Genomic DNA, 57671 nt, shown 5'->3' with positions numbered 1-57671 from the left:
CGCAGGTCTACGCCGAACAACTGGCCTACCTGGAGAAACTCCTGGCCCGCGCCAATGCCCAGGTCCTGGCCAGCACCCAGCCGGTCGAGGGCGAGGTCAACCAGTTGACCGAAGGCTTGAAGGACGACGAAATAAACGACGAGTGGAAGAAGAAGAAAGTCTACGACTGATACGGCTCCACCCTGTGCGGGTGGAGTTTCTGTGGCTAGGGAGCTTGCTCCCGCTGGAGTGCGCAGCGCTCCCACGCATTTCGGGTCTGCTCCGTAGCCCGGCGGGAGCGAGCTCCCTCGCCACGGGGCCGTAGCCCAAGAAGCCTTCCGAAGCTACACCCTACGCCTCCAGGCTGGCAAAACTGTTGGCACGTTGGATCTGCTATCGCGGACTCACAACTTGAAATGCCCCACCATCCCTTTCAACTCAACCCCCAACTGCGCCAGCTCGATGCTGGAAGCGGCATTGCCGCGCATCGCCAGGGACGATTGATCAGCACTGGCGCGAATGCTGGTGACACTGCGGTTGATCTCTTCGGCCACCGAGCTCTGCTGCTCGGCTGCCGCGGCGATCTGTTGGTTCATCTGCTGGATCAACGACACCGCCGCCGCAATGCTGCCCAACGCGCTCTCGGTCTGCAGTGCGTCGCTGACCGCCATCTTCACCAGCTCGCCACTGCTCTGAATCTGCTGTACGGAAGCCTGGGCCGCTGAACGCAAGGCGCTCACCAGTCGCTCGATTTCCTCGGTGGACTGTTGCGTGCGCCTGGCCAGGGCCCGCACCTCATCGGCCACGACCGCAAAGCCCCTGCCCTGCTCCCCGGCACGGGCCGCCTCGATAGCGGCATTGAGGGCCAACAGGTTGGTTTGCTCAGCCACGCTCTTGATCACACTCAGCACCGTGCCGATGTTCTGGATCTCGGCGCTGAGACTTTCGATGCTGGAACTGGCCGACGTGGCCGAATCGGCCAGTTGTTCGATGCGCACCATGCTCTGGCGCACCACCTGCTGGCCGCTTTCGACCTTGTCGTCGGCAGTCTGGGCCGCTTGTGCCGCTTCTTCGGCATTGCGTGCCACATCGTGCACGGTGGCCGTCATCTGGTTCATGGCCGTGGCGACCTGCTCGGTTTCCTCTTTCTGGCTGCTGACTTCCAGGTTGGTCTGCTCGGTCACAGCCGACAGCGATTGAGCCGAATTGGCCAACTGCTCGATCCCGGCCTGCAAGCCGCTGACAATACTGCTCAGCCCTGCGCCCATCTGTTGCATCGCCTGCATCAACTGGCCAATCTCGTCCCGGCGCGTCACTTCCACCGTGGCGCTCAAGTCCCCCGCCGCGATCCGCTGGGCAACGCGAATGACACTGCGCAGCGGCGTCACGATCAGCCGGGTGATGACCCACGCCGCGATCAATCCCACCAGCAACGCCAAGGCCGACGAACCGATGATCAGCAGCGAGTTCTTCTTCAGTTCGGTCTGCATGGCCTGGTCTTCGGCACTGAAGGCCTGGTCGACCCGCGCCACCACTTGGTCGGCACGCTCGTGCAGTTGCTGGTAGACGACTTTTTCCTTCGCCAACAGGCCGGTGTACTCGGCCAGTTGCTCATTGAACCCAGCGATATGCCCGGCCACTTCATTAAGCACGGTCTGGTAACCGGGGTCCTTGACCGTGGTCTTGAGCGCTTCAGCCAGTTTCATGGCCTGCTCGGCCTGTTCGATGCTCCCTTCTCCGGCGCCCTCGACATTGCCTTTGCGGCTCTGGTCCAAACGGATCCGCGCCTCGTTCATGGCCTGCAACATCAACCGCGACACTTCGCTGATCTGGTTGGCCTGCTCGATGAACTCGGCCCCTTCCTTGCCTTCGGAGTCCTTCAAGGCATAGGTACCGTCATCCGCCAGCCCGGCCTGCAATACATCGAGGTTGTTGGCCACGCTGGACACCGACCAACTGGCCATTTCCAGCGCCAGGTCCTTGCTCTGGCTCAACCCGACAAACTCGTCGAATGCCTTGCGATAGGCCCCCAGCGCTTGCTCAACATCGTTCATCACCGGCACGTTGGCAGGCGACTGCGCCTTGAGCTCGTTCGCCAGGGCCAGCAGCCCGTCGACACCCTGGCGCAGGGCATCGGCCGTCTTGGAGTCGGAACGCGAGGCGTACTCCTGCTCCAGCAGCCGGACCTTGAGCAACCCGCTGTTGAGGGACGACATCTGCTTCAGGCCATCGAAGCGATAGCTGATGGTCTGCAGGGACCAGACGCCGATGGCCGCGACCACCGCGGTCAACAGCAGCACCAGGACAAATCCGATACCCAGTTTTTTTGCCATACCCAGGTTGGCAAAACGTCCTTGCACGGCCGAAATCATTGCGCTCAGTCCTCTGCCAGTGTGTGTTGATTGCAGATTCGCAACGAGACGCCCTGCAACACAAGATGCTGGCGTCGGAATAATGGCAAAAAGCTACAGCCGCGTCGTTTTCAGGACACTTGAGGTCGATCCAGAGCCGCAGCCCGGAAAAAACCCAGCGCTCGGGGATCACGGGCATAGGCCACGTTGATCCGTAGCCAGTCGCTGTCGGTGCCCGAAGGGCTGAAGGCCGTGGGCGAAGACAACAACACGCCGAACCGCTTGGCCAAGCGCTGTAATCCAGCGTAGTCACTGATTGGCGGTCTTGCCCAAATGAAAAGCCCGCCGGCCGGTTTGCCAAAGACCTCCCAGTCGGCATCCTCCAATACCTGTAACAACGCCGCCGTATCGACGCCCAAGCGCTGGCGCTGGCGCTGGACCAGTTTGCGATAGGCCCCATTGGCCAGGAGATTGGCCAGCACCGCCTCGCAGAACCGCGACCCACCCATGCTGGTGATGCCCTTGACCTCGCTCAGGCGCGCGATGATGGACGGCCCGGCCACCACGAAACCGACGCGCAACGAACTGCTCAGGGTCTTCGAGAAACTGCCCACATAGACCACGTCGGCATCCAGCGCTGCCAACCGGGTTCGCGCCGAATTCTGGAAGTCGCCATAGGCATCGTCTTCGATCACCAGCACGGCGTGTTGCTTCGTCAGTTGCAACAACCGCTGGGCCACGGCCGGGGCCAGGTTGCTGCCGGTCGGGTTGTGACAGGCACTGTTGACGAACAGCGCACTGGGCCGGTGTGTCGCCAACAAGTCTTGCAACACATCGACGTCCGGGCCGCGCGGGGTCCTGGGCAGTTCGATCATGTCGATCTTGTGCAACCTGAGCAGGTCGAACAGGCTTGAATAGCCAGGGCTTTCCACCACCACACAGGCGCCTGGCTGCAGCAATGTCCGCACGATCAGGTCCAGCCCATGGGTCGCCCCGGTGGTGGTCAGGATCAGGTCTTTATCGGCCTCGATATTGAATTGCTTCAGGCGCCTGGACAGCTGCTCACGCAAGGCAGGCAGCCCCAGCGACGTACTGTAGTTGAACAACCCCGCCATGTCGGTGCGAGTGACCTGCCGGATCGCATAACCCAGGTCATCGCTTTCACGCCAGCTCTCGGGCAACCCACCACACCCCAGCTTCAACGCCCAGGGCGGGGAATCACCGCCCTCGGCGGGCATATCCTGCCGCCGATCCGGGTCGATGCACGCCTGCCCGGAGGTGGGAGCTGGCGCGACGAAAAAGCTGGAGCCATGCCGGGACGCCAACAGGCCTTGGGCAACCAGGCGCTCACACGCTTCGTTGACGCTGGACTGGCTGAGCAGGTTCTGCCGCGCCAGTTGGCGCACGGACGGCAGGCGAGTCCCCGGTTGCACCGCATCCTGTCGGATCCAGCCGGTCAGCGCGTCGACGATTTGCTGCACGACAGGCACCAAGGCCTGCCGGTCGATTCTCAACTCCATGAGTAACCAAACTCCTAAGCGTTTGTTTTATTTCCGGAAACAGTTAAGCACAGGCCACCCGCGAACGATGTACGACAACGTCGCCAAAACCGCCGATTCTCATCCTTTGAAACACATTGATAGGCCGCTCCGGGGATGTTTCCCAGGCCCAAAGAAAAAGCCCGCAACCAGTGCGGGCTTCTTCCTACAAGCTCAGGGAAACGTCCTCAGAACGCCGTGACGCCGCCGTCCACCGCCAGGGAATGGCCGGTGGTGAACGCCGCGCCATCGCTGCACAAATAGAGCACGGCGCTGGCGATTTCCTCGACCTTGCCGATACGCCCCACCGGGTGCATGGCATTGGCGAACTCGCCCTTTTTCGGATCCGCCTCATAGGCACGACGGAACATATCGGTGTCGATCACCGCCGGACAGACTGCGTTCACGCGGATCTTCTTCTTGGCGTATTCGATGGCAGCCGATTTGGTCAGGCCGATCACAGCGTGCTTGGAGGCGGCATAGATGCTCATCTTCGGCGCAGCGCCCAGGCCCGCCACCGATGCCGTGTTGACGATGGCACCGCCGCCTTGGGCCAGCAGCAAGGGCAGCTGGTACTTCATGCACAACCAGACGCCCTTCACATTGACCCCCATGATCGCGTCGAACTCGTCGAGGGTACCATCGGCCAATTTGCCCTTCTCGATCTCGATCCCGGCGTTGTTGAAGGCGTAGTCTAGGCGCCCATAGGTCTTGATCACCTGGTCCATCAGTTGCTGCACATCGCTTTCCAGCGTCACGTTGCAGCACACGAATACCGCCTCGCCGCCCGTATCGCGAATCGACTGCACAGTACGCTCGCCGCCCGGCACGTCCAAGTCGGCCACAACCACTTTCAGGCCCTCTGCCGCGAACGCCTGGGCCGTGGCGCGGCCGATGCCGGCGGCGCCGCCGGTTACCACGGCGACCTGTCCGGAAAACGTCATGCTCATTGTCTGTTCCTCGAAGAATGCGGGGTCGCGCCAGTGTAGCCACAGCCTGGCGTGGCACGGCAGCACTATCCAGATGCCGGTTGGGCATTCATGGGTGCCAGTGATAAGGGCCCTGGAGGCACTATCACTGGGTTGGATCGAAGTGCATTCGCTGGGGCGGCGAACCTTGCGGCAAACGCCTCGAAGGTCTATCAACAAGTCTTCATTCATCTTGAGTGCCAACCATGACTGCCCAGACCAATCGCCAGTTCCTGCTCGCCAAACGCCCGGTAGGCGCCGCGACCCGCGAGACTTTCACCTATCAGCAAGTACCGGTGGGCGAGCCGGCAGCCGGCCAGATCCTGGTGAAGAACGAATACCTGTCCCTGGACCCGGCCATGCGCGGCTGGATGAACGAGGGCAAGTCCTACATCCAACCGGTGGGCATCGGCGAAGTGATGCGGGCGCTGGGTGTCGGCCAAGTGATTGCCTCGAACAACCCGGGGTTCGCGGTCGGGGACTACGTCAACGGTGCCCTGGGTGTGCAGGATTATTTCCTCGGCGAGCCAAGGGGTTTCTACAAAGTCGATCCGAAACTGGCACCGCTGCCACGTTATTTGTCCGCCCTGGGCATGACCGGCATGACCGCTTATTTCGCCCTGTTGGACGTCGGCGCGCCCAAGGCCGGCGAAACCGTGGTGCTGTCGGGCGCCGCCGGTGCGGTGGGGAGCATCGCCGGGCAGATTGCCAAGATCAAAGGCTGTCGTGTGGTGGGCATCGCTGGCGGTGCCGACAAATGCAAATTCCTGGTCGATGAATTGGGCTTCGACGGCGCCATCGACTACAAGAACGAAGACGTCCACGCCGGTCTCAAGCGCGAATGCCCCAAAGGCGTGGATGTGTATTTCGACAACGTCGGGGGCGACATCCTGGATGCCGTGCTCAGCCGACTGAACCTCAAGGCCCGCGTGGTGATTTGCGGTGCCATCAGCCAGTACAACAAGGAAGCGGTGAAGGGCCCCGCCAACTACCTGTCACTGCTGGTCAACCGGGCCCGCATGGAAGGTTTCGTGGTGATGGACTACGCCTCGCAGTTCGCCGCCGCCGGTCAGGAAATGGCCGGATGGATGGCCAAGGGGCAGCTCAAGAGCAAGGAAGACATTGTGGAAGGGCTGGAGACCTTCCCCGAGACACTGACCAAATTGTTCAGCGGGGAGAACTTCGGGAAACTCGTACTCAAGGTCTGACACACAACAACTGTGGGAGCGAGCTTGCTCGCGATGAGGCCCTGTCAGTCAACATTGCTATTGACTGACATACCGCTATCGCGAGCAAGCTCGCTCCCACAAGGGCCCTTCAGGGTAGGATCAGGCCAGTTCGGCCACGACCGCCGCCAGCGCCTGGGCCGGATCGGCGGCCTGGCTGATCGGGCGACCGATCACCAGGTAGTCGGAACCGGCGTCCAGCGCCTGACGCGGGGTCAGGATGCGACGCTGGTCGTCCTGGGCGCTCCCCGCCGGACGAATCCCCGGGGTCACCAGTTGCAACGACGGGTGGGCCGCTTTCAGGGCGCCGGCTTCCAGGGCCGAACAGACCAGACCGTCCAGGCCGGCCTTCTGCGCCAGCGCCGCCAACCGCAGCACCTGCTCCTGAGGCTCGATGTCCAGGCCGATCCCGGCCAGGTCCTCGCGCTCCATGCTGGTCAGCACGGTCACGCCGATCAGCAACGGTTTCGGGCCGCTGCGCTGATCCAGCACTTCACGACAGGCCGCCATCATGCGCAGGCCACCGGAGCAATGCACGTTGACCATCCATACGCCCATCTCCGCAGCCGCCTTGACCGCCATGGCGGTGGTGTTGGGAATGTCGTGGAACTTCAGGTCCAGGAACACTTCGAACCCCTTGTCACGCAGGGTCCCGACAATTTCCGAAGCGCAACTGGTGAACAGTTCCTTGCCGACTTTGACCCGGCAAAGCGTGGGGTCCAACTGGTCGGCCAGCTTCAGGGCGGCGTCACGGGTGGGGAAATCCAGGGCGACGATAATGGGCGTCTGGCAGGCGGACATGAGCGGGCTCTCAGGCAAGTCGAAATCGGCGCGCATTGTAGCGGAACGAGCGCCCGTGCGGGACCCGATGATCGGTAAATCTCATCGGCCCCCAGCAGCATGGACGATAGCGACCTTTGTGTCGAAGCCGATACATTCATGACACGCGTACAACACGTCGACACGCTACCGTCCGCCGCCGCAACCCGCCCTTTCAGCGCTTCACGCCTCGCGGCACGACGCCTATGCTGAAGCCTCAACCTCGCCGCCTTCTTTGCGGTTGGCAGCCTACCTGGCAGATGATGCATCCATGCAGAACACCCCTGTTGCAAATTCTGACGATCAAAAAGTGTCCGACGATGACAAGCGCTGGAGTACCCGCGCGCTGATCGTCGACGACGACGTGCCGATCCGCGAGCTGCTGATTGATTACCTGGCCCGTTTCAGCATACGGGCCAGCGGCGTGACCGATGGCGCGGCCATGCGCCAGGCGATGCAGGCCGAGCACTTCGACGTGGTCGTGCTCGACCTGATGCTGCCGGGTGAAGACGGCTTGCAGTTGTGTCGCTGGTTGCGCGCCGAATCGGACATCCCGATCCTGATGCTCACCGCCCGCTGCGAGCCCACCGACCGCATCATCGGCCTGGAACTGGGCGCCGATGACTACATGGCCAAGCCGTTCGAACCCAGGGAACTGGTGGCGCGCATCCAGACAATCCTGCGCCGGATACGTGACGACCGTACCGAGCAACGGGCCAATATCCGTTTTGACAACTGGCGGCTCAACAGCGTGCTGCGCCAACTGATCTCGGTCGACGGACTGGTGGTGCCCCTGTCCAATGCCGAGTTTCGCCTGTTGTGGGTCTTCATCGAACGACCGCGCCGGGTGCTCAGCCGCGAACAACTGCTGGACGCGGCACGCGGCCGCTCCATCGAAGCGTTCGACCGCAGTATCGACTTGCTGGTATCGCGCCTGCGCCAGAAGCTGGGCGACGATCCCAAGGCCCCCCAACTGATCAAGACCGTCCGCGGTGAGGGCTACTTGTTCGACGCCCGGGACATCGGTTGATGCGACTGCGCCTGGACTCTCTGTTTGGCCGCCTGTTCGGCGTGCTGCTACTGGCGATTGTCCTGGCGCATCTGTTGGCCTTTGCCTGGTTTTTCCATTACGACCAGCCGCCCCCCGGGCCACCGCCAGGAATGAGCCAACAAGACAAAGGCCCCCCGCGCTTCGGCCCGCCCCCCAACCGCCGTCCGCGTCCCTGGTTCGGCGGCCCGGTGGTACCACTGACCTTTCAATTCGTGTTCCTGATCATCGCGGCCTGGTACGGCGCCAAGCTCCTGACCCGACCGATCCAACGCCTGAGCGACGCCGCCGAGCGCCTGAGCGAAAACCTCGACAGCCCTCCGCTGGATGAAAACGGCCCCCGTGAGGCACGGCAGGCAGCCCATACGTTCAACCTGATGCAGCAACGGATCCGCGAGCAGGTGCAGCAGCGTTCGCGCATGCTCGGCGCAGTGTCCCATGATCTGCGCACGCCGCTCTCGCGGCTCAAGTTGCGCCTGGAGCAAATCGATGACATCAAGCTGCAAGGCCAGATGCGCCAGGACCTGGACGACATGATCGGCATGCTCGATGCCACCCTGACGTACTTGCACGAACAACGCACCAGCGAAGCGCTGCAATGGATGGACGTGCAGGCCCTGGTGGAATCATTGAGCGAAAACGCCCAGGACCAGGGCGCCGATGTACAGGTCAGCGGCGCCTGCGCCCCATTGCAGGTGCAACCCATGGCACTGCGCTCGTGCCTCAACAACCTCATCGACAACGCCCTGCGCTACGCCGGCCATGCCTTGATTGCCCTGCAAGACCAGCAGCATCAGGTATTGATCCGGGTCATCGACCACGGCCCCGGTATTGCGGCGGACAAACGCGAGGCGGTGTTCGAGCCCTTTTTCCGCCTGGAAGGCTCGCGCAATCGCAACTCTGGCGGTGTCGGCCTGGGCATGACCATCGCCCGGGAAGCCACCGAACGCCTGGGCGGGCAGTTGAGCCTGAAAGAAACGCCGGGGGGTGGGTTGACGGCGGTGATCAGCCTGCCTCGTCTCTGAGCCCTCTTATCGCCTACAGGGGGCAGCGTTGATCTGGAGGTTTTGTACACCCGTCGGTACAAACTCCACACACCCACGACAACTGCCCCACCGAGGCTGCATAAGCCGGTGCACCCACCGGCTATTCCAGCCCAAGGAGAGCGCCCATGATCGGTAGCGTCAGCAGTTACTCGACCTATACCAGCACCAGCAGTACCGCAACCAGCAGTGCCCGCAGCCAGCAGTTTCAAAAGGAACTGCTCAGCAAGCTCGACAGTGACGGCGACGGCTCGGTCAATCAGGAAGAGTTGAGCAGCGCCCTGTCGCAAAAAAGCGACGACGGCATCCTGGTCAGCCTGAGCGACAATTTTGGCGACCTGGACAGTGATGGCAGCGGAGACCTGAGCAGCGAGGAAATGGCCGCGATGGCGCCGCCACCTCCACCGCCACGGGACCAGGCGCCGAATACCGAACTGGCCGACGCACTGCTCAGCGCCCTGGACGCTGACGGTGATGGCGTGGTCAGCAGCGACGAGTTGAGCAGCGGCCTGGCCAGCGCCGGCAGCAGTGCCGACAGCCAGCAAGTGTTCTCGGCCCTGGACAAGAACGAGGACGGCACCGTCAGCCTTGATGAACTGGCCGCCAGCCTCGCGCCACCACCTCCCCCACCGCAACAGGCGTCCAGTGAAGAACTGTTCAGCCAGCTCGACGCCGATGGTGACGCCACTGTCACCGCCAGCGAACTGAGCAGCGCCTTGCAGGCCAGCAACGGTACGTCCACAAGCACCGACACCAACGCGATGCTGATGGAAGCCCTCGACAGCGACAACAGCGGCGGGGTCGACAGCGACGAGTTCAACGACGCCTTGCAGGCCGGCCGCCGTAGCGACAGCACCAGCGGGCAGGCCAATGGCAGCGAAGCGTTGAACAGAATGATCGCCAACCTCAGCCGGCAATACTCGCTGGATAACGTCGCGACGGTGGGGAAACACCTGAACGTGGCGACCTGATTCACCGGCAAGCCTGGATTGAAACTCACTTGTGGCGAGGGGATGAATCCCCTCGCCACGGCAATCCCCCCGCCACAGGTGCTTGGTATTCAAGCTATCGCGCCTGGCTCTTGCTCCAGTCCGTCAACAGGCTGTACGCCACCGCCAACAGGGTCGGGCCGATGAACAGGCCGATGAAACCGAAGGCGATCAACCCGCCGAACACCCCCAGCAACACGATGACCAGGGGCAGGTTTCCGCCACGGCTGATCAGGTAGGGTTTGAGCACGTTGTCCACGCCACTGATGATGAAGGTGCCCCAGATGCCGAGGAACACCGCCATCCCGTATTCCCCCTTCCACACCAGCCATGCCGTGGCCGGGATCCAGACCAGGGGTGGCCCCATGGGGATCAGGCTCAGCAGGAACGTGGCGATCCCCAGTACCAGCGCCCCCGGCACCCCGGCGATCAGGAAGCCGATCAGCGCCAGCACGGCCTGGGCCGCCGCGGTGCCGATCACGCCGTTGACCACCCGCTGCACTGTGCCGGCCACCAGTTCGATGTAGTAACCGGCACGGTCGCCGATCAGACGCTCCAGCAAGCCATGGACGAACGCCGCCAGGCGCGGGCCGTCGCGATAGAAAAAGAACACGAACACAATACTCAGGGTCAGTTCGAGTATGCCGCCGCCAATCTGCGCACTGCGCGCCAACAGCCAGTTGCCGACCTGCCCCAGGTACGGCTTGATGGACACCATCATGGCCGCGCCCTGCTGATCGATGCTGTTCCAGATGCCCACCAGCCGCCCGCCCACCAAGGGGATAGCGGCAAGCCAGTCAGGGGCTTCGGGCAAGCCATCGACTTGGACATCCCGGACGAACGCGGTGGCATCGCGCACATGGTCGGCCAGGTTGAAACCCAACCACACCAGCGGCACCGCCACCAACAGCATCCAGCCCACCGTCAGTAACGCCGCCGCCAGGGATTCGCGACCCTTGACCCAGCGGGTCAGCAGGCGCATCAACGGCCAGCTGGCGAACGCCAGCACCGCGCCCCAGAACAGCGCCGACCAGAACGGCGCCATGACCCAGAGGCTCGCGCCGAACAACACCAGAAGCAGGATCTGCACCAACAGCCGATCGTTATTGAGCATGTAGGGTCTCGAAAAATGAACAGGACCGGGGCACGGCTGTGAAACCACTGCCCCGAGACAGCTTAGCGCAGCAACTCCAGGTGCAATCCCGCCGCCTCGCCGCTGGCGGCCTCCATGCGCGCCGCCCGGACGCCCTGGCCCGCCAGCGCCTCGAGCCAGTCCTCGGCCCGGGGACCGGCGATACTGACCCGCAGGCCCGTGTCCAGGTTCAACGCCCGGGACAACAGGCGCAACCAGGTGTCGTCCGGCTCGCCGGCAAGACGCGGCAAGTCCAGGCCCCCGGTGTCCTTGAGCTGGCGCAACAGGGCGGCCGATGTCGGCAGCAAGTCCCCCAACGCAGCATTCGCCTCGAACTGCTCGACATGCAGGTAGGCCTTGCGATTGCCGCGGGTGATGGCATACAGCGCAATCAGCGTGTTGTCCGCGGGCGGCGCCAGGCGCAGCAGCAGGAAGGCCTGGCCGTTGTCGGCGCCATAGAGCTTGGCATTGCCGAAGACGTCGTTGGCCCACAGGCTGCTTTCGCCGCAATCGCGGGCCTGGCACCAGAACAACAGCTCGGCGCCCTGTTTCTGCAAGGCTTCGCGCGCTGCGGTAAAGGCCTGGGTCGCGGTATGTTCCGGCGGCAGCTCATAGGTGACCGACGTGACATTCCCACGGGCATCGACTTGGCCGTCAAAGCGCAACTGGCCGCTGATCTTGCGGATCGAGCCCATGGGGTAGACACGTTCCAGGTCGCTGGTTTGCCGATAATCGACGATCTGTGCATCGGGCATGCGCGGCACGCGCTCCAGGTCGCGGCTGCCCGGCACATCGACGGCGAACGACGCCGAACTGAAGCAGGCCAGCACCAGCAGGACGAGTAAGTGAACGGATAATTTCATCGGATCGGCTTGGCCTGGGACACGTGGACGCGACGGGCGTCGCCGATGCACCGCGAGGCTGGCAAACAGAGGTCTGTCATGGTTGTCTCCCTTTCAACCCGCCCAGCCTCGACAGTTGCCCGGCGCAAGTCAAGGAACAGTGAAGAACCGATTGAAACAGTCTGCTACAAGCCCGGCACCGACCTCATCGTTAAGGTGCAGATGATGGCCGCCCGGCAACTGCTCATGACTGAAGGGTAGACGCTCCAACAGCTCCGGGTGCTGGGCAAGCATGCCGTCGGCCGCCACCACCAGATGCGCCGGACAAGCGACCCGCGCAACGAACGCCATGGCCTGCTCCTCGGTCAGGCGCAGGGGCGATGGCAGGGTCAGGCGGTTGTCGGTGCGCCAGGTATAGCCCCCGGGCACCGGCATCAGGCCGCGCTGGGCCAGTAACTCGGCGGCCTCGCGGCTGACCGCTACCAGCCCCTTCATACGCGCTTCGATGGCTCGGTCGAGGGTTTTGTAGACCGGCTTGCGTTTTTGCTGCAAATCCAACTGGGCTTGCAGGGCCATGCCCATGCGTTCGGCCGCGTTATCGCCTTTGGCTGTAGGAGGAATCACCCCGTCGATCAACCCCAGGTGCGTCACCCGTTCCGGCAGGGAACCGGCCAGCACCAGCGAGACAATGGCGCCCATGGAATGCCCCAGCAAGGCGAAGCGCCTCAAGCCCAGTTGTTCGGCCACTTGCAGCACATCATGGACGTAGTCCCACAAGGCATAGCTGGCGCCCGGCGGTCGATGCCCGGAATGACCGTGACCGGCCATGTCCAGGGCGATCACCCGCAGCCCCGCGAGCCTGGGCGCCAGGCGGGCGAAGCTGTTGGCGTTGTCCAGCCAACCGTGCAGGGCAATCACCGGCAGCCCGTCTTCCGGGCCGAACAAGTGAGCCGCCAGCTCGATGTGAGGCAGGCTCAGGCGGACCTCCTCGACCCCACTCATGCGCTGCGCCCTTCCCAACGCTGGAACAGGTTCTTGAGCAGGTTGGCCGTGTCTTGCGGGCGTTCGAGGGGAAACATATGGCCGCCGGGCATGCTCAGGGATTCGCCATGGCGCATACGCCCCACCGAACGGGTGTGATGCCGCATCACCACGCGACTCTGCCGGCCGCGCACCACCGCCAGCGGCACCTTGAGCTTACGGGGCCGTCCTGGGCTGGTATGCGGCACGCCGCGGTAGATGCTGATTTCCGTGGCCGGGTCGAAGCGCAGGCGCAACCGGTCGCCGACTTGTTGCAGGCCGTGTTGCAGGTAGGCGTCGAAGCAATCCGGGTCAAAGCCGCGAAACAGTGTCTTGCCGGCAAAATACTGCCGGGCGGATTCCAGGTCAGCGAACTCCTCACGCCGGCCCAGCGTCCGGCCTGCCGGGGTCAGGCGATCGATGAACCCCAGGCGCTTGGCGGCCAGGATCACCCACTGGTCGGTACGGGTCAGCACTGGCGAATCGAGCATGACCACGCCGCGATACAACTGCGGGCAGCGCAACGCCGCGTGCAGGTGCAGCACACCGCCCAGGGAGTGGCCAACGCCCCACACCGGCGTCGGTTGCTGCTCCAGGTGATGGATCAGTTCGTCCACCAGGTTGTGCCAGTTATCGTCCACCGGAAAACGCGGGTCATGGCCGTGCAGTTCCAGATGCGCGACCTGGTACTGCGGCGCCAATGCGGCGAACAGCTTGCCGTAAGTGGCCGAGGGAAAACCATTGGCGTGGGCGAAAAAAATCTGTTGCGACATGACAGCCGATCCATTGGGGGAACTGCGGCAGATTGTCCGCAGAACCCGACGGCGCGGCAATGACCGTAACTGACAGGAATGATGACAGTCGGGCTTGGGCTATGGGGGTTATGGAACTGTAAATACTGCCCGATGTGGCGAGGGAATTGTGTGGGAGCAAGGCTTGCCCGCGACACAGGCGACTCGCTTTTTGAAAGACCACATCGCCGCTATCGCGGGCAAGCCTTGCTCCCACAGGGGATCCCCTAACCACAGGATTGCAACCAGCTAGAGCGTCAACGCGCCGGCGGCTGCTCACCCAACGGCACCACCGCCATGGTCAGGCGCGACACGCAGTTGACCTTGCCCTCGTCGTTGACGAGGCGGATGTCCCAGACCTGGGTGGTGCGCCCCAGGTGGACCACCCGGGCCGTGGCGGTCACCCGTCCACTGCGCACGCCGCGCAGGTGGTTGGCGTTGATCTCCAGGCCCACGCAATAGAACTTGCTGGTGTCCACGCAGAGATAGGCAGCCATGGAGCCGACCGTTTCGGCCAGCACCACCGAAGCACCGCCATGCAGCAGGCCGAACGGCTGATGGGTGCGCTGATCGACCACCATGCTGGCGGTCAGGGATTCATCGTCGAAGGACTCGAACCGAATGTCCAGCACTTCGCTGATGGTGTTTTTACCGGCGGCGTTCAGTTTCTCGATGTCGGGGGTGGTGCGCCACAGACTCATCGTTGCCCTTCCTGTGTGATTGTTGTCTTGCCCAATCCTGCAACCGCTCTATTCAGGGGTGCCTGATGCCCTTGAGCACCATCGCCCCGGCCAGCGGCATATCGCCTTCCAGCTCGGCCAGGCCGGCGGTTTGCACTTGCTCGGGTTGTTGCAGATGGCCGTGCTGCAACAACCCCAGCAGGCTGCCCACCAATGGGTTATGGCTGACCAGCAGCACATCGTCCTGGTCCTCCAGATGCCTTAGCACCTCCGTCGGTCGGGTCTCCGGCGTGAGCCAATCGACGGTGATCAGTTCAGGTTCGAACCCCAGAGCTTCGCGCACCAGTTGCGCGGTCTGCTGGGCCCGCACATAAGGGCTGGCGAAGATGGCCCGCAACGGCTCGCCCATCAACCGGCCGGCGCTGAGCAACACCTCCTCGCGGCCGTGCACCGTCAAGACCCGTTCCGGATCGGGACGGACACCATGGGGCTCTGCCTCACCGTGACGCAATACCCACAGTTTCATAGCTTCGGCTCCTCGTCCCGGACGGGATGTGGTGCCGGTGCCACGGTGTGTGGCGCTTCGCCTTCCGGCGTGCGCGGGGTCGGCCAGTCGGCGAACGGCCAAGGCTTCTGGTCGCTGTGGAAGGTGCCGAAGCGGCCGATCTGCGCCAGGAACTGGCTCAGGCTGTCGCCGAAATTCATCAGGCTGACGCTGGGCGCGCCGTAGATCAGCCGATAAATCAATTGCACCAACACCACGGCGCCGAGGATGAATTGCGCCACCTGCCAGACCAGCAGATAAACCACCATCCACAGCACACGCAGCAGGATGGATTCGTATTGGGGTTGCCCTTGCGGATCGTTCATGGCTCGCTCCTGCTTGCGGTCAATAGCGGTTCAGTTGAAACCGCTGGTGGAAATGAAATCGACGTCGGTCTTCGGTTCGCCACGCATCAACAGCTCGATCACCTGCTCAAGCGTGCGCCCTTCGAACAGAATCGCGTGCAGCCCGGCGACCAGCGGCATATACACCCCCGCCTCCTGGGACTTGGCCTTGAGCACCTTGAGGGTGTTGACCCCTTCGGCCACTTCACCCAGGCGCGACACGGCCTCGTCAAGGCTCAAGCCTTGGCCGAGGGCAAAACCGACTTGGTAGTTGCGGCTCTTGGGCGAGGAACAGGTGACGATCAGGTCGCCCACCCCGGCCAATCCCAGGAAGGTCATCGGATTGGCCCCCTGGCTGACGGCGAAGCGGGTCATTTCCGCCAGCGCGCGAGTGATCAGCATGCTCTTGGTGTTCTCCCCCATGCCCAGCGCCACCGCCATGCCGGCGATGATGGCATAGACGTTTTTCAGCGCCCCGCCCAGCTCCACCCCGAAACGGTCGGCGCTGGCGTAGACCCGAAAGGTGCGGCCATGGAGTGCGGCCTGGACCCGTTGGCACAGCGCTTCGTCCTCGCTGGCGACCACGGTGGCGGTCAAGGCGTGCTCGGCGATTTCCCGCGCCAGATTCGGCCCGGAAATCACACCGATCCGCGCCTTGGGGGCGATTTCTTCGAGAATCTCGCTCATCAGCTTGAAGGTCTGGGCTTCGATGCCCTTGGTCAGGCTCACCAACAACTTGCCGCTCAAGCGCTCGGCATGGGCCGCCAGCACCGAGCGCAAGGCACTGGACGGCAAGGCGACGAAGAACAGGTCGCTGCCCTCCAGGGTGGCCTGCAAGTCAGTCACCGGAACCACTTCCGGACGGATCTTGATGCCCTTGAGGTAACGCGGGTTCTCGCGGTTGACCCGGATGGCCTCGGCCTGTTCCCGGTCACGCATCCACTGGCGCACCAGGTGACCGTTCTCGGCCAGCAGGTTAGCCACGGCGGTACCGAAACTCCCACCCCCCAGGACCGCAATCGGGCGCTGTTCAGTCATATGCAATCCGTTCATCCATACCAAGTGGCAATGCGGGGCATTATACGGAGCGGCCGGATGGCGACCAGCCCCGGCAACAATTACCGCCAGCTGTAGGAAGCTGACCATTAATTCCTAGGAAAATGCTGTCAACGTGAATGGAAAAGTCGTTCAGCTCAGTTAACATGCCCGTCATCCACCCATTCCCATAGGCTGTGCCGTGTCCGTTGGCCCTTCCCGCTCAGGTTCGTCCCTGCTATTGGCACTGATCATCAGCCCGCCAGTGCTGGCCGACGACTTGTTCGTGGACAGCCAGCCCATGCCCCAGGTGTTGACGGCCACGCGCCTGAAGCAATCGCCAGCGGCGGTGCCGGGCAGCATGACCGTGCTCGACAGCGAGTTGATCAAGGCCAGCGGCGCCCGGGACATCAGCGAACTGCTGCGCCTGGTGCCAGGCATGATGGTCGGCAACATCACAGGCAACCAGGCGGCCGTGAACTACCATGGCACCAATGCCAGCGAAGCCCGGCGCATGCAAGTGCTGATCGACGGCCGCTCGGTGTACCGCGCTGGCCTGGCCACGGTGGACTGGAGCGATATTCCGGTGGCCATGGAAGACATCGAGCGGATCGAAGTCTTCCGCGGCCCCAACACCGTCAGTTATGGCGCCAACGCGCTGATGGCGGTGGTCAACATCATCACCCGCGCCCCGGCCGACAGCCACGGCACCCGGTTGAAAATCACCCGGGGCCAGCGTGGCATCAGTGACTGGTACGCCAGCCAGGGCAGCGGCTGGGAAGGCGGCGACCTGCGGCTGTCGCTGTCCGGCCAGGAAGACGATGGCTTTGACAGCGACCGCAACGGCGCCGACTACCGCGACAGCCGCCGCCTGAACCGCTTCAACCTGTCCGTCAGCCAGGCCCTGGACGAACGGCAGAGCATCGACTGGCAATTGAACGCCAAGGATGGGACCAACCAGCGGCCTTATACCTACCATCCCGTGTTTGCCGGGATTACCGCCGCTGGGGATAACTCCGACGTCATCGCCAAGGACTACGCCGGCTCAGTGCGTTGGAACCTGGACCTGGACCCCGATCACAGCCTTTATGTACAGGGCTCGATCCAACACTGGGATCGCCAGCAGACCTGGCGCGCCTGTGACGCCGAGGTGTCCTTCAGCCCGCAACTGACCGACCTGTGGCAGCTCAATCCCAACTATGCCGAGAAGCTGGCGCGCAATATCTCCAACTACACCAGCACCGGCGCGCCAACCGGCACGCCACAGGAACAGGCGTTGGCCAATCAGGTACTCGACCAGTGGCGCAATGGCGCCTCGCAAACCCTGTGCGGCGATATCGACCAGAGCGCCCGGGAATCGCGCTACGACCTGGAGATCCAGGACACCCTGAGCCTGTCCGACAGCCTGCGACTGGTCACCGGGGCCAACTATCGCTACGACCGGGCCGACTCGGAGACGTACTTCAACGGTACCCTGGACGACACCACCTGGCGCCTGTTCGGCCAGCTCGAATGGCGGGCCACCGAGCATTGGCTGTTGCAGGGCGGCGCGATGTTCGAAGACACCCGCCTGACCGGCAGCTCGCTGACTCCGCGGATTGCCGTCAATTACCTGATCACTCCACGCCATGGCCTGCGGGCGGTGTACTCCGAAGCCGTGCGCTCGCCGGACATGTTCGAGAACAACGTCAACTGGAGCTATCAGGTCACCAACCTGCAACCCGCCGCCTTCGGCCAGAACAGTGCTCGTTACTTTGTCCAGACCCGCGGCCCGGGCAACCTGGAACAGGAACACATGCGCTCCCGGGAACTGGGCTACAACGGCTACTTCGTGGACCTGGGCCTGGCGGTCGATGTGAAACTGTTCCATGACGAAATCACCGGCATGATCAGCGAGCCGCTGCGCAACAATCAGTACATTGCCAGCAACTCCAACGAATCACAGTTCTCCGGGGTCGAGACCCAGTTCGACTGGCGCATGACCAGCGCCGACCGCCTGCGCCTGACCTATGCCTATGTCGACGCCCAGGCCAGCAACCCCCTCGACGAACAACTGACCGCCCGCAACAGCGGCTCGGCCGGCTGGCTGAGGGACTGGGGCCAAGGCTGGAACAGCGCGCTGTTCTATTACGCCGCCGACGATCTCAACGGCTATCGCTTCGAACGGGTGGACACCCGCATCGCCCGGCGCATTCCCCTGGGCAAGGCCAGCCTGGAACTGGCGGGCGTCCTGCAGCAGCGCCTGGACAACCAGCCCATGACCTTCGTCGACAACCGCTACGACGCCCGCCATGTCGTGTACTTCAGCGCGGAGTTGTCGTTCTAGATGCCCCGGCACCTCCCCCGCAAGATGCCATTTCATGGCCGCCTGACGCTGGCCCTGTGCCTGGTGTTTGCCGGGTGGCTGACAACCCTCCAAGCCCGGGCCGCCGAAATCCTGTTGACCGGCGCCGAGGACAGCCCCGGCGTGCAGTCTTTCACCCAGGCCCTCAAAGCCCTGCGCCCCGAAGACAGCGTGCGGTTTGCGCCGCTGGCCAACCTGCCGACGCCGGATAAGTTGCCGGATAATGTCCGCCTGGTTCTGCTTGACCTGCCCAGCCTGGAATGGCGCCTGCAAGACGCCCGGGGCCCGGCCACCCTGGTCCTGCGCATCAGCCGCCAGCAAGCCCGCGATCGCCTGGGCGAGGCCACGCCCGCGCATCTGAGCCTGCTGTGGAGCGATCCACCGATGGCCCGGCAATTGCGGCTGATCCGCACCATCCTGCCGCAAGTGCGACAGGTCGGCGTGCTGTACGACGCCCACAGTGAATTCCTGCTCAAGGACATCCGCCTGGCCGCGGCACCGCTGGGCCTGGTGATCGTCAGCGAACGCTGGGACGACACCAGCGACAGCCGTCCCCTGCAAAACCTGCTGGGCCAGAGCGACGTGCTGCTGGGCATCGATGACCCCGACTTGTACAACCCCAAGACCGTGAAGAACCTGTTGCTCAGCAGCTATGCCCGGCAACGTGCGCTGATCGGGCCCAGCGCGGCATTCGTCAAGGCCGGCAGCCTGGCCAGCACCTACAGCGACCAGCAAGACTGGCTGGCGATTCTCGACGAGCTGCTCGACCGCCCCGCCACGACCTGGCCGCGCACGCTGTATCCGGACCGCTTCAAAGTCCTGGGCAACCGGCAGGTCTCCCGCTCGCTGGGGATCGAACCGATTGACGCCGAATCCGTCGCGGCAACGTTGGCCGAAGGAGAACACCGCCCATGACCTTGCGTCGTCGTTGGGACATCAATACCCGCACCCAGCTCATCGCCCTCGGTCCGGCGTTGCTGCTGACCGTGCTGCTGATCAGCTTCTTTACCTTCGTGCGAATCCAGGACTTGCGCCAGGAGCTCAATCACACCGGGCAACTGATCGCCAACCAACTGGCCCCCGCCACGGAGTACGGGGTGATTTCCGGCAACAACGAGGTGCTGGAAAGCCTGCTCACCGCGACCCTGGCGACCCCGCACGTGCGCTTCCTGGAGGTCCAGGACAGCACCGACAAGGTCCTGGTGTACGTCGAACAACCCGAGCAGGTCCACAGCCGTGCCCAACAGATCGAAGTCTTCCAGGCCCCGGTGCGCCTGCAGCGCATTGCCCTGAACAATGATTTCCTGCAAGGCAACAGCACCGCCATCGAGGCACCTGGCGAAGATTACCTGGGCCGCGTGATCGTCGGCATGTCCAGTGACGCCTTCAGCCAACGGCAGCAGGAAATCCTGCTCAAGGCCGCGATCCTGGCACTGTTCGCCCTGCTGTTCACCTTCCTGGTGGCGCGCCGGCTGGCGACCAACCTGTCCCGGCCGATCCGCGACATCGGCAACGCGGTCAAGGCCATCCAGCAAGGCGACTACAGCACCCCCCTGCCCGTCGTCGATGATGCCGAACTGGGGGCCTTGTCGCGGCACATCAACAATCTGGCCAACGGCTTGGAACAAGCCAGCCGCGAACAGCACCAGGCCATGGCGCAGTTGATCAAGACCCGCGAGGAAGCGGAAAAAGCCAACAGCGCCAAGTCCGAGTTCCTCGCGATGATGAGCCATGAACTGCGCACGCCCATGAACGGCGTACTGGGCATGCTGCAACTGCTGGAAACCACTCGCATGACCGACGAACAGCACGAGTACACGGCGCTGGCGTCGGAATCCACCGAGCACCTGCTGAAGGTGATCAACGACATCCTCGACTTCTCGCGCATCGAACGCTCGGCCCTGGAACTGGAACATATCCCGTTCAACCTGGCCGAACTGGTGGGCAGTTGCGCGCAGTCGTTCCAGCACAGCGCCGCGCAGCGCAAGCTGGGCCTGGACCTGCTGGTCCCGGACGACATGCAGGCCTTGCAGGTGCAGGGCGATCCGACGCGGATACGGCAGATCCTGGTGAACCTGATCGGCAACGCGCTGAAATTCACCGAGCAAGGCCGCGTCACCGTGCAATGCCAGTGGCAGGCCCTGGACCACGAACTGCTGTGGTTCACCTGCACGGTGCGCGACAGCGGCATTGGTATCCCCGCCGAGAGCCTGGAGCGCATGTTCGACGCCTTCCAGCAGGCCGACAGTTCGATTTCCCGGCGCTACGGCGGCACTGGCCTGGGCCTGCCGATCGCCCGCACTCTGGCCGAACGCATGGGCGGGACGCTGCGGGCCCAGAGCGAAGAAGGCCAGGGCTCGGTGTTCACCCTCGAGATCCCGCTGGCCCTGTCGCGCCAGGCGCCACCGACCCTGGCACCGCGCCTGCCCACCGGTAGCGGCGATGGCGAAGGCCGCAACGTGTTGCTGGTGGAAGACAATCCGGTCAACCAGACGGTGATCGAAGCCATGCTGCGCAGCCTGGGTTTCACCGTCAGCGTCGCCACCGATGGCGCCCAGGCCGTACGCAGCGCCGAAAGCCTGATCTTCGAAGCGATCCTCATGGATTGCCGCTTGCCCATCATCGATGGCTACGAAGCCACCCGGCAGATCCGTCAGTTGCCGGGCTGCGGTGAGGTGCCGATCATCGCCCTGACGGCCAACGCCTTGCAGGGCGATCGCGAAGCCTGCCTCGCGGCGGGCATGAACGATTACCTGGCCAAGCCGTTCAAAAGGAACGACCTGCAGCAGATTCTGCAGCGCTGGGTGAATTAGAACCGCTCACCAGACCATCTGTGACTGGCGTGAAAGGCGAAAGTGCGGCAGTCTTAGGCACCCGAACAAGCCTCGATCGGGGCTTGAATAAAAATTTCAGTGCACAGGTGTACATTCATTTCCCGTGTGCTGTGACTTTCACTACAACGCAATAGTCTATGAGTAGGCTGTCGATTCGAGGCATGAACGCTTCGATCGGCCGGGAAGATTTGCCCCACCCTGCCGCATGGGACTATTGAGGAGCTCGCATGACCAAACAAAACGCCTTTACCCGGGAAGACCTGCTGCGCTGCAGTCGCGGTGAGCTGTTCGGCCCAGGTAACGCGCAACTGCCCGCCCCGAACATGCTGATGGTGGATCGCATCACCCATATCAGCGAAGAGGGTGGCAAGTATGGCAAAGGTGAATTGGTCGCCGAACTGGATATCACTCCGGACCTGTGGTTCTTCGCCTGCCACTTCGAAGGTGACCCGGTGATGCCGGGCTGCCTGGGCCTGGACGCCATGTGGCAACTGGTCGGTTTCTTCCTCGGCTGGCAAGGCCTTCCGGGCCGCGGTCGCGCCCTGGGTTCGGGCGAAGTGAAGTTCTTTGGTCAGGTCCTGCCGACCGCCAAGAAAATCACCTATAACATTCATATCAAACGCGTCCTCAAGGGCAAGCTGAACATGGCCATTGCCGATGGTTCGGTTGCCGTGGACGGTCGCGAGATCTATACCGCCGAAGGCCTCCGGGTCGGCGTTTTCACCTCCACTGACAACTTCTAAGGGTTATCCGCATGCGCCGCGTCGTTATCACTGGTCTGGGCATCGTTTCGTGCCTGGGCAATGACAAAGAGACCGTCTCCGCTAACCTGCGTGCAAGTCGCCCTGGCATCCGGTTCAACCCGGAATACGCCGAAATGGGTCTGCGTAGCCAGGTTTCCGGCTCCATTGACCTCAATCTCGAAGAACTGATCGATCGCAAGATCTACCGTTTCGTCGGCCATGCGGCGGCCTACGCCTACCTGGCCATGAAAGACGCCATCGCTGACTCCGGCCTGACCGAAGAGCAAGTGTCCAACGTGCGTACCGGCCTGATCGCCGGTTCCGGCGGCGCCTCGACCCTGAACCAGATGGAAGCGCTGGACATCCTGCGCGAAAAAGGCGTCAAGCGCGTTGGCCCCTACCGCGTCACGCGGACCATGGGCAGCACCGTTTCGGCCTGCCTGGCTACCCCCTTCAAGATCAAGGGCATCAACTACTCGATCTCCTCCGCCTGCGCCACCAGTGCTCACTGCATCGGGAACGCGGTCGAGCAGATCCAGTTGGGCAAGCAGGACATCGTGTTCGCCGGCGGCGGTGAAGAAGAACATTGGAGCCAGTCGTTCCTGTTCGACGCCATGGGCGCCTTGTCCAGCAAGCGCAACGACACGCCGGAAAAAGCTTCCCGCGCCTACGATGCCGACCGTGACGGCTTCGTCATCGCCGGCGGTGGTGGCATGGTCGTGGTCGAGGAGCTGGAACACGCCTTGGCCCGTGGCGCGAAGATCTACGCGGAAATCGTCGGCTACGGCGCGACTTCCGACGGCTACGACATGGTCGCGCCAAGCGGTGAAGGTGCCGTGCGCTGCATGCAGATGGCCATGGCCACCGTCGATGCACCGATCGACTACCTGAACACCCACGGCACCTCGACCCCAGTGGGCGACGTGATGGAAATGAAAGGCGTACGCGAAGTGTTCGGCGACAAGGCTCCGGCCATCAGCTCCACCAAGAGCCTGTCGGGTCACTCCCTGGGCGCCGCCGGCGTTCACGAAGCGATCTACTGCATGCTGATGATGGAAGGCAACTTCATGGCCGGTTCCGCCAACATCGACGAACTGGACCCGGAAGTGGCCGACCTGCCCATCCTGACCAAGACTCGCGAAAACGCCACCATCAATACCGTGATGAGCAACAGCTTCGGCTTCGGTGGCACCAACGCCACCCTGGTGATGAAGCGCTGGCAGGGCAAGTAAGCCCCGCCGCTACGCCACACACAAAAACGCCCCGACTGGTTCGGGGCGTTTTTTTGCCTGCCAATCCGCCACAGTTCCCTTGTGGGAGCAAGCTTGCTCGCGATTGCAGTGTGTCATACAACAGATAAGTTGACTGGCCTACCGCAATCGCGAGCAAGCTCGCTCCCCCATTGGGTCTGTGGTGAATGGAATTCAGCGCACCACAAACCGCTGCTGCGTCAGCAACCGATCGCCCTGGAACACCATGAACCGCCACTCCCCCGGCACCACTTCGTGGCTTTCGGTGAATTCATAGGCCATGACGTCCTGAGGCGCGCCGGGCACCAGTTTCTGAATGACCTCGAACTTGTCGTGGCGCACGCCATCGGGGGTGCGGACGCCGGGAGTGAAGTACAACAGGGTCAACGGCTGGTCGTCTGCGACCTTGCCCGCCAACTGATAACGCATGCCGAACTTGGTGCCCAGCTTCGCCGGCACGCTTTCGGTCTGGCGGATCTGCTCATTGCTGCGCCGCAGGACCCTCTCTCCCGATTGCAGCTCGGCTTGCGGGCCTTCGAAGACGCCGTATTCCACCGGGCCTTCGACACGGACTTCGGCCTGTGCCAGGCCGCAGGTCAACAACAGCGCGACCAGTGCGCTTGAACGGGTGAGGTGCATAGTGCGCTCCTTGATTGAGATGAGCGCGAGGGTATGACGCCGCAGTGACAGGCTGATGACAAACATGCACAGCGATCATCCCGTGGCGAGGGAGCTTGCTCCCGCTGGGCTGCGCAGCGGCCCCCAGTTCTTGCGGTTGCTGCGCAACCGAACGGGAGCAAGCTCCCTCGCCACACAGCCAATTCAGCGGGCGACGGAACGCGGCAACACCGCCAGGAAATTATCCCGCGCCACCTTCCTGGCGACGTCTTCCGGCAAGGCATCGAGGAACGGATCGAAGCCGTGCAACGTCTTGCCCAACTTGTTGAAACGCCCGACCACATCCGAACCCACCATGAAGCGCTCGGGAAAGCGCTCCACCAGCTTTACCCACTCATCCCGGGGTTTGCCCGCCTCGTCCAGCAAGTACGGCGTGAGCAGGCTCCAGGACAAGTCGATGTACAGATTGGGATAGGCCTCGAGCATGCGGGTCAGGGTCGGCAACAGAAAATCCAGTTGGGTCTGGTGGCGATGGATTTCCATGCTGGTGCCGGCATGGGCCCAGATGAAACGCGTATGCGGGTGGTTGCGCAACGGTTCCTCGATCTCCGCCAGGTACAGGGGATTTCTTTCACGCTTGGAGGTGATGTTGGAATGCAGCATCACCGGCAGGTCATTCTCGGCCGCCAGGTGATAGATCCGGGTCATGGCTTCGTTGTTGGCCCGTGGGGTATCGCCCGAGGTCAGCGCCGTCAGGTCGTCATGGCGGGTGAAGACTTCGCCGATGCCTTGCCACAACCCCGGGTAGAGATCGAGCATGCGCTGGATGTGGGCGGCGGAGTTCTTGTCGTTGGGATTGAAGCCCGACAGGAAAGGATGGAAGTGCTGGCGTTGTTCCTCGGTCAGCTTGCTCACTGCCGCCGCAACGATCACATCGGTGGCGCTGTACCAATAGGCGTCCGCATCGTCACCGGCGTAATACCGCGGGCGCTTGGGCTCGTCTTCATGCCATTTCTTGGCCACCGGAACACCGGAAATCATCACATGCTCGATGCGATTGTCCGCCATCGCCTGGAGCAGCTTGGGCATGCCGGCGGTTTCCTGAAAGAAATCGACATAATGCAGGTGCGCATCGCTGTAGGCATATTCGCGGGCCGCGGCGCCGCCACTCGCAACGACCAGCAGCCAGGCAAAGATCAAACGGGGCAAAGGCACGGGCAGTCTCCAGAAGCCATGAGCAACATAGACCCTCACCGTCGCGCTGCGGTTCAAGGCGCATCTGCCCCGTCCGCCGGCAACGGGTTATGCTTCGCGCAACCGTTGTTCAACCTGGAAGACAACATGACCACGCCCCTGACCGTTCGCCCCCGCGCCGAAGACGTCGAAGGCCAGCCGATTCTTCGCCCGCTGCCGTCCGCCAAATGCCGCAACGTCGGACCTTTCGTGTTTTTCGATCACATGCTGCAAACCACCTACCCGGCTGGCAAAGGCATGAACATCCGCCAGCACCCGCATATCGGCCTGTCCACCCTCACCTACCTGTTCGAAGGCCAACTCCAGCACAAGGACAGCCTGGGTTCCGACCAAGTGGTGGACGCCGGGGATGTCAGCTGGATGACCGCCGGCAGCGCCATCGCCCACGTCGAACGCACCCCCGAGTCACTGCTGGGCAGCCCTTTCGTCATGCACGGGTTGCAAGTCTGGCTGGCCTCGCCCAAAGCCTACGAACAAGGCCCGGGACACTACAGCCATCATCCGGCACAGAGCCTGCCGGTCAGTGAGAACCTGGGGGTCAGCATCCGCATGATCGCCGGGTCAGGCTTTTGCCTGGAATCGCCGGTGCCGGTGCTCTCGCCCACGCTGTATGCCGAACTGCACCTGCAGACCGCGACGACGTTGCTGATTCCCACCGAGCACGAAGAGCGGGCCCTGTATGTGTTGAGCGGCGAGGCGTTACTGGATGGCGAGCCGGTAGAAGCCCATTCCCTGGTGATATTGCCAACAGGGGAAGAGATGACGCTGTTTGCCGACAGCGATTGCCATGCCGTGCTGTTCGGTGGCGCGCCACTGGATGGACCGCGACGGATGAACTGGAACTTCGTCGCCAGCGACCCGGCCCGGATCGACGAAGCCCGACGGCGCTGGGCAGCCGGAGACTGGCCGACCGTGCCCGGGGAAAGCGAGCGGATCGAGTTGCCCTGATTTCAGGGTTGCTTGTCAGGCCGCCATCGCGAGCAAGCTCGCTCCCACATTGGATTTGAGTGATCACAAAATGTGCGTTCACAGCGGATCATTGTGGGAGCGAGCTTGCTCGCGATGGCTTTATGTCAGACAACAAGGGATTCAAATCCAGAACCCGACTTCAGCCCTTGAACACTTCATCCAGCAAGTTATGCATCGACCGGAACGCACGTCCGGCGACCTTGGCGTTGTACATCATCTTGCCCGGCACATTGGCCTGCGGATCGGTGAACGAATGCACCGCCCCGCCGTAGCTCAACAATTGCCAATCCACCCCGGCCGCGTTCATTTCATCTTCGAAAGCCGGTAGTTGCTCTTTCGGCACCAGCGGGTCGGAGGCGCCATGCATCACCAACACCGCGCCCTTGATGTTCTGCGCATCGGCCGGGTTCGGTGTATCCAGGGTGCCGTGGAAGGAGATCGCCGCCTTCAGCGGGGCGCCACTGCGAGCCAATTCCAAAGAGCAGCAACCCCCGAAGCAGAAGCCGAACGTGGCCAGTCTCGCGGTGTCAACCTGTGCATCACCCTGGCTCTGCAGTTGTTCGAACGCGGCCTGCATGCGCTTGCGCAACAAGGCCCGGTCGTTCTTGAGGGGCATCATCGCCGCCCCCGCTTCATCGGCATTGCTCGGGCGCACCGCCTGCCCGTACAAGTCGGCGATCAACACCACATAACCGTTGGCCGCCACCGACTTGGCGATCTCCTCGGCACCTGCCCCTACGCCCATCCAGTTCGGCGCCATCAGCAAACCCGGGCGCGGGCCCTGCTGGTTGACGTCGAAGGCCAGGCGACCTTCATAACTTTGACCATCGATCTGATAGACCAGCGAACGAACCGTAACCTGACTCATGACAGACTCCTCCTGATGAAACATTCAAGAAGCCCTTGTGGGAGCGAGCTTGCTCGCGATGACGGTAGACCAGTCAACGTATCTGTTGAATGTTGGACCGAAATCGCGAGCAAGCTCGCTCCCACAAGGGACTTTCCTGCGTCAGATTAAGCTGACAGTTCAACCAACAGCTTGTTCAGGCGACGCACATACGCCGCCGGATCCTTCAGGCTGTCGCCGGCCGCCAGGGCCGCCTGGTCGAACAGGATGTGCGACAGATCGCCGAAACGTTCTTCGCTCTGCTCGTTGTCGAGTTTTTCCACCAGCGGGTGGGCCGGATTGAATTCGAAGATCGGCTTGGAGTCCGGGACTTTCTGGCCGCTGGCTTCGAGGATCTGGCGCATCTGCAGGCCCAGGTCCTGCTCACCGATGGCCAGGATCGCCGGAGAATCGGTCAGGCGGTGCGAGACACGCACTTCGCTGACAGCATCGCCCAGGGCCGTCTTGATCCGCTCGACCAGGCCTTCCTTGCTCTTGGCGACTTCTTCGGCGGCTTTCTTGTCTTCTTCCGAATCCAGGTTGCCGAGGTCCAGGTCGCCACGGGCCACGTCGACGAAGCTCTTGCCGTCGAACTCATTGAGGTAGCTCATCAGCCACTCGTCGATCCGGTCGGTCAGCAGCAGCACTTCGATGCCTTTCTTGCGGAAGACTTCCAGGTGCGGGCTGTTCTTGACCTGTGCATACGTTTCACCGGTCAGGTAGTAGATCTTGTCCTGGCCTTCCTTGGCGCGGGCCAGGTAATCGGCCAGGCCAACGATCTGCTCGCCATCGTCACCCTGGGTCGACGCAAAGCGCAGCAGGCCGGCGATTTTCTCTTTGTTGGCGAAGTCCTCGGCCGGGCCTTCTTTCATGACCTGGCCGAAGTTTTTCCAGAAGCTCTTGTACTGCTCGGGCTCGTTCTTCGCCAGTTTTTCCAGCATGTCCAGCACGCGCTTGGTCAGTGCCGACTTCATGGAATCGATGATCGGATCTTTCTGCAGGATTTCCCGCGAAACGTTCAGCGACAAATCGTTGGAATCCACCACGCCCTTGATAAAGCGCAGGTACAGCGGCAGGAACGACTCGGCCTGGTCCATCACGAACACACGCTGCACGTACAGCTTCAGGCCACGTGGCGCTTCGCGCTGGTACAGGTCGAACGGCGCACGGGCCGGCACGTACAGCAGCGAGTTGTATTCCAGCTTGCCTTCGACCTTGTTATGGCTCCAGCTCAGCGGGTTCTCGTAGTCATGGGCGATATGCTTGTAGAACTCCTGGTATTCCTCGTCTTTCACTTCGGTACGCGGACGGGTCCACAGGGCACTGGCGCGGTTGACGGTTTCCCATTCCACTTCAGGCTTTTCTTCGCCTTCGGCAGCGGTGACTTCCTTCGGCAGCTCGATGGGCAGCGCGATATGGTCGGAGTACTTCTTGATGATGTTGCGCAGGCGCCAGCCATCGGCGAACTCGTCTTCACCGGACTTGAGGTGCAGCACGATGCGGGTGCCGCGATCTGCCTTGTCGACGGTGGCGACTTCAAACTCGCCCTCGCCCTTGGACGACCAATGCACGCCTTCGCTCGCAGCGAGGCCGGCACGGCGGCTGAACACTTCGACCTGGTCGGCCACGATGAACGCGGAATAGAAACCGACGCCGAATTGACCGATCAGGTGGGAATCTTTCTTCTGGTCGCCGGACAGGTTCTTCATGAAGTCGGCAGTGCCAGACTTGGCGATGGTGCCCAGGTGCGTGATCACCTCTTCGCGGCTCATGCCGATGCCGTTGTCTTCGAGGGTGACGGTTTTCGCGTCCTTGTCGAAGCTCACACGGATTTTCAGCTCAGCGCCGCCTTCCAGCAGTTCAGGCTTGGAAAGGGCTTCGAAACGTAATTTGTCGACAGCGTCAGAGGCGTTCGAAATCAGCTCGCGAAGGAAAATTTCCTTATTCGAATACAGCGAGTGAATCATCAGGTGCAGCAGTTGCTTCACCTCGGTCTGGAAGCCCAGGGTTTCCTTTTGAGTTTCCACGCTCATGGTCATCAAACTCCAAGTGGATGGTGGTGTCCGCCTCGCTGAGATTGGCGGCGGGATGTCCTCAAGGTGGGGGCAACGCTGATGATTTCAAGGGCGTTCCGGTTTTGAAGGCTCCTGGATCTTGAAATGCGCCCGGGCGGTGGCGATGGGTTCGGCCTCGACATCCTGCCAGGCGGTGATCGCGACATTGGCGACCCGCCGGCCCTGGCGCCAGACCTGGCATTTGGCATAGGTGTCGCGAAACTGCCCGGTGCGCAGGTAATCCAGGGAAAAGTCGATGATCTTTGGCACCCCCGGCGTGGCGGTGGCGATCAACAGATGAACGGCTGCCGCCAATTCCATGAAGCCGGCGATGACTCCGCCGTGGATAGCCGGCAGTAAAGGGTTACCAATGTTGTCTTTGTTGGCCGGCAGGCGAAACACCCAGTCTTCGCCCTGGCGCGTGCATTCGACGCCGATGAGCTGGGCATAGGGGATCGCGGCGAGCAGCAGCGCGTAGTCGCCCTGTTCACAGGCCCGGCGCAGTTGTTCCTGGGTGGTCTCGGTCATGGCTGGCCCACGGCGGTCAACGGACTGGCCTTCCCCATGCCCCTGGCATGCTGGCCCAGGCGCATGAACGTGCCCACCACATGGGCGATGGGTTGCTCGGGGTCGTCCTGATAGGCGAAACCCCGGCTGAAGATCACGTCCGGGGTCACCCGATAGCATTGAGCGAAGCCGTAGACGTCCTTGTGGGGCTCGGCGGCGTGCATGTAGTCGATGCGCAGGTCGAGGGTGGGACAGACTTCGAATTGCGGAAGCACACACAAGGTCGACATGCCGCACGCCGTATCCATCAATGAGGTCAACGCGCCACCATGGATGATGCCCGTCAGGGGATTGCCGACGATTTGCGGGCTGAACGGCAGGATGAGCGTCAGCCCATCACGACTGGCGCTGTGCAACTTCAAGCCCAACACCTGGCAATGCCGCAGGGCCGATAAAAAGCGGGTGGCACGCTCAAAAACGGGATCTTCAGCCATGTCCATCAATGCCCTTGTTTATTTAGAGGCCTGGCAACAGGCGAGTTCGCTAAAGTTCCGCGACCGTGCAAAGTTATATATCTGTAGCAAAAGAGGAACTTAACCCGAGGGGGGTCGCTCAAAAGGCCAGTAGTTATTTCCATAAGGAGAAACACCCCATGCGTAAGACTTTTGCTATTGCCTTGATGTTGGCCGCCTCCCTCGGTCTCGCTGCCTGCGATAAAAAATCCGAGGACAAAGCTCAAGATGCCGCACAACACGCTGAGCAAGCTCAGCAAGACATGAACAAAGCACAGGATAAAGTGAACGACGCGGCGAAAGAAAACGCCGAAGCCGCCAAAGCTCAGTCTGAATCGAACAGCGCCGCCCAGCAGGAACAAGCACCTGCCACCGCGCCTAAAACCAACTGATACGGTTTTAGCTGTAAAAGAAAACCCGCCTGGTGCGGGTTTTCTTTTGCCTGTGATTTGGCGGCGCCTGTCAGGCCGCTTCCTTGCCAACCTCGGGCACTGGTGCTTGCGTGGGGGTATAGACCATCACGTCCAGCACATCGGAATGAAACTCGCGCTGATACAGCACGAACACCACGCCGGCACTCATCAACATGAATAACCAGGGGCTGACGAACCACGCCAACATGGTCATGCCGAAATAATAGGAACGCAGGCCGAAGTTGAATTGGTTGGCCGCCATGGAAATGACTCGCGCCGCCCTTAGGGCAAAGGCCTTGCGCTCCTGCTCCGAGACATGCCGCTCACCGATCATCGGCGCAGAGCCAATCAGGACTGCCGCGAAGTTGTACTGGCGCATGCACCAACTGAAGGTAAAGAACGCATACACGAACACCAGTGCCAGGCACAGCAACTTGACCTCCGCCATGCCCTGGGAAGACTGTTGCACCATGGGGATGTCCGCCAGCAACGACACCGCCCGATCCGACGCCCCGAGCACCGTCAGGATGCCAGCCAGGATGATCAGCGTGCTGGAGGCGAAGAATGAGGCGTTGCGCTCCAGGTTGCCGATCACGCTGGCATCGGCGATGCGGTTCTCACGCAGCAGCATGCGGCGCATCCAGTCTTCTCGGTACAGGTGCATGACACTGGCCAGGCAGGCCGTATCGCGGGCCTTCCAGGTGGCGTAACGGGTGTAGCCCGCCCAGCAGATGATGAACCAGGCGGCGGCAAGCAGATGGATCAGGTTGGCTTGGATGAATGACATTCGATTTCCTGTGTGACGAAAACAAAAGCTGGAGCAATGGTCGCGGTGAACACTGTGGGAGCGAGCTTGCTCGCGATTGCGGTCCATCAGACACATCAATGCTGGCTGATCTGGCGCTATCGCGAGCAAGCTCGCTCCCACAAGGTTGTATGCAAGCCTTTCAAGACACTGCTTCGACGTTAGCCCACGGAAAAAGACACCGTACTCAAAAAAAATGCCCCGTATCGATTGATACGGGGCATTTCGGCTGTGGCCGATGAATCTGCCTGAAGCTGTTTACGCCAGTGCTTCGCTGCGCTTGCCCAGCAGGCGATCACACACCACCGCGACCACCAGAGTCATCACCGAAGGCACCAGCCAGGCCAGGCCCTGTTCGCTCAGCGGCAAGTGGGCCAGTTGCGTCGGCATCCAGTCCGCCAGGCCGGCGCCCTTGAGCGCATCGATCAGACCAAACAGGAACGACACCAGCATCACCGGGCCAACGATGCGCCCCTGCTCGTGCCAGAAGTCCCTGCAGAAGCTCAAGGCCACCAGGGCGATGCACGGCGGGTAGATCGCGGTGAGGACCGGAATCGAGAACGCGATCAGCTTGGTCAGGCCCAGGTTGGACACCAGCAGCGAAAAGGCCGCCAGGATCACCACCAGGGTCTTGTAGGACAGCGGCAGGACGCGACTGAAGTACTCGGCGCAGGCGCAGGTCAGGCCGACCGCAGTCACCAGGCACGCCAGGGAAATCAGCACCGCCAGGAAACCGCTGCCCAGGCTGCCGAAGGTGTGTTGCACATAGGCATGCAGCACCGCCGCGCCGTTGGTCGCGCCCATGGCCACTTCATGGCTGCCCGACCCCAGGCGGAACAGGCTGACATAGACCAGCGCCAGGCCCACCCCGGCAATCAGCCCGGCGATGATCGCGTAGCGGGTGATCAAGGCCGGCGACTCGACGCCCCGGGAGCGGATCGCGTTGACGATGACGATCCCGAACACCAATGCGCCCAGGGTATCCATGGTCAGGTAACCATTGATGAAGCCCTGGGAGAACGGCGCCGCCACGTATTCGGGGGTCGCCACGCCGATATCGCCGGCCGGCAAGGCAAACGCGGCGATGCCGAGCACGGCCAGGGCGATGATCTTCAGGGGAGCGAGGAAACGTCCGACGGTGTCCAGCAGCCGGCCCGGGTAGAGCGAGATGAAGAACACCAGCAGGAAATACGCGGCGCTATACAGGAACAGTGCCAGCGGGCTTTCGCCGGTCAATGGCGCCAGGCCGACTTCGAACGAAACGGTAGCGGTACGCGGTGTGGCGAACAACGGGCCAACGGCCAGGTAGCACACCGCCGCCAGCAACCCGCCGGCGACCTTGCCGATGGGGCTGCTCAAGGCGTCCATCGCCCCGCCCACCTTGGCCAGTGCCACGACCGTGATGACCGGCAGCCCGACCGCCGTGATCAAAAAGCCCAGCGCCGCCATCCAGACATGAGGCCCGGACTGCAAACCAACGATAGGCGGGAAGATGATGTTGCCAGCCCCGACGAACAGGGCAAATGTCATGAAACCAAGCGCCAGGATGTCCTGGCCTTTCAACACTTTCATTAAGGAAACCACACTACTGAATCGGAATTTAGAGAGGGATTTCCCCGAGGGTAGAGGGAAATGCTGCCGATCCGTATGGGACCGACCCGTTTAGCGCGGCGCTTCCTTGTGGGCAGCGGTCGCAAAAATGGCTGCTAGCCTAACGAATCTGGCGATAAAACGCACTGTAAAGGGGCGAACTATCCGATGCGCGACGTCCCCGTGTCGCGTTTTTGCATGTAAATGGTTGGCGGGCTGTCATTCCGTCATCGCGAGCAAGCTCGCTCCCACAATGAAATGCGCTCGACTGTGGGAGCGAGCTTGCTCGCGATGAGGCCCTCTCTTGGCGCCATGGACCCAGAAACGACAAAGGCCACCCGAAGGTGGCCTTTGTTGCTGGAACGAAAAGGTCAGCCGAAGCTTACTTCTTCATTTCCCAGCCAGTCAGCTCGGCCAGGGCCTTGCCGATGTCTGCCAGCGAACGCACGGTTTTCACGCCTGCGTCTTGCAGTGCAGCGAATTTCTCGTCTGCAGTGCCTTTGCCGCCAGAGATGATTGCGCCAGCATGGCCCATGCGCTTGCCCGGAGGAGCAGTCACACCCGCGATGTAGGAAACAACCGGCTTGGTCACGTTGGCCTTGATGTAGGCAGCCGCTTCTTCTTCAGCCGAACCGCCGATCTCACCGATCATCACGATCGCTTCGGTCTTCGGGTCTTCCTGGAACAGCTTCAGGATGTCGATGAAGTTCGAACCCGGGATCGGGTCACCGCCGATGCCGACGCAAGTCGACTGACCGAAACCGGCGTCAGTGGTCTGCTTCACGGCTTCGTAGGTCAGGGTGCCGGAACGGGAAACGATACCGACCTTGCCTGGCAAGTGAATGTGACCTGGCATGATGCCGATCTTGCATTCGCCTGGGGTGATCACGCCTGGGCAGTTAGGGCCGATCAGGGTGATACCCAGCTCGTCGCACTTGACCTTGGCTTCCAGCATGTCGATGGTCGGGATGCCTTCGGTGATGCAGACGATCAGCTTGATGCCGCCGAACGCCGCTTCAAGGATGGAGTCCTTGCAGAAAGGAGCCGGAACGTAGATCACGCTGGCGGTGGCGCCAGTGGCAGCTACAGCGTCTTTCACGGTGTTGAACACGGGCAGGCCCAGGTGCTCGGTGCCGCCTTTGCCTGGGGTTACGCCGCCAACCATCTTGGTGCCGTATTCGATGGCTTGCTGGGTGTGGAAACTACCTTGCGAACCGGTAATGCCCTGGCAGATAACCTTGGTGTCTTTATTGATCAGGACGCTCATTGTTTGCCCTCCGCAGCTTTGACGACTTGTTGAGCAGCGTCGGTCAGGCTGGTAGCAGCGATGATGTTCAAACCGCTTTCTGCCAGTACTTTAGCGCCCAGCTCAGCGTTGTTGCCTTCGAGGCGAACAACAACCGGGATTTTCACGCCGACTTCTTTCACGGCGCCGATGATGCCTTCGGCAATCATGTCGCAGCGAACGATGCCGCCGAAGATGTTGACCAGTACTGCGGCGACGTTGGTGTCGGACAGGATGATCTTGAACGCTTCGGTAACGCGTTCCTTGGTAGCACCGCCGCCCACGTCGAGGAAGTTGGCTGGCTTGCCGCCATGCAGGTTGACGATGTCCATGGTACCCATGGCCAGGCCGGCACCGTTGACCATGCAGCCGATGTTGCCTTCCAGGGCTACGTAGTTCAGTTCGAACTTGGCAGCGTGCGCTTCGCGCGGATCGTCTTGGGACGGATCGTGGAAAGTCTTCAGCTTAGGCTGACGGTACATGGCGTTGGCGTCGATGTTGATCTTGGCATCGAGGCAGTGCAGGTCGCCGTCGGCCTTGATCACCAGCGGGTTCACTTCCAGCAGTGCCAGGTCGTGGTCCTGGAACAGCTTGGCCAGACCTACGAAGATCTTGGCGAATTGAGTGACCTGCTTGCCTTCCAGGCCTAGCTGGAATGCCAGCTCGCGGCCCTGGAATGGCTGTGCGCCAACCAGTGGATCGATGGTGGCCTTGAGGATTTTCTCAGGGGTATCGTGAGCGATTTTCTCGATGTCCACGCCACCTTCGGTGGAAGCCATGAACACGATACGGCGGCTCGAACGGTCAACGACCGCGCCCAGGTACAGCTCTTTAGCGATATCAGTGCACGATTCAACCAGGATCTTGGTGACTGGCTGACCGTTGGCGTCAGTCTGGTAAGTCACCAGACGCTTGCCCAGCCACTGCTGTGCGAAGGCTTTGGCGTCTTCTTTGCTGCGAACCAGCTTGACGCCGCCCGCTTTACCGCGACCACCGGCGTGAACCTGGGCTTTGACAACCCATTCGCTGCCGCCGATTTTGTCGCAAGCTTCTGCTGCCGCTTCCGGGGTGTCTACTGCGTAGCCGGTGGATACTGGCAGGCCGTATTCAGCGAACAGCTGCTTACCCTGATACTCGTGAAGATTCATGCTTATTACCGTCTTCGTTAGGTACTGCGCATTCGGTGCTGCACCATTTTTGGTGCCGCACCACCTGTGACTGCTGCTTGCGCAGCGTTCCGGTGAACCGGTGCCGCTACGCAAGGCTGCGTCCAGCGGATATTCCGCGGTGAGTCTTGCTCGCAAGGCTCACGACGGGCCATACCGCCGTGGTTTCTTATTGTCTATTAACGCTTCTTGCGGTTGGCCACGTGGATGGCGCCGCCATTTACGGCCAGGGCCGCTTCGTGCAAGGCTTCGGACAGGGTCGGATGGGAGAAGACCATCATGCCCAGGTCTTCAGCGCTGGTGCCGAATTCCATACCGATCGCGCCTTGCTGTACCAGCTCGGCAGCGCTTGGGCCAATCACGTGAACGCCCAATACGCGATCCGTCTTGGCATCGGCGATGACTTTCACGAAACCGCCGGTATCGTTGGCTGCCATGGCACGGCCACTGGCGGCGAACGGGAAGGTGCCGACGTTAACTTCAACGCCTTCGGCTTTCAAGGCCTGCTCGGTCTTGCCGACCCATGCGATTTCCGGGTGGGTGTAGATAACCGACGGGATCAGGTCATAGTTCATCTGGGCCTTGTGGCCCTTGATGCGCTCGACGACCATGATGCCTTCCTCGGACGCCTTGTGCGCCAGCATCATGCCGCGAACCACGTCGCCGATGGCGTAGACGCCTGGCACGGTGGTGGCGCAGAAATCATCAACCTTGATGAAACCGCGTTCGTCGAGGTCCACGCCGCTATCGGCAGCCAGCAGGTCGGTGGTCACCGGACGACGGCCGACCGCAACGATCAGCTTGTCGAAAGTGATGGTCTGTTCGCCGTTGGCGTCGGTGTAGGTCACTACGACTTCTTCGCCGTTGACCTTCGAACCGGTCACGCGAGCGCCCAGCTTGATGTCCAGGCCCTGTTTGGTCAGGGTTTTCAGCGCTTCCTTGGAAACCGCAGCGTCAGCCGCCATCAGGAAGGTGTCGAGGGCTTCGAGAACGGTCACTTGCGCGCCCAGGCGCGACCATACCGAACCCAGCTCGAGGCCGATCACGCCGGCGCCGATCACGCCCAGGCGTTTTGGTACGCTCTGGAATTCCAGGGCACCGGTGGAATCGACGATCACGTTCTGGTCGACCGGAGCCGGTGGAATGTCGATCGGACGCGAGCCTGGCGCCAGGATGACGTTTTCGGCTTCGATCACTTCAACCGAGCCGTCTGGCTTGGTCACTTCGACTTTCTTGCCCAGCAGCAGCTTGCCGTGGCCCTGGATCGAGGTCACACCGTTGGCCTTGAACAGGGTGGCAACACCGCTGGTCAGGTTCTTGACGATGCCAGCCTTGCGACCAACCATCGCGGCGACGTCCATCTTCACTTCACCGGTAGAGATACCGTGAACGTTGAAGCTTTCTTTCGCTTCCTTGTATTTCCAGGAGCTGTCCAGCAGCGCCTTGGAAGGAATGCAACCGACGTTCAGGCAAGTACCGCCGAGGGCCTGCTTGCCCTCGCCATCGGTGTATTTCTCGATGCAGGCAGTGGTAAGGCCCAGTTGCGCAGCCTTGATGGCCGCTACGTAGCCGCCAGGGCCCGCACCAATCACTACCACGTCGAATTTCTGAGTCATGAGTCATTCCTTTTCGAATCAAACCGGACGATCACTTGTGGTGACCGTCGAGGGACGAAACCGGTTGTTTCAGCAAGAGGCCGGTCGACAGACCGGCCCTCGCGGCGAAAATCAGATATCCAGCAGCAGACGAGCCGGATCTTCAAGCAGGTTCTTGATGGTGACCAGGAACGTCACGGCTTCTTTGCCGTCGATCAGGCGGTGATCGTAGGACAGTGCCAGATACATCATCGGACGAATCACGACTTGACCGTTGATCGCCATCGGACGCTGCAGGATGTTGTGCATGCCCAGGATAGCCGCCTGTGGCGGGTTGACGATCGGGGTCGACATCATCGAACCGAATGTACCACCGTTAGTGATGGTGAACGTACCGCCGGTCATCTCTTCGATGGACAGCTTGCCGTCACGGGCCTTCTTGCCGAAGGTGGCGATGCCGCCTTCGATTTCGGCCAGGCTCATCAGTTCGGCGTTGCGCAGGACCGGAACCACCAGGCCACGGTCGCTGGAAACGGCGACGCCGATATCGGCATAACCGTGGTAGACGATGTCGGAACCGTCGATCGACGCGTTGACCGCCGGGAAGCGCTTCAGCGCTTCGGTGGCAGCCTTGACGAAGAACGACATGAAGCCCAGGCGTACGCCATTGTGGGACTTCTCGAACAGATCCTTGTACTTCGAACGCAGGGCCATGACTTCGGTCATGTCGACTTCGTTGAAGGTGGTCAGCATCGCCATGTTCGACTGTGCTTCGACCAGACGCTCGGCAACCTTGGCACGCAGGCGGGTCATCGGAACGCGTTTTTCAACGCGATCACCGGCAGCGAACACCGGAGCGGCGGCGGCAGGTGCGGCTGGCTTGGCCGGTGCGGCGGCTGGCGCGGCTTTCTTGGCGGCAACGGCTGCCACCACGTCTTCCTTGGTCACACGACCGCCCTTGCCGGTGCCGGCAACGGAAGCGATGTTGATGCCGTTCTCTTCGGCGATCTTGCGCGCGGCCGGAGCGGCGACTGGATCGTCTTCGCCGTCGGCAGCAGGCGCTGCGGCCTGGGCAGCGGCAGGAGCAGCAGCGGCGGCCGGAGCAGCGGCAGCGGTGCCGCCCTCTTCGATCGAGCCCAATACCTGGTTGGACAGGACGGTAGCGCCCTCTTCGGCAACGATTGCGCCGAGCACGCCGTCAGCTTCGGCCAACACTTCCAGAACGACTTTGTCGGTCTCGATGTCGACGATCAGGTCGTCACGCTTTACAGCGTCGCCTGGTTTCTTGTGCCAGGTGGCAACGGTGCCATCGGCAACCGATTCCGGGAATGACGGGGCTTTGATTTCGATAGCCATTATCTGTGGGTCCTTAAAATTCGGTTTCAGTCAGCACGAAGGCTTAAACAGTGAAAGCATCTTGCAGCAGTTTTTCCTGCTGCTCGGCGTGCATCGACGCATAACCACACGCAGGTGCAGCGGAAGCATCACGGCCGGCATATTCCAGGCCCAGGGCCTTGTTATGGTTGCCGATGCTGCGACGCAGGTGATGCTGGCTGCTGTACCAGGCGCCCTGGTTCATCGGTTCTTCCTGACACCACACCACGTGGGTGAGGTTGGTGTAAGGCGCGATGGCCTCCATCAGGTCTTCTTCCGGGAACGGATAGAGCTGCTCGATACGCACGATGGCGATGTCTTCGCGGCCTTCGGCACGACGTTTTTCCAGCAGGTCGTAGTAGACCTTGCCGCTGCACAGGATCAGGCGAGTCACCTTCGCCGCGTCCAGCGTGTCGATTTCCGGAATAACGGTCTGGAACGAGCCTTCGGCCAGGTCTTCGAGCGTGGAGATCGCCAGTTTGTGACGCAGCAGCGACTTCGGTGTCAGCACGATCAGCGGCTTGCGCAGCGGACGGATGACCTGACGACGCAGCAGGTGGTAGATCTGCGCCGGTGTCGTCGGTACGCAAACCTGGACGTTGTGCTCGGCGCACAGCTGCAGGTAGCGTTCCAGACGTGCCGACGAGTGCTCCGGCCCCTGCCCTTCATAACCGTGTGGCAACAGCATGGTCAGACCGCAGAGACGGCCCCACTTGTGCTCGCCGCTGGTGATGAACTGGTCGACAACCACCTGGGCACCGTTGGCGAAGTCGCCGAACTGGGCTTCCCAGATCACCAGCGCGTTGGGCTCGGTGGTGGAGTAGCCATATTCGAACGCCAGGACGGCTTCCTCGGACAGCAGCGAATCGTACAGGTCGAAACGTGGCTGGCCCTTGTACAGGTGTTGCAGCGGGATGTAGGTGCTGGCGTCTTTCTGGTTGTGCAGCGCCGCGTGGCGGTGCGAGAAAGTGCCGCGGCCTACGTCCTGGCCGGTGATGCGAATCGGGTGGCCTTCGAACGCCAGGGTCGCGTACGCCATGGTTTCGGCATAACCCCAGTTGATCGGCAGGCCGCCGGCTTGCATCTTCTGCCGGTCTTCGTAGATCTTCGCGACCTGGCGCTGGACCACGAAGCCTTCCGGGATTTCCAGCAGCTTGGCGGACAGTTCCTGCAAGGTCTTGAGGTCGAAACGGGTGTCGTGACGCGCGGTCCAGGCGTGGCCCAGGTATGGACGCCAGTCCACGAACAGCTCTTTGTTCGGTTCCTTGACCAGGCTTTTTACCACGTGCAGGCCGTTGTCCAGGGCGTTGCGGTATTCGTCGACTTTTTCCTGGACGCGCTCGGCATCCAGAACACCGCCCTGGGTCAGGCGCTCGGCATACAGCTCACGGGTGGTGCGCTGCTTGGCGATCTGCTGGTACATCAGGGGCTGGGTGCCGCTTGGCTCGTCGGCCTCGTTGTGGCCGCGACGACGGTAGCAGACCAGGTCGATCACCACGTCGCGCTTGTACTGCATGCGGTAGTCGATGGCCAGCTGGGTCACGAACAGCACGGCTTCCGGATCATCGCCATTCACATGGAGGATCGGCGCCTGGATCATTTTCGCGACGTCGGTCGCGTACTCGGTGGAACGCGAGTCTTCCGGGTTGCTGATGGTGAAGCCAACCTGGTTGTTGATCACGATGTGCACGGTGCCGCCGGTCTTGAAACCGCGGGTCTGCGACATCTGGAAGGTTTCCATGACCACACCCTGACCGGCGAATGCCGCGTCACCGTGGATGGAAATCGGCAGTACCTTCTCGCCGGTCGGATCGTTGCGACGATCCTGGCGGGCACGGACCGACCCCTCGACCACCGGGGAAACGATTTCCAGGTGAGACGGGTTGAACGCCATGGCCAGGTGGACTTCGCCGCCGGAGGTCATCACGTTGGACGAGAAGCCCTGGTGGTATTTCACATCACCGGAACCCAACTCGACCTTCTTCTTGCCTTCGAACTCGTCGAACAGTTCGCGCGGGTTCTTGCCGAAGGTGTTGACCAGTACGTTCAAGCGGCCACGGTGGGCCATGCCGATGACGACTTCCTTGGTGCCGTAGGAACCGGAACGCTGGATCAGCTCGTCGAGCATCGGAATCAGGCTTTCGCCGCCTTCCAGGCCGAAACGCTTGGTACCCGGGTACTTGGTGCCCAGGTATTTCTCCAGGCCTTCACCGGCGGTGACGCGCTCGAGCAAGTGGCTCTTGATGTCGGCGGAGTACGTCGGACGGCCACGAACGCTTTCCAGACGCTGCTGGAACCACTGGCGCTGCTCGGAATCGGTGATGTGCGTAAATTCAGCGCCGATGGTGCGGCAATATGTCTGCTGCAACGCTTCGTGAATTTCGCGTAGGCTCGCTTCCTCTTTGCCGATGAACAGGTCGCCGGCACGGAAGGTCGTATCAAGGTCGGCATTGGTCAAGCCGTAGTGAGTGATCGACAGGTCTGCAGGTGCAGGACGCTGCCACAGCCCCAGCGGGTCAAGCTGGGCTGCCTGGTGGCCACGCATCCGGTAGGCCTGGATCAGTCGCAATACTTCAACTTGCTTCTTCTCGTGCTCGGAGCTCACGCTGCCGGCAGACACCGGTTGAGCGCGGCGCTGGTTCTTTGCCAGCAACACAAAATGATCGCGAATCGTCGAGTGCGAAACATCAGTGGCAGAATTACCGTCGGCCGGTAGCTTCTGAAAGTAGGTGCGCCATTCTTCTGGCACAGCGTTAGGGTCGTGCAGGTAGAGTTCGTAGAGCTCTTCCACATAGGCAGCGTTACCACCGGAGAGGTGGGCACTGTTCCACATGCGCTGCATCACGCTTTCTTGCATGCTTGGTCACCCTCGATTAGGGGAACACCACCGGCGAAAACACCGAGCAAACTTGCAGAAGTCCGAGTGCAGCGACTAAAACAAGCCACTTAGGATCACGCTGATAGTCCGGGTACCAGCCCGGATGCCCCTGCTTGTCTCATTTCTTCAAAATAAGAACCACCGCTTTGTGAGCGGCTGTTCTGGTTATAGCCAAGACGCGGGTTGAAGCCCGCGCCCTGGCCTTTACGGGTACAACGGTCCTACGGGTACAGCAGCTGAATCACACGCCGCTTTGCAGCAGCATGTTACGAATGTGACCGATGGCCTTAGTCGGGTTCAGGCCTTTCGGGCAAACGTTGACGCAGTTCATGATCCCGCGGCAGCGGAATACGCTGAACGGGTCATCCAGCGAAGCCAGACGCTCGGACGTCTTGGTGTCACGGCTGTCTGCCAGGAAGCGGTACGCTTGCAGCAGGGCGGCCGGGCCCAGGAACTTGTCCGGGTTCCACCAGAAGGATGGGCACGAGGTCGAGCAGCAAGCGCACAGGATGCACTCGTACAGACCGTCGAGCTTCTCACGCTCTTCCGGAGACTGCAGACGCTCGATGGCCGGAGCCGGCGTATCGTTCTGCAGGAATGGCTTCACCTTCTCGTATTGCTTGTAGAAGATGCTCATATCGACGACCAGGTCACGGATAACCGGCAAACCTGGCAATGGACGAATCATCAGCTTGTTGCCCTTGACCACGGCCGACAACGGCGTGATGCAGGCCAGGCCGTTCTTGCCGTTGATGTTCATGCCGTCGGAGCCGCAAACGCCCTCGCGGCAAGAGCGACGATAGGAAAACCCCTCGTCCTGCTCTTTGATCAGGGCCAGCACGTCCAGCACCATCAGGTCCTTACCACCGGTATCGACCTGGAAGTCCTGCATGAACGGCGCAGCGTCCTGATCAGGGTTGTAGCGATAAACACTGACTTGCAACATAGCGGTCACCCTTAATAAGTCCGGACTTTTGGTTCGAAAGTCGGAACAGTCTTCGGCGAGAAGTTCACGGCACGCTTGGCGACGCGTTTTTCACCCGGGAAGTACAAGGTGTGGCACAGCCAGTTTTCGTCGTCACGGTCTTCGAAGTCTTCGCGGGCGTGGGCACCACGGGACTCTTTACGCACTTCTGCGGCGATGGCGGTGGCTTCGGCCACTTCCAGCAGGTTCTGCAATTCCAGCGCTTCGATACGGGCAGTGTTGAACGCCTGCGACTTATCGTTGATCTTCACGTTGGCGATTCGTTCACGCAATTGCGCCAGCTGGGCGATACCCTTCTGCATGTATTCGCCGGTACGGAACACACCGAAGTAGTTCTGCATGCAGCTCTGCAGCTCGCGACGCAGGGTTGCCACGTCTTCGCCTTCGGTACGCTGGTTCAGAGCGGACAGACGCGCCAGGGCAGCTTCGATGTTGGCGTCGGTGGCATCGTCATATTCGATACCGTCGGACAGCGCTTTCTCCAGGTGCAGGCCGGCAGCGCGACCGAAGACCACCAGGTCGAGCAGCGAGTTGCCGCCCAGGCGGTTGGCACCGTGGACCGATACGCACGCCACTTCACCCACTGCGAACAGGCCAGGGATGATTTCGTCCACGCCTTCGGCGTTCTGGGTGATCGCCTGGCCGTGAATGTTGGTGGCAACGCCGCCCATCATATAGTGGCAGGTTGGAACCACTGGAACCGGCGCGACGACCGGGTCGACGTGGGCGAAGGTCTTCGACAGCTCGCAGATGCCTGGCAGGCGGCTGTGCAGCACTTCCTCGCCCAGGTGATCGAGCTTGAGCAGCACGTGGTCGCCATTCGGGCCACAGCCGTTGCCGGCGATGATTTCTTTAACCATCGAACGAGCCACAACGTCACGACCGGCGAGGTCCTTGGCGTTCGGCGCATAACGTTCCATGAAACGCTCGCCGTGCTTGTTGATCAGGTAACCACCTTCACCACGGCACCCTTCGGTCACCAGTACACCGGCGCCGGCGATGCCGGTCGGGTGGAACTGCCACATTTCGATGTCTTGTACCGGCACGCCAGCACGCAGGGCCATGCCGACGCCGTCACCGGTGTTGATCAGGGCATTGGTGGTGGATGCGTAGATACGGCCCGCACCGCCGGTCGCCAGTACGGTGGCCTTGGCGCGGATGTAGGTGGTTTCGCCGGTTTCGATGCAGATCGCGATCACACCGACGAAGGCGCCGTCCTGGTTCTTCACCAGGTCGACGGCGTAGTACTCGTTCAGGAACGTGGTACCGGCTTTCAGGTTGCCCTGGTACAGGGTGTGCAGCAGTGCGTGACCGGTACGGTCGGACGCCGCGCAAGTACGCGCGGCCTGGCCGCCCTTGCCGTAGTCCTTGGACTGGCCACCGAACGGACGCTGGTAGATACGACCTTGCTCGGTACGCGAGAAGGGCATGCCCATGTGGTCCAGCTCGAACACCGCGGCCGGGCCTTCCTGACACATGTATTCGATAGCGTCCTGGTCACCGATGTAGTCGGAACCCTTGACGGTATCGTACATGTGCCAGCGCCAGTCATCGTTCGGGTCGGCCGAAGCGATGGCGCAGGTAATGCCGCCCTGGGCGGAAACGGTGTGCGAGCGCGTCGGGAAAACCTTGGTGATCACGGCAGTCTTGTGACCGCCCTGTGCCAGTTGCAGCGCTGCGCGCATGCCGGCACCGCCACCACCAATGATGATGGCGTCGAAAGAAATCGTTGGAATGTTAGCCATGGATCAGATACCCCAGAGAATCTGCACACCCCAGACGAAGTAAGCGAACATCGCAACGCCGCATACTGCCTGGAAAAGGAAACGTACGGCAGTCGCCGACTGGCCGAACGCCATGGGCGTCAGGTAGTCGGTCGCGATGGTCCACATGCCGACCCAGGCGTGAGCGCCCAGTGCGACAAGTGCCAGCAGACTGAAGATACGCATCCAGTTGTTTGCGAACAGTTCATGCCATTGGGCATAGCCCAGGCCAGGGTTTGCCACGACATATCCGATCAGGAAAATGAAGTAAGCCGCGAGAACGACCGCAGACACACGCTGGGCCATCCAGTCGTAAAGGCCCGAACGCGAAAGGTTCGTGACGTTGGTTACCATATCCAGACTCCTGCCAGAACGATCAGCACCGCAGACACGGCGATAATGATTTTCGAGCCCAGCTTGCCGCCTTCCAGCGTCTCACCGATGCCCATGTCCATGATCAAGTGGCGCACACCGGCGACCAAGTGATACAGCAAGGCGGACAGGATGCCCCAAATCACTAGCTTGGCTAGCGGACTGGTCAGACACGCTTTCACCTGACCGAAGCCTTCTTCCGAATCGAGCGACTTGTCCAATGCATAAAGCATGATGGCCAGGCTGACGAAGAGGATGACACCGGAAATACGGTGAAGAATGGACGTGTAAGCAGTGACTGGGAGTTTGATGGTCCTTAGGTCTAGGTTTACAGGTCGTTGGCTTTTCACGGCTTTTTTTTCACACTGAAGAGCCCCTAACAATCAGGGCAAAGTTGTTGGGGCGCGCACTGGTCAGGTACTCACCACCCAGGGAGTGACGACCCCCAAGAAAGCAGGCCCAAAAGCCCCTGGCGGTCGGTGGCCGAGTATAGACAGTTAGGCTACTAATGACAACGCGTTCACCTTCCCCTAATAGCGCATTGCACATATGGCGCAAAAGGCGTAAACGGCAGGTAATTTCGCGGAAAAAGTGCGGTTAAAGCCTTCTGGAGCAAGACTTTAGGCAAATTGACTTTCGGATTTATCTCACTATAGTGGTGCGGGCCCTGCGTGGGGGGTCTGTCTGATGATTTCAAGCATTAATAGGAGGCCACATGGCTGACAAAAAAGCGCAGTTGATCATCGAGGGCGCAGCCCCCGTCGAGCTGCCCATTTTAACCGGCACCGTTGGTCCCGATGTAATCGACGTACGGGGCCTGACGGCCACGGGCCGTTTCACCTTTGACCCAGGTTTCATGTCGACCGCCTCGTGCGAGTCGAAAATCACCTACATCGACGGCGACAACGGCATCCTGCTGCACCGCGGCTACCCGATCGAGCAACTGGCTGAAAAATCGGACTACCTGGAAACCTGCTACCTGCTGCTCAACGGCGAACTGCCAACCGCCGAGCAAAAAGCCCAGTTCGTCAGCACCGTGAAGAACCACACCATGGTTCACGAGCAGTTGAAGACCTTCTTCAACGGCTTCCGTCGCGATGCCCACCCGATGGCCGTCATGTGCGGCGTTGTCGGCGCGCTCTCGGCCTTCTACCACGACTCCCTGGACATCAATAACCCCCAGCATCGCGAAATCTCCGCGATCCGCCTGGTGGCGAAGATGCCGACCCTGGCAGCCATGGTCTACAAGTACTCCATGGGCCAGCCCATGATGTACCCGCGCAACGACCTGACCTATGCAGAGAACTTCCTGCATATGATGTTCAACACCCCGTGCGAGATCAAACCGATCAGCCCGGTGCTCGCCAAGGCCATGGACCGGATCTTCATCCTCCATGCCGACCACGAGCAGAACGCCTCCACGTCCACCGTACGCCTGGCCGGCTCTTCGGGCGCCAACCCGTTCGCCTGTATCGCCGCCGGCATCGCCGCACTCTGGGGCCCTGCCCACGGCGGTGCGAACGAAGCGGTGCTGACCATGCTCGATGAAATCGGCGATGTCTCGAACATCGACAAGTTCATCGCCAAGGCCAAGGACAAGAACGATCCGTTCAAGCTGATGGGCTTCGGTCACCGGGTCTACAAGAACCGCGACCCGCGCGCTACCGTAATGAAGCAGACCTGCGACGAAGTGCTCAAGGAACTGGGGATCAAGAACGATCCGCAACTCGAACTGGCCATGCGCCTGGAAGAGATCGCCCTGACCGACCCGTACTTCATCGAGCGCTCGCTGTACCCGAACGTCGACTTCTACTCGGGGATCATCCTCAAGGCGATCGGCATTCCAACCAGCATGTTCACCGTGATTTTCGCCCTGGCGCGGACCGTCGGCTGGATCTCCCACTGGAAGGAAATGCTCTCCAGCCCGTACAAGATCGGCCGCCCGCGCCAGCTGTACACCGGCTACGAGTCGCGTGACATCACCCAGCTGGAAGACCGCAAGTAAGACCCGCCTTGCAATAGGCCCCAAGCTGCACCGAAACAGCCCCTGCTTCTTATATAAGAGCAGGGGCTGTTTTGTTTATGCCTCTTTTCATCTGATCCAGAAGCGGCATTGACAGTCCCGACGCCATCGCGAGCAAGCTCGCTCCCACAGTTGACCTGTTAATACAAACCCCGTGCTCACTGGAGATCCCCTGTGGGAGCGAGCTTGCTCGCGATGACGGCAGCCCTGCCACCCTTAAACCCGGCACAAAAAAATACCCCAGCCTCTCGACCGGGGTATTTCTTCAAGCATTGACCGCTACATCAATGTTTAACCGCCCCACTCGCCCCCAGGCCAGTCTGCGAACGCACGAACTGCGGGAAGAACAACGCCCGTTCGTTTGCGCCTTCAGCCGACTTGTCGGTGATGGAGAAGAACCAGATGCCGACGAACGCAATGATCATCGAGAACAGCGCCGGGTACTCATACGGGAAGATCGCCTTCTCGTGACCCATGATCTGCACCCAGATGGTCGGGCCGAGGATCATCAGGCCCACGGCACTGACCAGGCCCAGCCAGCCGCCGACCATGGCGCCACGGGTGGTCAGCTTCTTCCAGTACATCGAAAGCAGCAGTACCGGGAAGTTGCAGCTCGCCGCGATGGAGAACGCCAGGCCCACCATGAACGCGATGTTCTGCTTCTCGAACAGGATACCCAGGCCGATCGCCAGCACCGCCAGGGCGATGGTGGTGATTTTCGAGACGCGAATCTCGTCCTTCTCGTTGGCCTTGCCTTTCTTGATCACGCTGGCATACAGGTCATGGGACACCGCCGAGGCACCGGCCAGGGTCAGGCCCGCTACCACCGCCAGGATGGTCGCGAACGCCACCGCCGAAATGAAGCCCAGGAAGATGCTACCGCCCACAGCGTTGGACAGGTGCACCGCCGCCATGTTGTTACCGCCCAGCAAGGCACCTGCCGCGTCCTTGAAGGCCGGGTTGGTGCTGACCAGCAGGATCGCGCCGAAGCCGATGATGAAGGTCAGGATGTAGAAGTAACCGATGAAGCCGGTGGCATACAGCACGCTCTTGCGCGCTTCCTTGGCGTCGCTCACGGTGAAGAAGCGCATCAGGATGTGCGGCAGGCCAGCGGTACCGAACATCAGCGCCAGGCCCAGGGAGAAGGCCGAGATCGGATCCTTCACCAAGCCGCCGGGGCTCATGATCGCCTCGCCTTTAGGGTGAACCTTCACCGCTTCGGCAAACAGCATGTTGAAGTCGAAGTTGACGTGTTTCATGACCATCAACGCCATGAACGAAGCACCCGACAGCAGCAAGACCGCCTTGATGATCTGCACCCAAGTGGTGGCCAGCATGCCGCCGAACAGCACGTAGAGGCACATCAGGATACCCACCAGGATCACCGCAACGTGGTAGTCCAGGCCGAACAGCAGCTGGATCAGCTTGCCGGCACCGACCATTTGCGCGATCAGGTAGAACGCCACCACCACCAGCGAGCCGCAGGCGGACAGACTGCGGATCTGGGTTTGCCCGAGGCGATAGGACGCCACGTCGGCAAAGGTATATTTACCCAGGTTGCGCAGGCGTTCAGCGATCAGGAACAGGATGATCGGCCAGCCCACCAGGAAGCCGATGGAGTAGATCAGGCCGTCATAACCGGAGGTGAACACCAGCGCGGAAATGCCCAGGAAGGACGCCGCCGACATGTAGTCGCCCGCGATTGCCAGGCCATTCTGGAACCCGGTGATCTTGCCGCCGGCCGCATAATAGTCGGCCGCCGAGTTGTTTTTCTTGGACGCCCAGTAGGTGATATATAAAGTCGCGCCGACGAAGGCCACGAACATCAGGATAGCCGCGACGTTGAGGGGTTGTTTCTGCACGGCACCGGTCAGTGCATCAGCCGCCCAGGCGCCCGGTGCGAATGCCGCGATGCTCAATAGAGCCAGTAGACGCCGGATCATTGCTGAGCCTCCTTGAGAATCGCATTGTTCAGGTCGTCGAACTCGCCGTTGGCACGTCGCACGTAGATACCGGTCAGGACGAAGGCCGAGAGAATCAGGCCGACACCGATGGGAATACCCCAGGTGATGGTGGACTCAGGCGTGATCTTGGCCCCGAGAATGTGTGGCCCATAGGCGATCAGAAGAATGAAGCCGGAATACAGCCCAAGCATGATCGCCGAGAGAATCCAGGCGAACCTTTCCCTTTTTCTCACCAGCTCCTTGAAGCGCGGGCTGTTTTGAATCGAGAGGTAAATGCTGTCGTTCATTGTTTTTATCCTCGCAGCACAGATTTAATTGGAACGACCCTACTCTATGCGGCTCAAGGCCAGGTTCCAGACGACCTTAGTATTAGAACGACATGACGGTTTTGCCAGTTTTCCGCACATTATTCGTAATCCCCCCTGTGGGAGCGAGCTTGCTCGCGATGACGGCGCCACATTCAACATCGATGCAAGCAGACACATCGCTATCGCGAGCAAGCTCGCTCCCACAAAGGGGTCCGGCACCCATCGAAGAATTACAGGCACAAAAAAGCCGCATGACACAACGTCATGCGGCTTCGCGAGCCAGCTAAATCAGATTGATTACTTGCCGGTCCACTCCTTCACGCGGTCCGGGTGCTTGGCGACCCAGTCCTTGGCAGCGGCGTCCGGCTTGGCGCCTTCCTGGATCGCCAGCATGACTTCGCCGATCTCGTCTTTCGACGCCCATTGGAATTTCTTCAGGAACTCGACCACTTCCGGGGCCTTGGTGCCCAGTTCCTTGCTGCCGATGCTGTTTACAGTCTCAGCCGCGCCGTAGACGCCTTTCGGGTCTTCCAGGAAGCGCAGTTTCCACTTGGCGAACATCCAGTGCGGCACCCAACCGGTGACCGCGATGGATTCGTTTTTCTTCTCGGCACGGGTCAGCTCGGCGATCATGCCGGCGCCGGAACTGGCCTTGAGTTGATAACCGGTCAGGTCGTAATCCTTGATTGCCTGTTCGGTCTTGAGCATCACGCCTGAACCGGCGTCGATGCCGACGATGCGCTTCTTGAAGGAGTCGTCGGTCTTGAGATCCTCGAGCGACTTGGCCTTGACGTACTCCGGCACGATCAGGCCGATTTTTGCGTCCTTGAAGTTGGGGCCGTAATCGACTACCGAGTCCTTGTTCTTGGTCCAATAGTCGCCGTGAGTCACCGGCAGCCAGGCCGAGAGCATCGCGTCGAGTTTGCCGGTGGCCACGCCTTGCCACATGATCCCGGTCGCGACCGCTTGCAGCTTCACGTCATAACCGAGTTTTTGCTTGATCACTTCGGCGGCCACGTGGGTGGTCGCGACGCTGTCGGACCAGCCGTCAACGTAACCGATGCTCAGGGTTTTGGTTTCGGCGCTGGCCAAGGTGGAACTGATGGCCAGTACCAGTGCGGCACCTGCGCCCAAGAGTCGTCGCATCTTCATCGTTACTTCCCCGAAAGTGCTGCGCCCGACGGATGCCGGGCGGCGTCAACGTATAGTTATGATGCTCAGCGCCCCCATCACGCTCGCCCTCAAACCGGTCTGAACGCCAGTGGAGTACTGACAGGATCGATCATCAACCTGTGACGTTGCGCAACCTGCTCTGTCTGCGACGTCGAAGCAACGAGAAACGACATCAGAACGCCAGCTACTGTTTCCAGGCAATTGGCGCTTCCTCACACGTGAGATTTGCAGGCCAAAATCCGGTAAATGCCAGATAACTAGCCGTAACTGCACATGACCGTGTATCGTCCCGCTACTATCGCGCCCCGTCCGTGCCTGTTTTGTGCCCATCATGGCACTTGGCTCCGCTTCGGTGGTCATAGGCTGCGAACTTCATTCGGCACCTTCCTCTAAGGGATCCAGTCATGCTCCGTTCCTTGCGCTTCGCTGCCCTCCTCGGCGGCCTTATCCTGAGTGCGTCCGCGCTGGCGGCAGATATTGACGCCGCCAGCTATGGCTACCCCTTGACCAACCCGTTCGAGGCGACCATCGCCACCACGCCGCCGGACCTGCGTCCGGAGCTGCCGCTGATCGAAGACATCAATCAGGCGGACCACAGCCTGACCCTGCGCCCGGAACGCGAGTTCATCCTGCCGGACAACTTCTGGCCGGTAAAAAGCCTCACCTACCGCATGGCCACCCAGGACAAGCCCGCGCCGCTGATCTTCCTGATCGCCGGCACCGGTGCGCGCTACGACAGCACCCTCAACGAATACCTCAAGCGCCTCTACTACAAGGCCGGCTACCACGTGGTGCAGTTGTCCTCGCCCACCAGTTTCGACTTCATGAGTGCCGCTTCGCGCTTTGCCACGCCGGGCATTTCCAAGGAAGACGCCGAGGACATGTACCGGGTGATGCAGGCCGTGCGCGCGCAGAACCCCAAGCTGCCGGTGACCGAGTACTACCTGACTGGCTACAGCCTCGGCGCCCTGGATGCGGCCTTTGTCGCCCACCTGGACGAAACCCGGCGCAGCTTCAATTTCAAGAAAGTGCTGCTGCTGAACCCGCCGGTGAACCTCTACACCTCGATCACCAACCTGGACAAACTGGTCCAGACCGAAGTCAAGGGCATCAACAGCACCACGACCTTCTATGAACTGGTACTGAACAAGCTGACCCGTTACTTCCAGCAAAAAGGCTACATCGACCTCAACGATGCCCTGCTCTACGACTTCCAACAGTCCAAGCAGCACCTGAGCAATGAACAGATGGCGATGTTGATCGGCACCTCGTTCCGTTTCTCGGCGGCGGACATCGCGTTCACCTCGGACCTGATCAACCGTCGCGGCCTGATCATCCCCCCCAAGTTCCCGATCACCGAAAGCACCAGCCTGACGCCGTTCCTCAAGCGTGCGCTGCAATGCGATTTCGACTGTTACCTCACCGAGCAGGTGATCCCGATGTGGCGCGCGCGCACCGACGGCGGCAGCCTGCTGCAACTGGTCGACCAGGTCAGCCTGTACGCGCTGAAGGATTACCTGCACGACAGCCCGAAGATTGCCGTCATGCACAATGCCGACGACGTCATTCTCGGCCCGGGCGACCTGGGCTTCCTGCGCAAGACCTTTGGCGATCGCCTGACGGTTTATCCGCTGGGCGGCCACTGCGGCAACCTTAACTACCGCGTCAACAGCGACGCCATGCTGGAGTTTTTCCGTGGCTAAATATCTGCTGCTTATCGCTGCGTTAATGAGTGCGGGCATGGTCCACGCCGACAACAGCAAAGCCAATGCGCCTGTGGTGGTGGATTCGGACGGTTTCAAGGAACCGCTGACCAAACTCAAGTTCAACCCGGGGCTGGACCAGCGCGAGTTCGAGCGCTCGACCCTCAACGCGTTGAACGTCTATGACCCGCTGGAATCCTGGAACCGCCGGGTCTATCACTTCAACTACCGCTTCGACCAATGGGTCTTCCTGCCCGTCGTCGATGGCTATCGCTACATTACCCCTGGCTTCGTGCGCACCGGGGTCAGCAATTTCTTCAACAACCTGGGGGACGTGCCGAACCTGATGAACAGCCTGCTGCAATTCAAGGGCAAGCGTTCAATGGAAACCACGGCGCGGCTGCTGCTCAACACCACTGTGGGCATCGCCGGCCTGTGGGACCCGGCCACCGCCATGGGCCTGCCGCGCCAGAGCGAAGACTTCGGCCAGACCCTCGGCTTCTATGGCGTACCGGCCGGCGCGTATTTCGTGCTGCCGATCTTCGGCCCGTCGAACCTGCGCGACACCTCGGGCCTGCTGGTGGACTACACGGCCGAATCGGCGATCAACTTCCTGAACGTCTCCGAAGTCAGCTCCAACCACCCGGAGTTGCTGCTCCTGCGCGGCGTCGACAAGCGCTACCAGACCAGTTTCCGCTATGGGCAACTGAACACGCCCTTCGAGTATGAGAAGGTGCGTTACGTGTACACCGAATCGCGCAAGTTGCAGATCGCGGAGTAATCCCGCGCAAGAGTGCAGTTGCGCCTTGTGCGGATGTGCTTAATAACTGACTCCACCTGCCTGGCGTCCCATAAACAAAAAGCCCCCCGGCATTCTCGATGACGGGGGGCTTTTCACAGTACAGGGCTATGCATTGTGGCGCAGCAGGCCCTATCGCCGATCATCGGCAAGTGGAGCAAACACTTCGCTCGCCCAGCTACTCATGCTGTACTTCTGGACCACATCCGCAGGTGGATCAATGTACTCCTCAACGAGAAATGACGGCGGGATAACAGGGCAGTCACTGTCAATGACCAGAATGTTCCGCGCATCATAAAAATCGTAATTCATTACCGACGGATTGTTGGTGATGATCTTCTTCCGGTAGAACAAAGCGTCGAAGAAGCGAAAGCTCAGGCCTGCATGACCCGGCCGGACGATATCGATCAGGATTTCCGAGCGTCTAATCAGGTCGCCAACTTCCTCGAGCGACATTCTTTCCCTGAAAAAAGTGATAGCGGGGCTGGCGTTTTCGATCACCTTGCTTTGTACCAGGAACTTATAATTGGTGTGGCCAAGACGATCAAATTCCGCTGCAATTCTGCCCAGCACGTCAATGCGATTCTTACCCGCCATCACTACAAACGCCTTGTATTCACGCGTAGTTTCAAGCTCTGTATTGAGCTCGTAGATGTAGTTACTGAGCTTCCGATACCCATATTCCCGGGCGTCTGCATCGTCGAAAGTGTAGACCTTGTCGAAACGGGCTAACTGAGCAACCGACATGGCAAGTCTTGCAACACCGTCAGACAGGAACGCGACTGTCTGCTGTCCTGCAACCATTGCCTGATCGACAAGAGTGATATCGATCTGCGCGGGATTGATGATGAGTACAGAGTCGACTTTCCCGGCCTTTTGAATCTGGCGGCGCGCTGCACGAACTGTCAGGAATTTCTTCAGCCATCGTCGCAGCTTTCCGGGCAGAAACCGAATCTCATCGCGCGGTGCAGACAGATCAACGAAAGTGACCTCGTTATTTTCGGATAAGTAATCGCTAAGCCGCTTGACATAACCACCGACGTCCCGACAAACGATCAGGAGCTTTTGCGATGTAATATCGGGAGGCAGATAGGCCATTTCGTTCTCGTAAAAAAGGTTAAAGATACCGGGGTCTTCCGGAATTTGTAGCTGAATTATTACGAATGTCTGTCACACAGCATCCATTCTGATCGATGGATCAGAACGCATTTGGCAATCATATTTTCTCGACTGCTCTATCAAGCCTCTTGAGGGGCGATATGATGAATGGTCGCTCGATTGACCAATAGGTCAAAACGCTCAACGCGCTCACCGCCAGAATGATAAGCGGCAAATACCATGCATAGCCAACGGGTGTGTATTCTGTGAAGTTGTATATTTTCAGTAGGCTGAACAAACTGTAGATCACGATACCGTGCAGCAGATAGATACTGTAGCTCGCTTCCCCGAGTACTTTTAACCCCTTATGTTCCAAGAGTCCGTGCAGGTTGTTGCCAAGAACGAACAGTCCAAACGGAATACCGAGAATCAACATCTGCCCCGTTGAATATGAGCGCATCTTCAGACTCGCAAGCAGGATCCCGGCGGCAATAAGAGAGCACCAGAGATTTGAAAAGCTGAGCGACGTCTTGCGCAGCCGAGGTTCAAAAAAGGCGACAGCCATACCCACCAGAAATAGCTTGATGTACCGCTTGTGAAATACGTGATGATACTCCGACCACAAGATTGCAATTGCGCCAATGGAAATCAGCAAGGCGAGGATCGGCAGCCGGCGACGGAACAGGCAGTATATGAGCGGGAGCGAGAGATAGAAAAGCGCCTCATACATCAGTGTCCACTGCACAGAAGCGTTAATCAGTTTGCTGTCTGGAAATCCATTGATCGGTCCTCCCAGGAAAATTAACCAGCTGCCGAATGCGGCAAAATTGTCGAGCAATGGGCTTAGCTCTCCCCTTGTCTGGTAGAAACTGATAGCGGCAACCAAAAGAACAGACGCGATGTACATTGGGAAGATGCGACGCAATCGAGAGGAAAGCAGCGGGCCCCACTTGGGCTGCCCTCTGATCACTTTTTGTGTAAAAAGGTAGCCCGTGATCATAAAGAACAAGGACACCGGTACGGCCCCCATATTGTTGATGACGCGGCTGTCAGTGACTTGCCAGGTTCCGGTGCTGTGCCACATAAAGGTGATGGCGAAGTGGTGAACCACCACCGCTGTTGCAAGGACTCCACGCAGGCCATCCAACGACGAGACCCGGTGCTGTGCTTCAGGGGCGAGCAAAGGGAAGCGCCCGGCAACCAAGCAGAACACCACGACAGAAAGCACATACAGCGTCAGCAATTGAAAGGTTTCGATCATTGATTTTTCCAAATGTATTAGCTGGCCCCGACCCGAGGTCGAGAGCAGTTAACGGTTGTCAGCTTCAGCCTTTCAGCGCTTTCCAAACCTTGCCGACCGCCGTCACTCCCACCAACACCGCCGCCCCTGCGACGATCCCCGCCACGGCATTGAGCAACGTCGGCACGATAAACCCGGCACCACCGGCGCTGGCCGTCACGCCTTCGATCCAGTGATGCACCACTGGCACGCCATGGGTCAGGATGCCACCGCCCACCAGGAACATCGCCGCGGTGCCGATCACCGACAGGCTTTTCATCATGTAGGGTGCCGCACTCAGGATCGCACCGCCGATGCTTTTGGCGGCCTGGCCTGGCTTGTGCGTCAACCAGAGTCCCAGGTCATCGAGCTTGACGATCCCGGCCACCAGGCCATAGACGCCAATGGTCATGACGATGGCGATGCCCGACAGGACGATCACCTGCTGGGTCAGTGCTGCGTCGGCGACGGTGCCGAGGGTGATGGCGATGATTTCGGCCGAGAGGATGAAGTCGGTGCGTACAGCGCCCTTGATCTTGTCCTTTTCAAAAGCCACCAGATCGACCGCCGGATCCGCCACCGCCTCGACCAGTTGCGCATGTTCGGCCTGGTCCTCGGCCTTGCTGTGAAGGAACTTGTGGGCGAGCTTTTCGAACCCCTCGAAGCATAAATAGGCGCCGCCCACCATCAACAACGGCGTCACCAACCAAGGGACGAAGGCGCTGATCGCCAGCGCCGACGGCACCAGGATCAATTTGTTGATGAACGATCCCTTGGCCACCGCCCACACCACTGGCAGCTCCCGCTCGGCACGCACGCCCGACACTTGCTGGGCATTGAGCGCCAGGTCGTCGCCCAGCACGCCGGCGGTTTTCTTGGCGGCCATCTTGGTCATCAGCGCGACATCGTCGAGCACGGTGGCGATGTCGTCGATCAATACCAGCAAACTGCTTCCAGCCATGAAGGGGCTCCTTGAATAATAATGCCGCGCAGCATACCGCGAGCCGCGGCGCCTTGGGGCATTCTTGAGCGTCGCGCGAAGCCGGTGCTACCATGCGCCTCCGCCAGAACAGGCAAGGAACCCCTGGGTTTATGAGCACAATCCGCGAGCGCAACAAAGAATTGATCCTGCGTGCCGCCAGCGAAGAATTTGCCGACAAGGGCTTCGCCGCGACCAAGACCAGCGACATCGCGGCCAAGGCAGGCCTGCCCAAACCCAACGTCTACTACTACTTCAAATCCAAGGAAAACCTCTACCGCGAGGTGCTGGAAAGCATCATCGAGCCGATTCTCCAGGCCTCGACACCGTTCAATGCCGACGGTGTGCCCGGCGAGGTGCTGAGCCATTACATCCGCTCCAAGATCCGCATCTCCCGCGACCTGCCCTTCGCCTCGAAAGTCTTCGCCAGCGAAATCATGCACGGCGCCCCCCACCTGAGCCCCGATCTGGTGGAACAACTCAACGCCCAGGCCCGGCACAACATCACCTGCATCCAGAGCTGGATCGACCGCGGCCAGATCGCCCCCATCGACCCCAACCACCTGATGTTCAGCATCTGGGCCGCCACCCAGACCTATGCCGACTTCGACTGGCAGATCAGCGCCGTGACCGGCAAGGCGAAGCTGGATGAAGCGGATTACGAAGCCGCGGCGCAGACGATCATTCGGTTGGTGTTGAAGGGGTGTGAACCAGACTGAAGACCGAGTTGCCTTCAATCGCGAGCAAGCTCGCTCCCACACTGGGTTTGCGGTGTCTAGACATTATGTGTCCAGCATCAACCCTGTGGGAGCGAGCTTGCTCGCGATTGAAGGCACCTCGACTTCAGATTGAACCCATATCGCATCCCACAGTGGATAGTCACCCAATCGCGTCACCAGACCTGCCCGCAGCGGGTTGGCGACAACGTAGCGAGCGAGCTTGACCAAGTCCTCCTCGCGCCGCAGCGCTCGGTCATGGTATCCCTGTTGCCACAGGCTACCTTGTCGCCCAGAGGACAGGTTCACCGCCCGAGCACTTAAAGACTTGGTTTTTTGCATCAACTCATTCAACGAGCCTTGCTGCAATTCAATCAACCAATGGAAATGATCAGGCATAACCACCCGCGCCAATGACTTCGCCCATTTCTTATCCTGGGCACACCGAAATTGTTCAACGACCAATCTGCCTAAAGCGAAATCCTGGAAAATCGGCTTTCGCCCAACCGTGTTAGTGGTCAATAAATAGATTCGATTCAACTCACCGTAACGGCCAGTGCGCAAGCGATGTGAAGCAGGTAGATCAGGCATTCCTTCGCCTCTCCAATGATCAGGTCATCAAAGGCTAGGCCCGTTGATTTTTGGATGCCGGGCTGACTCTTGGCTGGATGTGTCTGACAGATCGTCATCGCGAGCAAGCTCGCTCCCACACTGGGTTTGCGGTATTTAGACATCATGTGTCCAGGGGAGTGTCAGAAATTTTGTGTTCGGGCATAACATGAGTAAGAGGTGCATGTATGCCAACCAAAAAGAAACCCCTGCGTGACCTGCCCAAAATCCCCAAAGAGCTGCTTGAGCAGTTTGGTGAGGGGCTGATGACAGCGGAAGCCATCGAGGACGCCTCGGCAGCGTTCAAGAAGGCCCTGATTGAACGAGCCTTGACCGCTGAACTCGGCCACCACTTGGGCTATCCCCCGGGCGCGCAGCGCCCGGAGGATGAAACTAATCAGCGCAATGGCAAGAGTGGAAAAACCGTTTTGACCGGAGATGGTCCGCTGCGGCTGGATATCCCACGCGACCGGG

At 60.8% G+C, this 57671-nt stretch carries 53 protein-coding genes and 1 pseudogene (1 of these 54 running past the window's edge); 17 read left to right on the top strand and 37 right to left on the bottom strand.

What is annotated here, in order from left to right; genetic code table 11:
- A protein-coding gene (locus BM321_RS26110; protein WP_072406400.1) for a hypothetical protein crosses the window boundary here: on the top strand, nt 1-170 show its 3' end. It extends 589 nt beyond the left edge of the window; 170 of the gene's 759 nt are visible here — the last part of the coding sequence; its start codon lies off the left edge, out of view; its stop codon occupies nt 168-170.
- Between the two features lie 213 nt (nt 171-383).
- Here the strand turns inward: BM321_RS26110 and BM321_RS31435 are convergent, their stop codons facing one another.
- From BM321_RS31435 to BM321_RS26095, 4 genes and pseudogenes are all read right to left on the bottom strand, one after another.
- Nucleotides 384-1247 (bottom strand): methyl-accepting chemotaxis protein, encoded by an 864-nt coding sequence (locus BM321_RS31435; protein WP_371103551.1) that lies wholly within the window; start codon nt 1245-1247, stop codon nt 384-386.
- Nucleotides 1245-1469: pseudogene (locus tag BM321_RS31430) on the bottom strand (HAMP domain-containing protein); the annotation flags it as partial. The pseudogene BM321_RS31430 and the gene BM321_RS31435, both read right to left, overlap by 3 nt.
- Nucleotides 1470-2461: 992 nt before the next feature.
- Nucleotides 2462-3850 (bottom strand): aminotransferase-like domain-containing protein, encoded by a 1389-nt coding sequence (locus BM321_RS26100; protein WP_092445713.1) that lies wholly within the window; start codon nt 3848-3850, stop codon nt 2462-2464.
- A gap of 206 nt (nt 3851-4056) precedes the next feature.
- Complete coding sequence (locus BM321_RS26095; RefSeq protein ID WP_092445711.1) at nt 4057-4818, bottom strand: SDR family oxidoreductase; 762 nt, start codon at nt 4816-4818, stop codon at nt 4057-4059.
- A 224-nt stretch (nt 4819-5042) separates the two neighbouring features.
- On the opposite strand from BM321_RS26095, the gene BM321_RS26090 reads away from it, so the two are divergent.
- The gene (locus BM321_RS26090) at nt 5043-6044 is read left to right on the top strand and encodes an NADP-dependent oxidoreductase (protein ID WP_092445709.1); all 1002 of its coding nucleotides are present in this window, start codon (nt 5043-5045) and stop codon (nt 6042-6044) included.
- 120 nt (nt 6045-6164) lie between these two features.
- Here BM321_RS26090 and pyrF read toward each other — a convergent pair whose 3' ends face one another.
- Nucleotides 6165-6863: an orotidine-5'-phosphate decarboxylase gene (gene pyrF / locus BM321_RS26085; RefSeq protein ID WP_060741184.1), complete on the bottom strand. Its 699-nt coding sequence runs from the start codon at nt 6861-6863 to the stop codon at nt 6165-6167.
- Between the two features lie 289 nt (nt 6864-7152).
- Between pyrF and BM321_RS26080 the strand changes: the two genes are divergently transcribed.
- The 3 genes from BM321_RS26080 to xopAW all read left to right on the top strand — a co-directional run bounded on the left by BM321_RS26080 (nt 7153) and on the right by xopAW (nt 9943).
- The gene (locus tag BM321_RS26080; RefSeq protein WP_092445707.1) at nt 7153-7911 is read left to right on the top strand and encodes a response regulator; all 759 of its coding nucleotides are present in this window, start codon (nt 7153-7155) and stop codon (nt 7909-7911) included.
- Nucleotides 7911-8954 carry a sensor histidine kinase gene (locus BM321_RS26075; protein ID WP_092445705.1) on the top strand — a complete coding sequence of 348 codons (1044 nt, stop codon included), beginning with the start codon at nt 7911-7913 and terminating at the stop codon, nt 8952-8954. The genes BM321_RS26080 and BM321_RS26075 overlap by 1 nt, the downstream gene beginning before the upstream one ends.
- 146 nt (nt 8955-9100) lie before the next feature.
- Nucleotides 9101-9943 (top strand): XopAW family type III secretion system calcium-binding effector, encoded by an 843-nt coding sequence (xopAW, locus tag BM321_RS26070; protein WP_092445703.1) that lies wholly within the window; start codon nt 9101-9103, stop codon nt 9941-9943.
- A gap of 94 nt (nt 9944-10037) precedes the next feature.
- On the opposite strand, the gene BM321_RS26065 is transcribed toward xopAW, so the two are convergent.
- The 8 genes from BM321_RS26065 to BM321_RS26030 form a co-directional block, all read right to left on the bottom strand.
- Nucleotides 10038-11075, bottom strand: a complete 1038-nt coding sequence (locus BM321_RS26065) for an AI-2E family transporter (protein ID WP_092445701.1) — start codon at nt 11073-11075, stop codon at nt 10038-10040.
- Nucleotides 11076-11137: 62 nt separating this feature from the next.
- Nucleotides 11138-11956 (bottom strand): DUF4892 domain-containing protein, encoded by an 819-nt coding sequence (locus tag BM321_RS26060; protein ID WP_092445699.1) that lies wholly within the window; start codon nt 11954-11956, stop codon nt 11138-11140.
- Nucleotides 11957-12085: 129 nt separating this feature from the next.
- On the bottom strand, nt 12086-12937 hold the full coding sequence (locus BM321_RS26055) for an alpha/beta hydrolase (RefSeq protein ID WP_092445696.1): 852 nt from the start codon (nt 12935-12937) through the stop codon (nt 12086-12088).
- Nucleotides 12934-13728: an alpha/beta fold hydrolase gene (locus BM321_RS26050; RefSeq protein ID WP_092445694.1), complete on the bottom strand. Its 795-nt coding sequence runs from the start codon at nt 13726-13728 to the stop codon at nt 12934-12936. Before BM321_RS26050 ends, BM321_RS26055 begins: the two co-directional genes overlap by 4 nt.
- Before the next feature lie 275 nt (nt 13729-14003).
- A complete protein-coding gene (locus BM321_RS26045) occupies nt 14004-14447 on the bottom strand; it encodes a hotdog fold thioesterase (RefSeq protein ID WP_092445693.1) in 444 nt (147 codons plus the stop codon).
- A gap of 52 nt (nt 14448-14499) precedes the next feature.
- Complete coding sequence (sixA, locus tag BM321_RS26040) at nt 14500-14952, bottom strand: phosphohistidine phosphatase SixA (RefSeq protein ID WP_092445691.1); 453 nt, start codon at nt 14950-14952, stop codon at nt 14500-14502.
- Nucleotides 14949-15296 carry a DUF4389 domain-containing protein gene (locus BM321_RS26035; protein WP_092445689.1) on the bottom strand — a complete coding sequence of 116 codons (348 nt, stop codon included), beginning with the start codon at nt 15294-15296 and terminating at the stop codon, nt 14949-14951. The genes sixA and BM321_RS26035 overlap by 4 nt, the downstream gene beginning before the upstream one ends.
- A gap of 30 nt (nt 15297-15326) precedes the next feature.
- Complete coding sequence (locus BM321_RS26030) at nt 15327-16352, bottom strand: NAD(P)H-dependent glycerol-3-phosphate dehydrogenase (RefSeq protein WP_092445687.1); 1026 nt, start codon at nt 16350-16352, stop codon at nt 15327-15329.
- Between the two features lie 199 nt (nt 16353-16551).
- Here BM321_RS26030 and BM321_RS26025 point away from each other — a divergent pair, with 199 nt between their 5' ends.
- From BM321_RS26025 to fabB, 5 genes are all read left to right on the top strand, one after another.
- Nucleotides 16552-18675, top strand: coding sequence for a TonB-dependent receptor plug domain-containing protein (locus BM321_RS26025; protein WP_092445685.1), 2124 nt, complete (start codon nt 16552-16554; stop codon nt 18673-18675).
- Nucleotides 18676-19608 (top strand): ABC transporter substrate-binding protein, encoded by a 933-nt coding sequence (locus BM321_RS26020; protein ID WP_092445684.1) that lies wholly within the window; start codon nt 18676-18678, stop codon nt 19606-19608.
- Complete coding sequence (locus tag BM321_RS26015) at nt 19605-21506, top strand: ATP-binding protein (RefSeq protein WP_092445681.1); 1902 nt, start codon at nt 19605-19607, stop codon at nt 21504-21506. Before BM321_RS26020 ends, BM321_RS26015 begins: the two co-directional genes overlap by 4 nt.
- Nucleotides 21507-21754: 248 nt before the next feature.
- The gene (gene fabA, locus BM321_RS26010; protein WP_003204400.1) at nt 21755-22270 is read left to right on the top strand and encodes a 3-hydroxyacyl-[acyl-carrier-protein] dehydratase FabA; all 516 of its coding nucleotides are present in this window, start codon (nt 21755-21757) and stop codon (nt 22268-22270) included.
- Nucleotides 22271-22281: 11 nt separating this feature from the next.
- On the top strand, nt 22282-23502 hold the full coding sequence (fabB, locus tag BM321_RS26005) for a beta-ketoacyl-ACP synthase I (protein WP_092445678.1): 1221 nt from the start codon (nt 22282-22284) through the stop codon (nt 23500-23502).
- A gap of 192 nt (nt 23503-23694) precedes the next feature.
- Here fabB and BM321_RS26000 read toward each other — a convergent pair whose 3' ends face one another.
- A complete protein-coding gene (locus tag BM321_RS26000; RefSeq protein ID WP_092445676.1) occupies nt 23695-24159 on the bottom strand; it encodes a DUF3859 domain-containing protein in 465 nt (154 codons plus the stop codon).
- Nucleotides 24160-24342: 183 nt separating this feature from the next.
- The gene (locus BM321_RS25995; protein ID WP_092445673.1) at nt 24343-25353 is read right to left on the bottom strand and encodes an amidohydrolase family protein; all 1011 of its coding nucleotides are present in this window, start codon (nt 25351-25353) and stop codon (nt 24343-24345) included.
- A 126-nt stretch (nt 25354-25479) separates the two neighbouring features.
- Between BM321_RS25995 and BM321_RS25990 the strand changes: the two genes are divergently transcribed.
- Nucleotides 25480-26340: a pirin family protein gene (locus tag BM321_RS25990; protein ID WP_092445671.1), complete on the top strand. Its 861-nt coding sequence runs from the start codon at nt 25480-25482 to the stop codon at nt 26338-26340.
- Between the two features lie 160 nt (nt 26341-26500).
- On the opposite strand, the gene BM321_RS25985 is transcribed toward BM321_RS25990, so the two are convergent.
- The 4 genes from BM321_RS25985 to BM321_RS25970 form a co-directional block, all read right to left on the bottom strand.
- Nucleotides 26501-27229: a dienelactone hydrolase family protein gene (locus BM321_RS25985; RefSeq protein ID WP_092328351.1), complete on the bottom strand. Its 729-nt coding sequence runs from the start codon at nt 27227-27229 to the stop codon at nt 26501-26503.
- A 146-nt stretch (nt 27230-27375) separates the two neighbouring features.
- Complete coding sequence (gene htpG, locus BM321_RS25980; protein WP_060743152.1) at nt 27376-29280, bottom strand: molecular chaperone HtpG; 1905 nt, start codon at nt 29278-29280, stop codon at nt 27376-27378.
- An 87-nt stretch (nt 29281-29367) separates the two neighbouring features.
- Nucleotides 29368-29829, bottom strand: a complete 462-nt coding sequence (locus BM321_RS25975) for a PaaI family thioesterase (protein WP_092445669.1) — start codon at nt 29827-29829, stop codon at nt 29368-29370.
- On the bottom strand, nt 29826-30302 hold the full coding sequence (locus BM321_RS25970; RefSeq protein ID WP_092445724.1) for a PaaI family thioesterase: 477 nt from the start codon (nt 30300-30302) through the stop codon (nt 29826-29828). The genes BM321_RS25975 and BM321_RS25970 overlap by 4 nt, the downstream gene beginning before the upstream one ends.
- A 158-nt stretch (nt 30303-30460) precedes the next feature.
- Here BM321_RS25970 and BM321_RS25965 point away from each other — a divergent pair, with 158 nt between their 5' ends.
- Entirely contained in the window at nt 30461-30712 is a 252-nt protein-coding gene (locus tag BM321_RS25965) for a hypothetical protein (RefSeq protein ID WP_060741163.1), read from the top strand.
- A gap of 70 nt (nt 30713-30782) precedes the next feature.
- Here BM321_RS25965 and BM321_RS25960 read toward each other — a convergent pair whose 3' ends face one another.
- From BM321_RS25960 to sdhC, 11 genes are all read right to left on the bottom strand, one after another.
- A complete protein-coding gene (locus tag BM321_RS25960; RefSeq protein WP_092328354.1) occupies nt 30783-31520 on the bottom strand; it encodes a DUF599 domain-containing protein in 738 nt (245 codons plus the stop codon).
- A 276-nt stretch (nt 31521-31796) separates the two neighbouring features.
- Nucleotides 31797-33110, bottom strand: coding sequence for a branched-chain amino acid transport system II carrier protein (brnQ, locus tag BM321_RS25955; RefSeq protein ID WP_092445667.1), 1314 nt, complete (start codon nt 33108-33110; stop codon nt 31797-31799).
- Nucleotides 33111-33510: 400 nt separating this feature from the next.
- Nucleotides 33511-34395 (bottom strand): succinate--CoA ligase subunit alpha, encoded by an 885-nt coding sequence (gene sucD, locus BM321_RS25950; RefSeq protein ID WP_003179236.1) that lies wholly within the window; start codon nt 34393-34395, stop codon nt 33511-33513.
- Nucleotides 34392-35561, bottom strand: a complete 1170-nt coding sequence (gene sucC, locus BM321_RS25945) for an ADP-forming succinate--CoA ligase subunit beta (protein WP_092445665.1) — start codon at nt 35559-35561, stop codon at nt 34392-34394. Before sucC ends, sucD begins: the two co-directional genes overlap by 4 nt.
- Before the next feature lie 197 nt (nt 35562-35758).
- Nucleotides 35759-37195 (bottom strand): dihydrolipoyl dehydrogenase, encoded by a 1437-nt coding sequence (gene lpdA, locus BM321_RS25940; protein ID WP_092445663.1) that lies wholly within the window; start codon nt 37193-37195, stop codon nt 35759-35761.
- Between the two features lie 111 nt (nt 37196-37306).
- Nucleotides 37307-38530 (bottom strand): 2-oxoglutarate dehydrogenase complex dihydrolipoyllysine-residue succinyltransferase, encoded by a 1224-nt coding sequence (gene odhB / locus BM321_RS25935; protein WP_092445661.1) that lies wholly within the window; start codon nt 38528-38530, stop codon nt 37307-37309.
- A 43-nt stretch (nt 38531-38573) separates the two neighbouring features.
- Nucleotides 38574-41405, bottom strand: coding sequence for a 2-oxoglutarate dehydrogenase E1 component (locus BM321_RS25930; RefSeq protein WP_092445659.1), 2832 nt, complete (start codon nt 41403-41405; stop codon nt 38574-38576).
- A 262-nt stretch (nt 41406-41667) separates the two neighbouring features.
- Nucleotides 41668-42372 (bottom strand): succinate dehydrogenase iron-sulfur subunit, encoded by a 705-nt coding sequence (locus BM321_RS25925; protein ID WP_092445657.1) that lies wholly within the window; start codon nt 42370-42372, stop codon nt 41668-41670.
- Between the two features lie 11 nt (nt 42373-42383).
- Nucleotides 42384-44156, bottom strand: coding sequence for a succinate dehydrogenase flavoprotein subunit (gene sdhA, locus BM321_RS25920; protein ID WP_092445655.1), 1773 nt, complete (start codon nt 44154-44156; stop codon nt 42384-42386).
- A gap of 3 nt (nt 44157-44159) precedes the next feature.
- The gene (sdhD, locus tag BM321_RS25915) at nt 44160-44528 is read right to left on the bottom strand and encodes a succinate dehydrogenase, hydrophobic membrane anchor protein (protein WP_092445653.1); all 369 of its coding nucleotides are present in this window, start codon (nt 44526-44528) and stop codon (nt 44160-44162) included.
- Entirely contained in the window at nt 44522-44896 is a 375-nt protein-coding gene (gene sdhC, locus BM321_RS25910; protein ID WP_003179220.1) for a succinate dehydrogenase, cytochrome b556 subunit, read from the bottom strand. The genes sdhD and sdhC overlap by 7 nt, the downstream gene beginning before the upstream one ends.
- Before the next feature lie 365 nt (nt 44897-45261).
- Between sdhC and gltA the strand changes: the two genes are divergently transcribed.
- The gene (gene gltA / locus BM321_RS25905) at nt 45262-46551 is read left to right on the top strand and encodes a citrate synthase (protein WP_003204440.1); all 1290 of its coding nucleotides are present in this window, start codon (nt 45262-45264) and stop codon (nt 46549-46551) included.
- A gap of 302 nt (nt 46552-46853) precedes the next feature.
- Here the strand turns inward: gltA and BM321_RS25900 are convergent, their stop codons facing one another.
- The 3 genes from BM321_RS25900 to BM321_RS25890 all read right to left on the bottom strand — a co-directional run bounded on the left by BM321_RS25900 (nt 46854) and on the right by BM321_RS25890 (nt 49993).
- Nucleotides 46854-48512, bottom strand: a complete 1659-nt coding sequence (locus BM321_RS25900) for a cation acetate symporter (protein WP_092445651.1) — start codon at nt 48510-48512, stop codon at nt 46854-46856.
- On the bottom strand, nt 48509-48820 hold the full coding sequence (locus tag BM321_RS25895; RefSeq protein WP_072393609.1) for a DUF485 domain-containing protein: 312 nt from the start codon (nt 48818-48820) through the stop codon (nt 48509-48511). The genes BM321_RS25900 and BM321_RS25895 overlap by 4 nt, the downstream gene beginning before the upstream one ends.
- 318 nt (nt 48821-49138) lie before the next feature.
- Nucleotides 49139-49993 carry a glycine betaine ABC transporter substrate-binding protein gene (locus tag BM321_RS25890; protein WP_092445649.1) on the bottom strand — a complete coding sequence of 285 codons (855 nt, stop codon included), beginning with the start codon at nt 49991-49993 and terminating at the stop codon, nt 49139-49141.
- A gap of 425 nt (nt 49994-50418) precedes the next feature.
- On the opposite strand from BM321_RS25890, the gene BM321_RS25885 reads away from it, so the two are divergent.
- Together BM321_RS25885 and BM321_RS25880 are read left to right on the top strand one after the other, a co-directional pair.
- The gene (locus BM321_RS25885) at nt 50419-51717 is read left to right on the top strand and encodes an alpha/beta fold hydrolase (RefSeq protein WP_060741153.1); all 1299 of its coding nucleotides are present in this window, start codon (nt 50419-50421) and stop codon (nt 51715-51717) included.
- Nucleotides 51710-52498, top strand: coding sequence for an MlaA family lipoprotein (locus tag BM321_RS25880; protein ID WP_092201786.1), 789 nt, complete (start codon nt 51710-51712; stop codon nt 52496-52498). The genes BM321_RS25885 and BM321_RS25880 overlap by 8 nt, the downstream gene beginning before the upstream one ends.
- Before the next feature lie 150 nt (nt 52499-52648).
- On the opposite strand, the gene BM321_RS25875 is transcribed toward BM321_RS25880, so the two are convergent.
- From BM321_RS25875 to BM321_RS25865, 3 genes are all read right to left on the bottom strand, one after another.
- Complete coding sequence (locus BM321_RS25875; RefSeq protein WP_092445647.1) at nt 52649-53614, bottom strand: WaaS/CpsH family glycosyltransferase; 966 nt, start codon at nt 53612-53614, stop codon at nt 52649-52651.
- 118 nt (nt 53615-53732) lie between these two features.
- Nucleotides 53733-54875, bottom strand: a complete 1143-nt coding sequence (locus BM321_RS25870; protein WP_092445645.1) for an acyltransferase family protein — start codon at nt 54873-54875, stop codon at nt 53733-53735.
- Between the two features lie 64 nt (nt 54876-54939).
- Nucleotides 54940-55854, bottom strand: a complete 915-nt coding sequence (locus BM321_RS25865; RefSeq protein ID WP_092445644.1) for a DUF808 domain-containing protein — start codon at nt 55852-55854, stop codon at nt 54940-54942.
- Nucleotides 55855-55985: 131 nt separating this feature from the next.
- On the opposite strand from BM321_RS25865, the gene BM321_RS25860 reads away from it, so the two are divergent.
- Nucleotides 55986-56591 (top strand): TetR/AcrR family transcriptional regulator, encoded by a 606-nt coding sequence (locus tag BM321_RS25860; protein WP_092445642.1) that lies wholly within the window; start codon nt 55986-55988, stop codon nt 56589-56591.
- A gap of 63 nt (nt 56592-56654) precedes the next feature.
- On the opposite strand, the gene BM321_RS25855 is transcribed toward BM321_RS25860, so the two are convergent.
- Nucleotides 56655-57179, bottom strand: a complete 525-nt coding sequence (locus tag BM321_RS25855; protein ID WP_256573507.1) for an REP-associated tyrosine transposase — start codon at nt 57177-57179, stop codon at nt 56655-56657.
- A 206-nt stretch (nt 57180-57385) separates the two neighbouring features.
- On the opposite strand from BM321_RS25855, the gene BM321_RS25850 reads away from it, so the two are divergent.
- Nucleotides 57386-57671 (top strand): transposase (locus tag BM321_RS25850; protein WP_139236217.1); only part of this gene is annotated, 286 nt, incomplete at its 3' end.

This window comes from Pseudomonas sp. NFIX10 (assembly GCF_900111955.1).
Taxonomy (GTDB): Bacteria; Pseudomonadota; Gammaproteobacteria; order Pseudomonadales; family Pseudomonadaceae; genus Aquipseudomonas; species Aquipseudomonas fluorescens_AA.
The sequence above is the reverse complement of the archived record's forward strand: the minus strand, read 5'-3'. Positions and strand labels throughout refer to the sequence as shown.

Coding starts and splice junctions, on each gene's coding strand:
- BM321_RS31435 (WP_371103551.1), bottom strand. CDS start 1,247: ATGGGCGCAGGGCTGAGCAGTATTGTCAGCGGCTTGCAGGCCGGGATC.
- BM321_RS26100 (WP_092445713.1), bottom strand. CDS start 3,850: ATGGAGTTGAGAATCGACCGGCAGGCCTTGGTGCCTGTCGTGCAGCAA.
- BM321_RS26095 (WP_092445711.1), bottom strand. CDS start 4,818: ATGAGCATGACGTTTTCCGGACAGGTCGCCGTGGTAACCGGCGGCGCC.
- BM321_RS26090 (WP_092445709.1), top strand. CDS start 5,043: ATGACTGCCCAGACCAATCGCCAGTTCCTGCTCGCCAAACGCCCGGTA.
- pyrF (WP_060741184.1), bottom strand. CDS start 6,863: ATGTCCGCCTGCCAGACGCCCATTATCGTCGCCCTGGATTTCCCCACC.
- BM321_RS26080 (WP_092445707.1), top strand. CDS start 7,153: ATGCAGAACACCCCTGTTGCAAATTCTGACGATCAAAAAGTGTCCGAC.
- BM321_RS26075 (WP_092445705.1), top strand. CDS start 7,911: ATGCGACTGCGCCTGGACTCTCTGTTTGGCCGCCTGTTCGGCGTGCTG.
- xopAW (WP_092445703.1), top strand. CDS start 9,101: ATGATCGGTAGCGTCAGCAGTTACTCGACCTATACCAGCACCAGCAGT.
- BM321_RS26065 (WP_092445701.1), bottom strand. CDS start 11,075: ATGCTCAATAACGATCGGCTGTTGGTGCAGATCCTGCTTCTGGTGTTG.
- BM321_RS26060 (WP_092445699.1), bottom strand. CDS start 11,956: ATGAAATTATCCGTTCACTTACTCGTCCTGCTGGTGCTGGCCTGCTTC.
- BM321_RS26055 (WP_092445696.1), bottom strand. CDS start 12,937: ATGAGTGGGGTCGAGGAGGTCCGCCTGAGCCTGCCTCACATCGAGCTG.
- BM321_RS26050 (WP_092445694.1), bottom strand. CDS start 13,728: ATGTCGCAACAGATTTTTTTCGCCCACGCCAATGGTTTTCCCTCGGCC.
- BM321_RS26045 (WP_092445693.1), bottom strand. CDS start 14,447: ATGAGTCTGTGGCGCACCACCCCCGACATCGAGAAACTGAACGCCGCC.
- sixA (WP_092445691.1), bottom strand. CDS start 14,952: ATGAAACTGTGGGTATTGCGTCACGGTGAGGCAGAGCCCCATGGTGTC.
- BM321_RS26035 (WP_092445689.1), bottom strand. CDS start 15,296: ATGAACGATCCGCAAGGGCAACCCCAATACGAATCCATCCTGCTGCGT.
- BM321_RS26030 (WP_092445687.1), bottom strand. CDS start 16,352: ATGACTGAACAGCGCCCGATTGCGGTCCTGGGGGGTGGGAGTTTCGGT.
- BM321_RS26020 (WP_092445684.1), top strand. CDS start 18,676: ATGCCCCGGCACCTCCCCCGCAAGATGCCATTTCATGGCCGCCTGACG.
- BM321_RS26015 (WP_092445681.1), top strand. CDS start 19,605: ATGACCTTGCGTCGTCGTTGGGACATCAATACCCGCACCCAGCTCATC.
- fabA (WP_003204400.1), top strand. CDS start 21,755: ATGACCAAACAAAACGCCTTTACCCGGGAAGACCTGCTGCGCTGCAGT.
- fabB (WP_092445678.1), top strand. CDS start 22,282: ATGCGCCGCGTCGTTATCACTGGTCTGGGCATCGTTTCGTGCCTGGGC.
- BM321_RS26000 (WP_092445676.1), bottom strand. CDS start 24,159: ATGCACCTCACCCGTTCAAGCGCACTGGTCGCGCTGTTGTTGACCTGC.
- BM321_RS25990 (WP_092445671.1), top strand. CDS start 25,480: ATGACCACGCCCCTGACCGTTCGCCCCCGCGCCGAAGACGTCGAAGGC.
- BM321_RS25985 (WP_092328351.1), bottom strand. CDS start 27,229: ATGAGTCAGGTTACGGTTCGTTCGCTGGTCTATCAGATCGATGGTCAA.
- htpG (WP_060743152.1), bottom strand. CDS start 29,280: ATGAGCGTGGAAACTCAAAAGGAAACCCTGGGCTTCCAGACCGAGGTG.
- BM321_RS25975 (WP_092445669.1), bottom strand. CDS start 29,829: ATGACCGAGACCACCCAGGAACAACTGCGCCGGGCCTGTGAACAGGGC.
- BM321_RS25970 (WP_092445724.1), bottom strand. CDS start 30,302: ATGGCTGAAGATCCCGTTTTTGAGCGTGCCACCCGCTTTTTATCGGCC.
- BM321_RS25965 (WP_060741163.1), top strand. CDS start 30,461: ATGCGTAAGACTTTTGCTATTGCCTTGATGTTGGCCGCCTCCCTCGGT.
- BM321_RS25960 (WP_092328354.1), bottom strand. CDS start 31,520: ATGTCATTCATCCAAGCCAACCTGATCCATCTGCTTGCCGCCGCCTGG.
- brnQ (WP_092445667.1), bottom strand. CDS start 33,110: ATGAAAGTGTTGAAAGGCCAGGACATCCTGGCGCTTGGTTTCATGACA.
- sucD (WP_003179236.1), bottom strand. CDS start 34,395: ATGAGCGTCCTGATCAATAAAGACACCAAGGTTATCTGCCAGGGCATT.
- sucC (WP_092445665.1), bottom strand. CDS start 35,561: ATGAATCTTCACGAGTATCAGGGTAAGCAGCTGTTCGCTGAATACGGC.
- lpdA (WP_092445663.1), bottom strand. CDS start 37,195: ATGACTCAGAAATTCGACGTGGTAGTGATTGGTGCGGGCCCTGGCGGC.
- odhB (WP_092445661.1), bottom strand. CDS start 38,530: ATGGCTATCGAAATCAAAGCCCCGTCATTCCCGGAATCGGTTGCCGAT.
- BM321_RS25930 (WP_092445659.1), bottom strand. CDS start 41,405: ATGCAAGAAAGCGTGATGCAGCGCATGTGGAACAGTGCCCACCTCTCC.
- BM321_RS25925 (WP_092445657.1), bottom strand. CDS start 42,372: ATGTTGCAAGTCAGTGTTTATCGCTACAACCCTGATCAGGACGCTGCG.
- sdhA (WP_092445655.1), bottom strand. CDS start 44,156: ATGGCTAACATTCCAACGATTTCTTTCGACGCCATCATCATTGGTGGT.
- sdhD (WP_092445653.1), bottom strand. CDS start 44,528: ATGGTAACCAACGTCACGAACCTTTCGCGTTCGGGCCTTTACGACTGG.
- gltA (WP_003204440.1), top strand. CDS start 45,262: ATGGCTGACAAAAAAGCGCAGTTGATCATCGAGGGCGCAGCCCCCGTC.
- BM321_RS25900 (WP_092445651.1), bottom strand. CDS start 48,512: ATGATCCGGCGTCTACTGGCTCTATTGAGCATCGCGGCATTCGCACCG.
- BM321_RS25895 (WP_072393609.1), bottom strand. CDS start 48,820: ATGAACGACAGCATTTACCTCTCGATTCAAAACAGCCCGCGCTTCAAG.
- BM321_RS25890 (WP_092445649.1), bottom strand. CDS start 49,993: ATGAAGATGCGACGACTCTTGGGCGCAGGTGCCGCACTGGTACTGGCC.
- BM321_RS25885 (WP_060741153.1), top strand. CDS start 50,419: ATGCTCCGTTCCTTGCGCTTCGCTGCCCTCCTCGGCGGCCTTATCCTG.
- BM321_RS25875 (WP_092445647.1), bottom strand. CDS start 53,614: ATGGCCTATCTGCCTCCCGATATTACATCGCAAAAGCTCCTGATCGTT.
- BM321_RS25870 (WP_092445645.1), bottom strand. CDS start 54,875: ATGATCGAAACCTTTCAATTGCTGACGCTGTATGTGCTTTCTGTCGTG.
- BM321_RS25865 (WP_092445644.1), bottom strand. CDS start 55,854: ATGGCTGGAAGCAGTTTGCTGGTATTGATCGACGACATCGCCACCGTG.
- BM321_RS25860 (WP_092445642.1), top strand. CDS start 55,986: ATGAGCACAATCCGCGAGCGCAACAAAGAATTGATCCTGCGTGCCGCC.
- BM321_RS25855 (WP_256573507.1), bottom strand. CDS start 57,179: ATGCCTGATCTACCTGCTTCACATCGCTTGCGCACTGGCCGTTACGGT.